The sequence below is a fragment of the Mesorhizobium sp. Cs1299R1N3 genome (genome assembly GCF_037179625.1).
Classification (GTDB): Bacteria; Pseudomonadota; Alphaproteobacteria; order Rhizobiales; family Rhizobiaceae; genus Mesorhizobium; species Mesorhizobium salmacidum.
The window spans coordinates 1-49,511 of the sequence record NZ_JAPYKQ010000027.1; the positions used below are offsets into that span (position 1 = coordinate 1).

Genomic DNA, 49,511 nt, shown 5'->3' on the forward strand with positions numbered 1-49,511 from the left:
TGGCGGTCTTACTCTCAATCTTGGTCATGGTGGCGTTCCTTCGCGGGAATCAGGTGACGTTGAACATCACCAGCCTGCCATGACCGCCCTCTCTCAGCGAATTTGCAGAACTCTCAGCACACTACCTAAATCCGTTTTAAGGGGCGAGAGGGCTCTGGCGTAGAATGGCGTGCGCAAAGGCGGGTCCGCAATGCGCCTCAATCAGCTGTAGAGCCCGCCGTAGCCAGGTCCCGAAAGCGGTCATTTTGAGCAGTCAGGCGGGGTGGCTCGCTTGCGCAGCATGTCTGCCATTCCTGGCGAAGCGCAGCCTTTTTCGAAAGCGGTCGTCGCTCAACCAATACTTAAAGGCCTGTTCCGGAGGGGCTCTGCCGGTCGACTTTCGAGCAGACATGTGCTCGCTTGGTGCTCAGGCGCAAGCCCTAATCGACTGTGCATGTCTCCCCAGGTTTCGCAATGTCCCAGCGCAACGCCTTGATCAATTCTGAAGGCCGTCACGGATGGACGAGAAATAGCGGTCGGTTCCTACCTGCCCGCCCTTCAACGCGACCTCCAGCCCGTCGATCGCATCGATGCTGGAATGGGCTACGCAAAGCGGGGAACCGGGCGAGGCGGGCAGGGGCATCCTGACGGTCAGCGCGTCTACGCCCATTTGTCCCAGCGCATGGCTTGACGTGTCACCGCCCGCGATGATCACGCGCCGCAAGCTCTGCTCCTCCGTCAATTGGCGCAGCAGCGCACCAAGGCCGCGGCCAAGCTTGTGGCGGGCACCATCCGCCCGGTCGATTTCGGCGCCCCTGTCGGCGGTGGGGCCAAGTGCCGTATAGAGGATGACGCTGCGCCCGGCTTGCAGACCGGCGCGGCCCTTTGCCGCCGCACGCGCAATCGCCTGCACCGACCCCTCCGAAACCAATTCGACAGGGTCGACCTCAACGCCGTCGAAACCGTCGGACAGGGCATGCCGGATCTGTCGTTCGGTGGTCGGCGAGCAACTGCCCGACACGACGGCCACCCGGTCGACGGCACCCGGCGGCGCAAAGCGTGGCCCAGCGTTGGCGATGCCCCTCGACGCCCACTCGGTCAACAGCGCATATTCGATTCCGGACGAGCCGACGACGATGGAACCGCCCGGTTTGCGAACCCGCCATATTTCCTTGCCAGCAAGGGCTTGGGTCTCCCGGTTGTCGACGTCGATAAGAACGATGGCGGCACCGTTCTCCACGAGGCGATCGAATGCCTGCGATCGCGATGTGGACTGCAGCGTCGCCAGGTCAAGCAATCCCAAGGAGAGTCCGGTCTGTCGCGACACATGAATCAGCAGGTCGGACTCATTCATCGGCGTCGTCGGATGGCGGCTCATCACCGGATGACGGTCGATGCGGAAATACTGGTCGCGATAGGCTGCGAACAGGTGGCCAAAGGCAGTGTAGCGTCTGAGCTGCGGTGCGCCGACCAGCATAGGCACGCTTTCCTGTGCGAAGACCGAGCGGCCGATCTCGATTGCCCGGCCGATGCTGCCGATTACCGGACTTGAATCGAAGGTCGAGCAGACCTTGTAATGGCAGATATCGGCTCTCAGCGCCTTCAGCCAGGCGAACGCGTCACGCAAATGCGTGTCCATCCACTGCGGGGTCTCGCTGCGGCTGGTGCCAGCGAGGCCAACCGCACGACAGTGCGAAAACCGTGCAAGCTGCTCGGCGTCCGGCTGGCGCATGAACAACACGGTCGGGACGCCACCAAGCTCGAGTGCTTCCATCACATCGGTCGAGCCGGTGAGGTCGTCGCCATAGTAGCTGAGCAGCAGGTCTTGCATGGGTGTCAGGCCGCCCTGCCATCGCCGAATTTTTCAATCGACCGCGCTAGTTCGGCATGGCTGCGGGCATAATCGGCCAGCGGAATGCCGTCCACAGCCGCCTGCCAGGCCTGACGCACGGCGCGCACGCCGGCGCCCGGTCCGTCCGGATGGCTGACGATGCCGCCGCCGCAGAGATAAAGGAGATCGACCGTTCGCCCGGTGCGTTCATAGGTCTCGGGTGCCTGTCCACCCCACTGGCCGGAACCGGCCACCGGCAGCGCGCAATCGTCAGGCGAGAAGATCGGCGTGGTCACCGCTTTGAAGGAGCGGACGAAGGATGCATCTGGTTCCCAGTATTTCGAGGCAATGCCGTTAATCTGGAACTGGTCGACGCCGAGCAGCCGCCAGAACTGCTGCCAGACCTTGAAATCCATGCCGAGGCCGGGATGGCGGGTGAGGATGTCCCAGCCATTGCGGTGGGCGTGCAGCACCAGGCCGGAGCGCTTCCTCAAGAACGCCATGCCGCCGAAGCCGATTGAGTTGATATTGACCACGGCACAATTGCCGCCGGCCTTGATCACCAGGTCGTGGTTGCGCATCATCTCGTCGGGATCGGCATGCGAGATGCCGAAGGCATACATCACCTTCTTGCCGGTCTTCTGTTCATGGTCGAGGACGAGCGGCATGATCGCCTTTATCCGCTCCGCCAGCGGCGAATAGGCAGGACTCATCAGCTTCTCGTCGTCCTTGATGAAATCTACGCCGGCCTCGATCAATTCGCCCACCATCGCGGCCGTCTCATGCGGCCGGAGGCCCAGCGCCGGCTTGACGATGGTGCCGATGATCGGACGGTCCTCGACGCCGGTCAGCCTGCGGCTGCCAGCGAGGCCGAATTGTGGTCCGGGATGGGCGCCCCGGTATTGTTCCGGCAGCTTCATATCGATGACACGAATGCCGGTGAGCCCCTTGATCGAATATGTGCCGCCGACGGCAATGGTCATCAGCGCCGCAAGGTCGGTGCCGATGGCATCGAACGGAAAGGCGATGTCGACATCAGCGCGCCTGAACGGTCCGTTGCCGGATCCCGGGAGAGACGGCTGCGTGGCATCAGGCAGGTGGCGGATTGCCAGCACGCGCGCCGCCACGCGAGCCTTCAGTTCCTCCGTCTCGCCCGGCAGCGCGACGAAGGTGCCGGTCGACTGGTCGCTGGCGATCTTGGCCGCCAGCGACTCGATGCTGCCTGGCGTCTCGATGCGGTAGGTCAAGGTGATCATGGACGTCGGCCGGTCGAAAAGGGTTCGAAAAAAGTTTCGTCGCGCAGGAAATCTGGTATAATGAGTACATAAGTATTGCAAGCAATATCCCAATTGGCGGCTACAGTCCGGTCAGCGGACGGGCATTCCAGGAATCGCAGCGGCAATGCTAGATAGGGTGGGTCAAGGGAGTGATTCGCGACGATGAACCGTTCGGAGCCGATCGTCCGGCGCAAACTTTCCGACGAAGTCTTTGCAAGACTGAAGCGGCTGATCACCAGCGGCGAACTGCAGCCCGGCGATGACATGCCGTCCGAGCGCGAGTTGATGGAGCGCTTCGAGGTCGGCCGGCCGGCGATCCGTGAAGCCATGCAGGCGCTGAGCAATATGGGGCTCGTCGCCATCTCGCATGGCGAGCGCGCCAAGGTGCTGCAACTGACCGCCAAGTCGATCATCAAGCAGGTCGACGGCGCGGCCAAGATCATCCTATCTTCGTCCAGGGACACGCTGGAGCACCTGAAGACCGCGCGGATCTTTTTCGAACGCGGCATGGTCAGGGAAGCAGCGGAAAAGGCCACATCGGAGGATGTGCAACTGCTGAAGGCAACCGTGGCCGAGCAGCGCGCCGCGCGCGGCGATTCGGAAGCCTTCATCTCCGCCGACATGAAGTTTCATACCCAGATCGCGTCCATTTCAGGCAATCCGATCTATGTCGCCGTCAGCGAAGCCACGCTGGGCTGGCTGAAGGAATACCACACTGAAATGCTTATCTGGACCGGCAAGGAAAAATACACGCTGACCGAGCACGAGGAGATCATCGACCGCATCGAGCACGGGGATGCCGACGGCGCCGAGAAGGCGATGATCAAGCACCTCGAGCGCTCGCGTGCGCTCTATGTGATGAATTCCGAGAAGTAACCGATCCTGGTAATCGCATAGGGCGGCATTGCGAGATTGCCCTGGCCAAGCGCGGAAGCGTCGACCGGGACGTCGTCCGATGTCAGATTCGCCAGCCAGACGATGATCTTGCCCGAGACAGAGCGGCCGGCCAGCGCCAGGACCCGCGTCTCGTCGCTCGTCGTGGCGGAAACATGCGTCAGTCCAGCCAACTCACAAAGCCCTTCGATGGCCTGGAAGATCGGCCGCGGCGTTCCTTGCGCGACGGGTTCGCCTGATCCCGCAACCACGCCGAACGGTCCGGCGAAGCTGGACAGTGTCAGCATCTCCAGCCCCGCCGGCGCGACGCGCGCGGCATAGCCGATTGTCCATGCGGCGGCGAACTGCGCGGCATGGCGTGGATCGCGGTTCGCCATGGCGATGCGTTGCCCCTGCGGATTGTTCTTGGTCGCGCCGCCATAGGGGTTCTGGCGCATGGCAATCGTCGATGGCCCGATCCGGTACGGCTTTGTCCCGAAGATCGCCCGGGTGGACCGGGTGATGAAGGGCAGCGCCTCCAGCGACTGCATGACGCTGAGATCGTCGGCGGCATGCACGATCGGACAGGTGCAGTGGGTGATGAAATCGAGCTGGTGGGCCGGAACGCGCTTACGGTTGAGCTCGGTGAAATAGCTGAACATGCCGCCGCCGAGACGGATATCGGGAAAGGCGCGGCGCGCTGCGGTGTAGACGTCCTCGAGCGGCGGGCATGCCGGCCAGGCACTGCCCGGCGGCGTCGACTGGCGGTCGACCGCAGGAGACACCGCGACGGCATCGAGCCGCAGGCCTGCCCGGCGTACCCTATCGGCGACATCGGAAAGTTCGGTGTCGAGATCGCCGGCGCAGGCGACCACGCATTCCAGCGTCGTCGAAACAGGGTAGGCGGCGGCGAGCCGGGCATGGGCGCGCAGCGCGTTGAGGCCGTGGCCTCGCGTCGGATCAAAGTGGAAAAGCAGCTGCCGCGGACCGAGCCTCCCCAGCATCGGCAGGTCGGCAAGTGCCGCCTCGACATCCTCGGGATAGATCACCACGCCGATGTCAGGCAGCTTCGAGCCGGCCTTGCCGAGTTCGACGCGAACCGGTTCGGCCGCCGCTGCCGAGGCAGGCACGTTGGCGTCGCCGGTGATTTGCAGGCTGACCGTCTGGCGCAGGGGTTGTCTGGCCGGCAGCACATAGGGCCATGGCAGCGCCAGCGGCCTCACATAGGTCTTGTAGGAAGCGTCAGACCAGTTGCGCTGGTCCTCCATCTCGAATGTGTCGCCATCCATCCGGCATTGCGCGACAACGCCGGGCCGCACCCGATGCGTGATGGCGCGCAAATTCTTGAACGGCTGCCAGGGGTCGATCAGATCGGGCAGTTCCGTCTCGACCACCCCGCCGTCGGTATGCTCGACCGTCACCGGGCTGCCGGCAAGGCTGGCGATCGGGTGCAGGATGCAGAAGCCGCAGCGGTTGGTTTCGAAATCGCTCTCTGGCAACGCGGTCACGTCGAACACCAGCCTGCCGTCGGCGGAGCCTTCGATCGTGGCGCGGAAGCCGAGCCGGCTGCCGTTCGGGCCGAGGCAGCTTGCCGTGTAGCTGACTGAGAAACGGTCATCCTTCTGGTCGATCGCCAGATCTGTCAGATCAGGCTCGTAAGTGCCCCAGTCGCGGTCGCGCACGATATAGGCAATGGCGCGCAGCACTTCGGTGCCGCCATGGCGGATGGTGCGCAGATTGCCGTTGACCAGCTCCGTACTCAGCGCGCCCGCGCGCAACGTGACCGGCTTGGGCTCGGCCGCGCGCGTGCCGTAGAGCTGGAAAGCCTCAGCCGTCATCTGAGCAAGGCGTCGATTTGCACGGGTCCGCGGCTGGCGGCACCCGCATAGGCGGCCTCGACCAGGGCAAATGTCTTGAGATTGTCGGCGCCTGAAGTCGCCGGTTCCTGGCCTGATGCAAGGCAGTCGATCCAGTGCTGCTGGATGGCGGCAACGCTCTCCTGGATGTTGTGCCATGGTCGCGAGGCCCAGGGCAGCAGTGGTGGCGAGACGTCGCTTACCTTGGTTCCAGTTTTGCCTGTGACGGTCAGCCGGTAGCCTTGCGCCAGCCGGATCGTGCCGTCGCTGCCGTCGAGTTCGATGAGTGTTTCCGGGAACGGCTCCACGGCAAGCTTGGTCGCATAGCTGCAATCGACCACCGAAGTGGCGCCGCCGGCGTGGTCCATGAGCATCGTGGCGACATCCTCGCCGGCGATGGCCGGGTTGATGCGTGCGGTCCGCGCGGTCAGGCTCGACACATCGCCGAGCAGGAAGCGGGCGATGTCGAGAATATGAATGCCGAGATCCTCGATGATGAAGCGTTTGCCCGTCGCCAGATAGGGCTGGCCGGAAAACACGTCATAGCCGGAGCGAAAGGAGATGCGGCCGAAGAAGGGCGTGCCGATCTCGCCGCTGTCGAGTACGGCGCGCACCGCCTGGATCGGCGACTGCCAGCGAAAGTTCTCATGCACCATCAATGGCACGCCGGCTGTTTGGCAGGCCTCCACCATCGCCCTGGCATCATTGAGCGTCGGCGCGAACGGCTTCTGGCAGATGACGGGAACGCCGTGCGCGGCGGCCATCTCGACCAGCTCACGATGGCTGCCCACCGTGGTGGCGACGTCGACGAAGTCGAGTTTCTCCGCCGCAAACATCGCCGCTGCGTCCGTGTAGCGCCGTGCGACATCGAACTGGTCGCCGACGATCCGCAGTCGCTCGGCATCGCGGTCGCAGACCGCGACGATCGAGGCGCCCTCGATGTCGCGCCAGGCATGCATCTGGTTGACGGCGAAGAAGCCGCAGCCGATCAGCGCTCCACTTAGGCTCTCCATGCTCAACCCACCTTTGCCATCTGCATCAGCGTGACGCGCTGCTGCAGCCGGCGCTGCGCCTGGTCGACGACGACGGCGACGATGATGACCAGGCCCTTGATCACCATCTGCCAGAAGGAACTCACGCCCATCATCACCAGCCCGTCCGACAGGATGCCGATGACAAAGGCGCCGACGATTGTGCCGCCGATCGTGCCGCGTCCGCCCGACATCGAAGTGCCGCCGAGCACCGCCGCGGCAATGGCGTTCAATTCGAAGCTCTCGCCCGTCGCCGGGTGTGAGGCCATCAGTTCCGAGGAGATGATCAGGCCGACGATCGCGGCGCAGAAGCCGGAGAACATATAGACGAACATCTTGACCATGTTGACGCGCACGCCCGAGATCCGCGCCGCGCGCTCATTACCGCCGACGGCGAAGATGTGGCGGCCGAGCGGGGTGTAGCGCGCGAGATAGGCAGCCCCCAGCGCCACCACGATCAGGATCCAGATCGACACCGGCAAGCCGAGCAGCCGGCCGGCGCCGAGGAAGCCGAAGCCGGTGGTGCCGAGTTCCGGCTTGCCGACGAGGTTGGGAAAGGTGCGGCCGTCGGAGGACAGCAGCGCGAAACCGCGCGCGACATAGAGCACGCCGAGCGTGGCGATGAAGGGCGCGACGTTGAGCCTGGTGATCAGCAGCCCGTTGACGGCGCCGATCGCTATGCCGACCAGAAGCGTGATCACGATGATCTCGAAGACGTTGAAATAGACGGTGTAGCCGATCTGCAGGTCGATACCGTTGAGCACGAGATAGCCGGCCACCATGCCGCACAGGCCGACGATCGAACCGACCGAAAGGTCAATGCCGCCGGTGATGATGACGAAGGTCATGCCCATGGCGAGGAAGGCGTTGAGCGCCACGTGCTTGGCCATCAGGATCAAATTGGCGGCCGAGAGGAAGTTCGGCGCGGCGATCGAGAAGAATACCAGCACCGCGATCAGTGCGATGAAGGTCCTGAGCTTCATCAGCGTCAGCAGCGCGGAACCGCTGGAGGCGGAAGGAGCGGCCGCCTTGGCCGGAATGTCAGTCATCAGCGTTGCTCTCCATGTGCCGGTCCGTGGCCCAGCGCCGACGCAGCGACGATCGCCGCTTCCGTCGCCTCGGCGCGGTCGAACATGCCGGTCAGTCTGCCATTGCTCATCACCGCGATGCGGTCGGACAGCGCCATCACCTCGTCGAGATCGGAGGTGGCGAACAGGATGCCGAGCCCGTCGCGCGAAAGCTTGCGCATGGTGCGGAAGACGTCGGCCTTGGCGCCGACATCGATACCGCGGCTGGGTTCGTCCATCAAAAGCACTTTCGGTTCGGTGAGCAGCGCCTTGCCGATCACCACCTTCTGCTGGTTGCCGCCCGACAGTGACGAGACTTCCTGCGCCGGATCGGCGACCTTGATCGCCAGTTCCCGAACCATCTGGACGACGGCTTGCCGCTCGGCGCCGCCGCGGATATGGAACAGGCTGACGAAGCGTGACAAGCTCGCCAGCGTCAGGTTGCTGGCGACCGAGAGGATCGACACCAGCCCTTCGCGCTGGCGGTCCTCGGGGATCAATGCCAGCCCGCGCTGGATGCGGCGTGTCGTGTCGCGCTCCTTCACCTGCTTGCCGGCGATGAAGATCTTGCCGCTGGCATGGCCATGACGGCCCATGATGCAGTCGAACAGCTCGCTGCGCCCAGCGCCCATCAGCCCGTATATGCCGAGGATTTCGCCGGCGCGCAGCGACAGCGAGACATGGTCGACCGCCAGTCCGCCGGTAACGCGCGGCAGGCAGATCTCCTCGGCGCGGAAGATTTCCTCGCCGGGCTGATGTCCGTCGGCCTTGGCGAAATCCTTGGCATCCGAGCCGATCATCTGACGCACGATCCACTGCGTGTCGACTCGTCTCATTTCCTCCTGGCCGGTGATGCGGCCGTCGCGCAGCACGGTGACGGTGTCGCCAATGCGGATCAGTTCTTCCAGCCGGTGGGAGATGTAGACGATGGCGACGCCGCGCGCCTTGAGGTCGGCGATCACCTTGAAAAGGATTTCGACTTCCGCCGCGCTCAGCGCCGAGGTAGGCTCGTCCATGATCAGGATCTTGGCGTCGAGCGAAACCGCCTTGGCGATCTCGACCAGCTGTTGCTGGCCGATGCGCAGGTCCTCGACCAGCATGTCCGGCCGGATGCCGGCTTCGAGCCGGTCGAGGAATTCGCTCGCCCGCTTTTCCTGCTCCTTGCGGTCGATCTTGCCCAGCCGGTTGGTGATTTCGCGTGTGGCGAAGATGTTCTCGGCGACGGTCATGTTGCCGAACAGGTTCAGTTCCTGGAACACCATGCCGATGCCGCGCGCCACCGCATCTCCCGATGAGGAGAAGGAAACCTCTTCGCCTTCGAGCAGGATGCGGCCGGCGGTCGGCTGCTCGACGCCGGCGATGATCTTCATCAGCGTCGACTTGCCGGCGCCGTTTTCACCGACCAGCACGTTGACGGCACCCTTGCGCACCTCGAAGTTCGCCTGCTTGACCGCCACCGTGCCGGCATAGACCTTCGAGACGTCCTCCAGCTTGAGGATGACCTCGCGACCGGGGCTCATGGCTTCGGCCCGATCTCGGCCTCCGCCGGAGTCACCAGCGGCAGGTCCTGGCCACCTTCGATCGTATAAGCGCCGACCACCTTGGCGGCGCGGCCTTCAAGTGCCTCGCGCGGCAGTTTGGACAGCACGGCCTTGTCCGCATAGGCGTTGAAAGCCTTGCCGAACTGGGCGAAGTCGATCTGGTTGGTGAAGTCGTTGAACTGGACGAAATCGAGGCTGTCGCGCAGTGCCGTGCCGCGCATCGCTGGCCCGATCTGGATGCGCGCATCGGCCTTGCCGTCGCCATCCACGTCAATGTCCATCGTTGCCGCGCGCGACTGCGTGTTGGCGGCGATGATCTTGCCCTCGACACGAACCGCGAAGGTCCATGGCGAATTCGCCTGCTTCCTGGGGTTGCCGTATTTGGCGCCGGCCGCCGCCGGATCGGTCTTCGCCAACGCATGGACCTCGGCGAACGGCCCGGCCTTCTGCTTGAGATAGGGTATGACCTTCGAGGCCCAGATGTCCTCGACCATCTTGTCCGGTTTGAAGGCAGGCGCATTGCTTTCGCTTTGCGCCACGGGCGTCGGCAGGATCTTGCAGGCGCTGAGGCCAAGGCCCACGAGCACCGCAAGCATCATCCCGGCGAAACGGGTCAGCCAGGTCAATCTGTTCGGCATGGCGGTCAAAAAATCACCCGGAACGTGAAACTGGAGCAATTCCAGAAAAAGTGTGAAACGGTTTTCCGTCCGAAATTGGATCAAAACAAAACTGGACGAGGGGCGAACACAGGTCCGCCCCCGCCGTTGCGTTGAGCCGGCTCAGTTCTTCAGCGCGAAGGTTTCCAGCTTGGCGGCATTTTCGCCATTGACGAGCACGCAGTCCATCAGCTGTTTTTCCTTCTCGGGCGACTTCTTGTTCTTGATGAAGTCGTTGGCCTGTTCGACCGCCATCTGCGCCTGGGCAAAGGCAGGCTGCAGCACTGTCGCCTTGATGCCGCCCGAGGTGATGGAATCGCGCACGTCGTTCGAGCCGTCGAAGCCGACGACGATGACATCCTTGCGGTTCGCGGCGGCGAGCGCGGCATAGGCGCCCATCGCCATCGTGTCGTTGCCGGAAATCACGCCCTTGATGTCGGGATTGGCCTGCAGGATCGATTCCATCTTGGAATAGGCCTCGGTCTGGCTCCAGTTGGCCGACTGCTGCGTGACCATCTTCAGATCCGGATAGTCGTCGATGACATCATGATAGCCCTTGGAGCGGATGCCGGCATTGGTGTCGGATTCCTTGCCGACCAGCTCGACGAAGTTGCCCTTTTCGCCCATCAGCTTGACGAACTCCTGCGCGCCGAGCTGGGCGCCCTGGTAGTTGTTGGAGACGATCTGCGCCACGGCGACGCCGGTGGCGTTGATCTCGCGGTCGATCAGGAACGAGGGAATACCCGCGTCCTTGGCCTTCTGCACGGCGGCGACGGTGGCGTCGGCGCCGGCATTGTCGAGGATGATCGCCTTGGCGCCGCGGCCGATCGCGGTGTCGATCAGTTCGGACTGCTTGTTGGCATCGTCGTCATGCACCAGCACCAGCGCCTCGTAGCCGAGTTCCTTGGCCTTGGCCTCGGCGCCGACCGCTTCCGCCTTGAAGAACGGATTGTCATGCGATGGCGTGATGATGGCGATGAGGTCCGCCGCGTAGGCGGGCATCGCCGTGCCGAGTGCCAGCACGCCGGCGAACGCCGCGAGCGTTATTCTGCGAGTCAGTTTCATGAAGTCCTCCCGTTTGAAAAGCCTGTGTCTCGATCGATCGAGGCCACTGTCTGCGTTTGAATCCATCAGGCTGTGAAGGTTGCGGAACGCCTGGCCCAAGCCGTCAGTCGGCCTCCCAAGCAAGTTCCTGTTCCCCGCCATCCTCCACCCGTCTCAGCTTCGAACTCCCGGCGAAGCGTGGTTGATCCGAGCGAAGATTAGCTTAGCCAACTGGTATGATGAGTCAACCACAAATTCAGGTGATCTGTACCTAAGTCGACTCAGGTGATCCGCTGAATGCTGGCTGCGATCTCTTCCGGCTCGAAGACCCGCTTCCAGTCGTCGCGCATCAGCACCGGCTTGCCGAATTCGATCGCCTTGTTGCAGGCGTCAGAGAACACGCCCTTGGTTTCGCCGAAGATGACGGCGCCGAGCACGTTCATGTGGCCAAGCAGGAAATCGAGCGCCGCTTGCCGGTCGACGCCACGCGCCACGACCTCGTCGACCGCCTCCTTCATGACGACCAGCAGCGAAGCGCAGACGGTTTCCGAAAGCCCTGGCTCGAGCAGCGCCATCTGTTTGACGGAAACGCGGTGCGAGCGCATCACCGGCGCCCAGATGATCTTGGCGATGGCCTCGCCCTTGGCGTAGTCGGCTTCCGGTCCCTGCATCAGGGCGCTGACCATGTGCTGCTTGGCCTTCACACCGCCGAAATAGTCCTTCTTCGCCGCCATGTCGGTCTCGTCGTTGAAGATCGGCGGATGGCAAGGATGGGTGACGAAGTAGGTCAGGTCGGGACGATCGGGCAAATGGCCGGCGAACGGCGCGGCTGCGTCGAGTACGATGACCATCGTGCCCGGCGCAAGCTTGCTCTCGATGCTTGTCGCGACCTTGCCGATATGGGTGTCCGGCACGGCCAGGATCACCACGTCGGCGCCTTCCAGCGCCTCGTCGGCGCTGACCGTGTCGAAGCCCAGTCCGGTCTTCAGCCGCTCACGCCCGGCCTCGCTGACCTCGACATGGCGGATCGTATAGGGCGAGCCGCGGAAATTGGTCGAAAGGCGGTAGCCCATTTTGCCGCCGGCACCGAACAGCGCGATCGTCGTCATCTGGCCCTTGCTCCTTGGTCGTGGACGATGGCGTTACCGATCGTCATCTTATCTACTGGTATGATCACTCTACCACATTGGCAAGAGAAATCATCATCCGCTTGTCATTCCCGGCGGACAGCCGCCGCATTTGGCTCGGATTCCAGTGTGCGGTCGTCGTCGGCGGCTCGGCGCGACAGCACTTGCCGGCCGGCCAGCGCCAGAACGAAGATGACGACGATGCCTTGCACGATGTCCTGCGCACCTGGCGGCAGGCCGACGATCTGCATGGTGGTGACGATGAGGATCAGCAGGATACTTGCGAACAGCGTGCCGACGGCGCTCGCCGAGCCGCCAAAGATCAGCGTGCCGCCCAGCACCACCGCGGCGATCGACTGCAAGAGATAGGGCTGGCCCATTTCGAGGAAGGCGCCACCTATATAGGCGCCGAGCAGCAGCCCATTGAGCGAAGCCAGCACCGACGAGATGATGAAAGCCGAAGCGATGACCCGGTTGTTGCGGATCGCGGCCAGCCGCGCGGCGGTGCGGTTCTGGCCGACCGCCGACAGCAACTGTCCGAAAACCGTGTAGCGCAGCACGAAGGAGGTCGCGGCCACGCCAACGATGGCGATGGCGGCCATGATCGGCACGCCGGCAATGCGGCCCGTCGCCAGCGTCTTCAAGAGCGGACTGACGGCGAAGCCCGCTATGGCGCGATTCGATAGCAGTGTCGCGGTCGCCAGTACATAACCTGTCGCCAGCGTGGCGATGATGGCCGGTATGTTCAGCCCGACGACGAGCAGCGAATTCAACCCGCCGACCGCGAGGCCGAGCAGGATCGTGGCGCTGACGCCGATGGCAAGGTTGGCGTCCTGGCCCTTGATGGTGAGCAGCGCCACGAAGGCGCTGAGCGTGATCACCGAGGCCACCGAAAGGTCGATATTGCCGCGCCCGGTGGTGACGACGAACATCTGGCCGATGCCGACGACGGTCAGGAACGAGGCCGACAGCATGATGCCCGACAGGCTGGAGAGGCTGAAGCGGTTGGTGACCACGGACAGCACCAGCCAAAGCAAAAGCACGCCGATCGCCGACCAGACCCAGCGGTTCTTCTGCGCCCAGAGGCCGAAGGCGGCGAGGCCGTTCATTGTTCGCTCCTGCGGTCTGCGGTCAGGCCGCGCAGCGTCAAAAGGGCGATGAGGATCAGCCCTTGCGTTGCCGCGTTGAAGTCGCTGCTCACGTTCAGCGTGCCGAGCAGGGCGCCGATCAAGGCCAGTGTGACCGCGCCGGCGATGGTGCCGACCGGCGAGATGACACCGCCCAGCAGCGAGCAGCCACCCATCACCACGGCGGCGACACTGAGCAGCGTGAACGAATTGCCGGAATTGATGTCGCTTGCCGTGTTGATCGCCGTCAGCGACAGGCCGGCGGCAGCGGCGAACAATCCGGCGACGAGGTAACGCACCAGCGCATAGCGCGTCGGCGACCAGCCGGAGCGGATCATGGCGGTCGGATTGTTGCCGAAGCCGCGCAGCACCACGCCGAGCGGCAGCCGGTCGATCACCAGCACCACCAGCGCGACGGCGGCGATGAGGATGATGGAGGTGGGCAGGAAACCCAGCGACCAGCTGAACATCGCCGACAACCATTCGGGGCTGGTCCCGCCCGGTGTCGGCTGCAGTGCGTAGCCTAGTCCCATCCAGATGAAGGAGGCGCCGAGCGTGACGACGATGGCCGGGATCTTGCGCGCCTGGATCAGGCCGCCGAGCCCAGCATAGGCGGCGACCGCCGCCGCCAGCGCCAGCGCACCGAGCCATGGCTGATCGTAGAGCAGCGTGGCGGAGAGCACGCTGACCAGACCAGCAAAGGCGCCGACGCCGAGATCGATCTCGCTGCCGCCGACGATGAACATCTGCGCCGCCGTCACCAGCACAAGGGACAGCGCCGGCATCAAGAGCAGGTCGAGCCCGAAGAATGAGGCCACCGCCGGGTTGGCCGAGATCATCACCGCCAGCACGGCGGCGAGGCCGATGAAGGGGGCCGCGTTGACCAGCCGGCGGGCAAAGCCGGCGCCGGCGGCGCTGTGCCCCGTGCCGGCACGGGTGTCCGCCTGCTGGGCAAAGGATGCGCCGACGACGGCCGATTCCGTGATCGATTCGCCGCTCAATTCCTTGACGATGCGCCCGTCTGAAAACACCAGCACGCGGTCGCAGGCCAAAAGCTCGGCGTCTTCGGTCGTGTGCCAGACCAGCGTGCGACCACTGCGCGCGATCTCGTTGCAGAGCCTGTAGAAGTCTTGTTTCGTGGCAATGTCGACGCCGCGCGTCGGATCGTCGAGCAGCAGGATCGGCGTGTCGGCGACGAGCGCGCGGGCAACCAGCGCCTTCTGCTGGTTGCCGCCGCTGAGTTCGAGGATGTTGGAGCCGAAGCGTTTGTCGTCGAGCCGCAACCGGCCGGCTGCAACGCCCGCCGCCTCGCGGCAGGCGCGTTCCGAAACAAGGCCCAGTGCCGGACGGCGGGCAAGGCTGCCGATGCTGACGTTTCCAAGCACGCTCCACAGCGGGAACACGCCTTCCTTCTGGCGATCGCCGGCAATGAAACCGGCATCGCCGCTCCTGGTGATCGCGGTTCCCCCGGTGGAATCCGGCTCGAAGATGGCGTGCAGCAACTCCTTCTGGCCGCTGCCCTCGAGCCCCGCCAGTCCGATGATCTCGCCGCGGCCGATCTCGATATCGCGGCCGAGTCCGGCGGTCAGGGAACCGGACAATTTGACCAGCGCCTCGCCGCTGCCGGCGGCAACGGCGCTGTGCTGGTGGATTGAATTGGCGTCGCCGCCCATGAGCTGCACCAGTTGGCCGATCGAGGTGTCGGCGACATCGCCGCGCCAGGCGGTGCGTCCGTTGCGCAGCACCATCACCTGCGTGGCGATGTCGATGATTTCCTGCAGCTTGTGGCTGATGAAGATGAAGGCGAAGCCGGATTTGGCACGCTCACGGATAAAGGCCCGCAACTGTCTGGAGCGGTCGAGGTCGAGCGAGGAGGTCGGCTCGTCGAGCACGATCAGCTTGACGCCGGGCGTGGCGGCGGCGCGCGCGATCTCGACCATCTGCCGCTCGGCGATGGATAGATGGCCGACCTCGGCGTTCACATCGATGCCGTTGGCGTGAAAGACGGCGTCCAGCGCTGCGCGGGCGCGGCCCCTGTAGAGTGCGCGCCAGCCCGGCCGGTTGGCCGCGTCGCCGGGTATCTCCAGGAAGAAGTTCTCGGCGACGGAAAGGTTGGCGCACAGCGACAGTTCCTGGTGAACCATGCGGATGCCGCGCCTTTGCGCCTCCGCCGTGTCGTAGGCGCCGAAGCTCACGCCCTGTCCGGCGAACGAAATCGAGCCGAGGGTCGGCGACGTTGCCCCGCACAGGATGCGCATCAGTGTCGACTTGCCGGCGCCGTTGCCGCCGACCAGGCCGATGATTTCACCGGCCGAGACGGCGAGGTCGATCTGCGCGTTCGCCAGCGTCGGCCCGAAACTCTTGGTGATCCGCGACAGCGAGACGACGTTAGGCCTGATGTCGGGTATCGTAGCGGCTGCGCCTTCTGGATCGGCTACGGCAAGATGGGACATTCGTCCTCCATTCTTTACGGGCGAGGACCGGGCACGGCCGTCTGGCGGCGCCCGGTCCTTGGCAATGACAAGCCTTACTTGCTGAGCAGGTTCTGCTTGACCCAGTCGAGCGAATAGCTGGGGCTGATGATCTGGCCCCCCGGCAGCTTCGCATACTCCTTGAGATTGCTGGCATCGACGGTCGCCACCGGCATGATCATCAGCTTCGGTGCCTTGCCGCCCTTGAGCAGTGAAAGGCCGAGCCAGAATGCGGCGCCGCCAATGCCCGGCGTGGTGTTCATCGAGACCGTCTGGTAGCTGTTCTTGGCATTCTCCTCGGCCCACCATTTGACGAAGTCGGTGCCGCCGCCGCCTTCGATGATCGGCATCTTGCCGGCATAATCACCGCCATATTGGACGAAGGCCTGAGCAATGCCGACATCGTCGCTGCCGCCTTGGCCGAGCACGGCGTCGACATGTGGCAGCGAGGGCAGGACGTTGGCGATCGCCGCCTGCGCGACCGAGGCGGTCGCCTGACCATAGACGGTGGCGACAACCTTGATGTCGGGATATTTCGCCAGCACCGACTGCTGCGCGTTGAACATGTCGTTGTCGGGCGCCGACCCCTTCACGCCGCGCACTTGGATGACGTTGCCCTTGCCGCCGATCATCTTGAAGACGGCTTCGGCCTGGGCCGCCTTGTAGCCCTTGAAGTCGAAGTTGAGCTGGTAGTTGCAGGGCGCCGAAGCAACCGAATCGAAGGAAACCACGATGATCCCGGCCTTGCAGGCCTTTTCGATGATGCCGTTGACCGCGGTTTCCGAGGCGGCGTCGACGGCGAGCACGTCGACCTTCTTGAGGATCAGTTCGGCGATCTGGCTGTTCTGTTGCGCGACCGAGCCGTCACCGTTCATAACGACGTAGTCGGCGATCCGACCGGCCGCCTTGGCTTCCTTGGCCGAGGCCTCGAAAGCCTCCACCATCTGATGCCGCCAGGTGTTGCCGTAATAGGCGTTGGCGAGTGCGATCACCGGTGCGTCCGGCGACGCCATCACCGGCAAAACCGAAACACTGGCTAGCGCGGCGCCGGCAAGCGCCGCCACAATTGAAAACTTCATGATATCTCCTCCCAAAAACACCGGCCGACCTGATCGGCTCGTCTGTTCATTCCGTGACGATGGCTCTTTTCGAAAGACACCATACCATCTACATATTATACCAGCATACCAAGTAGGCAAGCTTTTTGCTGCTCTGGTCGGACCGCTGCTGAGGTAGGCCCGCCAATTGCGTTGAATTGGGATGTCGTCCGGTAAGGGACCCCCCGAGTCCGAGGGTCAGGACGAGACTTCCAGCGTTCCATGCCGCTATCGCCATCCCGAAGCTGTTGCGCTGTCATTCCGCTTTCGTGAAGAGTTTCGGGCGTGAAGAGTTTCGGGCGCCGGCAGGCGTACGAAAGTCCCCGAGGAAGGAACCCGCCGCACGGTTGCGATCAATAAAAGTGACTTGGAGGCGGTCAGCGCATTGATTAAATCAGATTCCAAGATATACAGGGGCAATTTCGGATATGGATTTCGTATAGACTGGCCAATCGATGAGTCGCAATTTTCTGGTGATCGAACCTGAGGAAGGCATGGCCGTCCTCAAGGGGCTGGCCTCTTCGGCGCGCATCTCGATGCTGAAACTGCTGCATGAGAAAGGGCCGATGAATGTCAATGACATCGCCGCCCTGCTGTCGCTGCCGCAGTCGACGGTCTCGACCAATATACAGGTGCTCGAGGATGCTGGCCTGATCCGCACCGAGAACCAGAAGGCGAAGAAGGGCAGCCAAAAGATCTGTTATCCGACCGCTGAGGAAGTGCTCGTGGTCTTCAAGAGCGAATATCGTTCGCTCAAGAACGACGCGATCGAAGTGTCGATGCCGATTGGGCTCTACACTGGATTCGAGGTCACCGCGCCCTGCGGTCTCTGCTCGCCGGACGGGATCATCGGTCTCCTCGATGTGCCCAACACCTTCCTCGATCCGGACCGCATGAAGGCTGGTCTGTTGTGGTTCACGCGCGGCTTTGTCGAATACCAGTTCCCCAACAATGCCAAGCTCGCCAATGCCGAGATTACCGAACTCGAACTGGTGACCGAGCTGTCCTCGGAAGTGCCTGGCACCAGCGCCGATTGGCCCTCCGACATCACGCTGACGATCAATGGCGTCGATGTCGGAACGTGGACGTCACCCGGCGATTTCGGCGACAAGCGCGGCGTCTTCACGCCCTCCTGGTGGAAGCTCAAGGGCTCGCAGTATGGCAAGCTGAAGAACTGGCGAATTTCCACCGACGGCACCTATGTCGACGGTGTCAGGATTTCAGAAACCAGCCTCGCCGCCCTCGACCTCAAGGGCCATCATTCAATCCGGGTCCGTATTGGCGTCAAGGACGATGCCAAGCGTCCCGGCGGCATCAATATTTTCGGCAAGGGATTTGGAAATTACGATCAGGACATCCTGCTCAGGATCAAAACCGGTTGATAATCATCAAATCGGGTCTAAAAAATAACGCAGCGATTTCAATATATTGATTTCATTTACGACCGAGGACGTCGGTCAATTGTCAGACTTTTGGCGGTTTTTCGCTTGACGAATGGATTCTGCTTCCCTTTGATATCGAGTAAGATGATTTAAATCATCATTTGTGATATTTAGGGAGGAATGCATGAAGGCAGCCATAACGGCGCATCCGCACTATGTCGTCTCGGAAATCGATCCGAGGCTCTACGGATCCTTTATCGAGCATCTTGGGCGGGCGGTCTACACCGGCATCTATGAGCCCGGCCATCCGACGGCAGATACCAACGGCATGCGTCAAGACGTCATTGATCTCGTCAGGGAACTCAACGTTCCGATCGTCCGCTATCCCGGCGGCAATTTCGTGTCAGCTTACAATTGGGAGGACGGTGTCGGCCCCAAGGAAGAACGCCCGGTGCGCCTCGACCTCGCCTGGCACACGTCGGAAAGCAACGAAGTCGGCCTGCATGAATTTGCCAACTGGTGCGCGTCCGCCAACACCGAGATGATGCTTGCCGTCAATCTCGGCTCGCGTGGTCTCGATGAAGCCCGCAACTTTCTGGAATACACCAATCATCCAGGCGGAAGTGAGTGGAGCGACAAGCGTATCGCCAACGGCCGCAAGGAGCCCTTCGACGTCAAGCTGTGGTGCCTCGGCAACGAAATGGACGGCCCCTGGCAGATCGGTCACAAGACCGCCGACGAGTATGGCCGCCTGGCCCATGAGACCGCCAAGGCCATGCGCGCTTTTTCCAAGTCGCTCGAACTGGTGGTCTGCGGCTCTTCGAATGCCAAGATGCCAACCTATCCTGAATGGGAGGCGACCGTTCTCGACCATACCTATAACGAGGTCGACTATATCTCGCTGCACATGTATTTCGACAATGAAGCCAATGACGCGCCGAATTATCTCGCGATGAACGAGAAGCTCGACGGCTACATCGTCTCGGTCGCCGGCGTCATCGACTATATCAAGGCCAAGAAGCGCTCCAGCAAGCAGGTCTACATCTCGTTCGACGAATGGAACGTCTGGTATCATTCCAAAGAGCAGGACAAGAAGATCCTTGGCGGCAATGACGGCTGGCCCTTCGCCCCACCATTGCTCGAAGACATCTACAATTTCGAGGACGTGCTGCAGGTTGGCCTGATCCTCAACACCTTCATCCGTCGATCCGATGTGGTCAAGATCGCCTGCCTGGCGCAGCTGGTGAACGTCATCGCGCCGATCATGACCGTTCCGGATGGCCCGGCATGGCGCCAGACGATATTCTATCCCTATCTCTATGCCTCGATCTACGGCCGTGGCAATGCACTGGATCTCAAGCTGGACAGCCCGACCTACAAGTCCACCGTCGCGGGTGAGGTTTCCTGCGTCGACGTGGCCGGCGTGCATGACACCAGAACCGGCCATGTCACCTTCTTCGCCGTCAACCGCCATTCGAGCGAGGCGATCGAAACCGTGATCGACATCAGCGGTTTCGGCGCGGCTGACGTCGTTGATCACCAGGTGATAACGCACGCGGATTTGAAAGCCGTCAATTCGGCCGGGAACCCCGGCAATGTCGGCCCAAAGAAGGGGGAGGGCGCCTCGGTGGCTGGCGGCAGACTGAGCCTATCGCTGCCGGCCTATTCCTACCAGATGATCCGCCTGAAACTCTGATCTCGGGCGGACCATCGAAAAGTGCATGCGCTGAGGAGGAGCGTCGACGTGACGGCCGATATCGAAATCAGGAATGTGAGCAAGCATTTCGGTGCCATGGCGGTGCTGGAGGATCTGTCGCTGTCCATCAAGGCACGCGAATTCATCGTGTTTCTTGGGCCGTCCGGATGCGGGAAATCGACGCTTCTGCGAATGATCGCAGGCCTCGAAACTGTTGATAGCGGCGAGATCGCCATCAACAACGAGCGTATCGATCATCTGCCGCCGGGTAAGCGCGGCATTGCCATGGTGTTTCAGTCCTATGCGCTTTATCCGCATATGAGCGTGCGCGACAACATGGCCTTCGGGCTTGAGAATATCGGCATGTCGCGCGAAGTCATTGACGCGCGGATCAACGAAGCCGCCCGCATCCTCGAAATGGCGCACTTGCTCGAGCGCAAGCCGGGCCAGCTCTCGGGCGGCCAGCGCCAGCGCGTCGCCATCGGCCGTGCGATCGTAAAGGAGCCGAAGGCGTTCCTGTTCGACGAGCCGCTCTCCAATCTCGATGCGGCTTTGCGGACCCGCACACGCATCGAACTTGCCCAGCTTCACCAGCGCTTGCAATCGACAATGATCTTCGTCACCCACGACCAGGTCGAGGCGATGACGCTCGCCGACCGCATCGTCGTCATGAACAATCGCAGGATCGAGCAAATCGGCTCTCCCATGGAGATCTACGAACGCCCCGCGACCAAATTCGTCGCAGGCTTCGTCGGCGCACCGGCGATGAATTTTGTCGAGGCGACAGTCGACAGATCGGCTGTGAACGCCACGGTCAGGTTTGCGGACGGAATGGCGATTCGGACCGAGATCGCCGCCAGCCAGTTGACCGGTGGCAAGCACAGCTTCGGCATCCGTTCGGAAGATGTCCGCATCGTTCCTGCAGGGCAGGGCAATACCGACGGCGTGGTCGATGTGCTCGAGCGGCTCGGCGAACGCACCTTGATCTACGCACGGCTGGGCGATGGCCAGCAGATCGTCGGCTCCGATGTCGGCAACAGCCGCGTCGCCGTCGGCCACAAGGTCGGGCTAGCCTTCGATGGCCAGAAATCGCATCTGTTCAACGAGACAGGCCGCGCCTGGCACGCGAGAGAGGCCTGAGGTGGCCGACGGTTTGACGATCCCGCGGACCTCGACGCCGGCCGCCAGCGTCAGGGCCCCAAGCGTCGATATCTACGCGCCGCAATGGCGAAATTTCATTTTCGTCGCGCCATTCCTGTTCTTCTTCACGACGCTGCTCATCTTCCCGCTCCTTTGGGGGATGTGGCTGAGCTTCCACAAGGCCGACACTTTCTCATCCGGAAATTTTGTCGGTCTCGGCAACTATATCAGGCTGTTTAACGACAAGGTGTTCCTGCAATCGGTCTGGAACACCTTTTACTTCGTGCTCCTGACGGTGCCGACGCTGGCTCTGATCGGCCTTTTCCTCGCGCTTTGCCTCAACCGCCGCACGCGCACTGCCGCTGTGCTGCGGACCCTGTTCTTTTCCTCCTCGGTGCTATCGGTTACCATCGTCACACTGATCTGGCGCATCGTGTTCATTCCGAATGTCGGCCTGCTGTCGACGATCTACGGATGGTTTGGTGCCACTGCCCCAGCCTTCATTTCCGATCCAAGCCTTGCGATGATCGGTATCGCCATCGCCACTGTCTGGTGGTGCATCGGCCTGCCGATGATGCTCTTTCTCTCGGCCCTGCAGCAGATCCCGCAGGATATCTACGAAGCGGCGGCCCTCGACAATGCCAATCGCTGGCAGACCTTGCGCTCGATCACGCTGCCGTCGATCAAACGCACTTTCGTCCTGGTGATCATCATCCAGATCGTGCTGCAATTCCAGCTGTTCGGCCAGGCCTGGCTGATGACGCGCGGCGGTCCCAACAACCTGACCAAGCCGATCGTGCTCTATATCTATGACACCGCATTCCGCCGCTGGGATCTCGGCATGGGTGCCGCGGCATCGGAAATCCTGTTCATCCTCATCCTGATCGCGGCCATGGCCCAGTACCTCGTCGCACGCAACAAGGCAGACCGGGCATGAGTGCTCCAGCCACTTCCATCAAGGGGCGGGCATTCGGCGACCGCGTGTTGTTGGCCCTCGTCATCCTGCTTTCGATCGTCATGATCGCCCCGGTTCTGTGGGTCATCGGCCTGTCGCTCAAGGAGAATGCCGAGCTGATGGCCGATCCGAATTCGGTGTTTCACGCGCCCTACACCCTCAAGAACTACCTCAACACCATCGGCACCTCGTCGGTATTCCTCTGGGTGGGCAACAGCATCATCGTCTCGGGCGGATTGACACTCGGCACGCTGGTTTTGTCATCGCTCGCCGGCTACGGTTTTGCACGGCTGAACTTTCCCGGCCGAAACGTCCTGTTCGTGATCGTGCTCTTCGGTCTGGCGGTTCCGGAACAGGCCGTGCTTGTCGCCCGCCACCAGATCTTCAGCATATTGAAGTTCCACAACACCTATCACGGGCTCATTCTCCCCGGCCTGTCGGCTTCGTTCGGCGTCTTCCTGATGACCCAATATTTCAAGGCCATCCCGAAGGAGCTGGACGAAGCCGCCATGCTGGACAATGCCAGCCGGTTCAGGATTTTCTGGAAGGTGCTTTTGCCACTCACGGTGCCTGCACAGGCAACCCTCGGCATCTTCACCTTCCTCGGCGCGTGGAACGACTATTTGTGGCCGCTGATCTCGGCAACCAAGAAGGACATGTACACGCTGACCGTCGGTATGGCTTCGACGCAGACCAATTTCGCCCAGTCTGAAGGCATCGGCTTCCTGATGGCGCAGGCGGTGTTCGCCGGCGCGCCGATCCTCATCGTCTACCTCTTTTTCCAGAAATACATCGTCACGGCCGTCTCTGGTGCCGCGGTCCGATAACGAAATTGCCCGACTGCAGGCGGCGGGGAGTGCGCCGCGGCGATGGAAAAGCATGAAGCCAATCCAGGGTGGAGCGGCGGAAACTCAGTAGGAGGAACTGAAATGAAAATGCAGAAAATACTGTTGGCCGCGGTCTCCGCGGGGGTAATGATGCTCGCCAGCCCGAGCCTTGCAGCGACGGAACTGACCGTGCAGCGCTTCTTCGGTGCCTGCGATGCCAATTTCGGCACCAACACCGATGTCGGCAAGGCCGTTGGCGAATGCGGCATCATCACCTCGCTGATCAACAAGTTCAACGCCGACAATCCCGATGTGCACGTCAGTGTCACCACCGTGGAATGGCCGGGCTATGACCAGCTGACTGCGCAGTTCGCTTCGGGCGATGCTCCAGACATCGTCACGATCCACGAATCCGCGCTGTCGGACTATCAGTCCAAGGGCCTGTTGATGCCACTCGATGATCTCTTGAAGTCCGTCGGCGTCACACCTGAAGCCTTCACGGACGCAGCGCGCACCGGCGCCACCAAAGACGGCAAGATCTACGGCTTGCCGATCGACAGCTGGACGATGCTCTATCACATCAATATGGATCTCTTCAAACAGGCCGGTCTCGTCAATGCCGACGGCACTCCGATGCTTCCGAAATCGCCTGAGGAACTGCTCGCCCAGGCCGAACAGTTCAAACAGAAGACCGGCAAGCCCTACTTCGTTCAAAACCTGGCCAATGAGACGGCACTCTACACGCGCAATCTCTACACCTATCTCTTCCAGCAGGATTCCGACTTTTTTGCCGATCCCAAGCATGTGAAGCTGAATACGCCGGAAGCCAAGAAGGTCGTCGAAATGTACAAGGCGATCTTCGACAAGGGCTACACCACCAAGGACCTCGACTACGGCGGCGCTATCAACGCCTTCCTTGCCGGTGACGGTGGCGTTCAGCTCAACGGCACGTGGGTTGTCGGCGACAACAATGCCCAGTCCGAAACCAAGGGCACGGCGCTCAACAAGGGCGGCTACGCGGTCTACCCGTATCCGCAGCTGTTTGGCGGCGCCCATGCGCAATATGCCGATGGCCACACCTGGGCAGTCTCGCAGAAGGACCGCACGCCTGAACAGACCGCAGCCATCGGCAAGTTCCTGAAGTTCTTCGCCGACAACGACTTCGAATGGTCGCGCACCGGTCACCTGCCGGCATACAAGACCATCATCACCTCGGACGCCTTCAAGGCTCTGCCGCATCGCAACACGATTGCCGCCATCTCCGATCTCGGCAGGCCGCTGCCGTCAGCGGTGCAGCGTCAGTTTGCGATCCAGGACATTGTCGGCGAAGAGATGAGCGCCGCAATCACTGGCCAGAAAGACGTCGACGCCGCGCTTGCGGACATGGAAAGCCGAGTCAACGAATTGCTCGCCAACATCTGACCACGGTTTCCCGGGAAGTTATCCCGACGCCCCCGCGGCTGGAAACAGTCGTGGGGGCCCATCTAGATCAATGACATAGCTGGTCTCAAAACAATCGAGCGGGAGTGAGGGGAGGGTGTTGCTAAGAAAAATCCCTATCGATTCAGCGGTTTACACGCGATCTCGTACTGACGCTTAGGCGACGAAGCGGACCACGCCGCCATCCACGCGCAGAGCCGCGCCAGTGGTTGCGGAGGCCTGCTCCGAGCACACATAGATGATCATGTTGGCGACCTCGTCGGTGGTCGCGAACCGCTGGATGAGGGTGGTCGGACGCATCGCCTTCAGGAAGCCCTGCTCGGCTTCTTCTTGCGTGATTCCGGTTGCCTCAGCCTGGCTCGCCATGAAGTCACCCAGGATCTCGGACCGGGTAGGTCCCGGCAGGACGGCGTTGACGGTGACGCCCGTGCCCGCGACCGCCTCGGCAAGCCCACGCGAGACCGCCAACTGCGCGGTCTTGGTCATGCCATAGTCGAGCATCTCCTTGGGAATGTTGACCGCGGACTCGCTGCTCACGAACACGACGCGGCCCCAGCCCTTCTTCACCATGCGCGGCAGGTAGTGGCGCGTCATCCGCACGCCGCTCATCACGTTCAGCTGGAACAGGCCAAGCCAGTCCTCGTCGGGAATCTTGGCGATGTCCTCGACGCTGGTATAGTCCCGGATGTGAGCCGTACCGACGTTGTTCACGACTATATCGGCGTCGGGCGCTTGCGCGAAGAATGTGTCGGCGCCCTCCGCGGTCGACAGATCGGCGGCGACGCCGGAGATCTCGCTGTCCGGGAAAGACTGGCGCATCTGCCGCACCGCCTCGTCGACCCGGGCATTTCCACGGCCATTAATGACGACCGACGCCCCGGCGCGAGCTAAACCCTCTGCGGTGGCGCGCCCGATGCCAGCCGTCGACCCGGTGACGATCGCCGTGCGGCCCTTGAGTTCGATATTCATGTCATTCATCTCCTGTTGTGAACGGCTAAGGCGATCGATGTGCAGAACCAGACCAGAAGCGTCACGTCCCCTTCGATCGAGAGCCTTGAAGCCTGGCCCGTGCGGGCCAGGCTTCAAGGCAAATGCGCTAACCTGCCTTTTTCGCGACTTCCGCCTCCGCCGCGCGGGCGAGGCTTTCGACCCATTCCTGGTGATAGCGGTAGAGCGCACCGGGATGCTTGCGTCCGAGTTCCTCGAGGAACCAGGGGCCTTGCTGTGTCTCCTCGGTCAGCACATGACAACCATCGCTGGTGGGAGTGATGACCCAGCCGTGGTACGCGCTCGAGCCGGTCTCGTCGCCATCGACGGTCGTCGCCCACGCAAGCCTGCGGAAGGGCTCGCATTCCGTCACGACCAGACTCATCGGGAATCCAACCGTCACCCGGCTATACTTGGTTCCGAGCGCAAGTTCCGGATCGTCGGTCAGAACCTTGACCTGATCCTCGGCCGGAAAGTAGCTCGACCAATTTTCGGCGTCGACGAGTAGCTTCCAGACCACTTCAGGCGGCGCCTTCACGTCGATGTCGTTAAGCGCGTAGAGGGTCGACGTTCCCGGATCATACCGCTCGGGCCAAATTACATGGTCGTACACCGGTCATTGCTCCTTCTTGAACAAATCCTGGAAGATGAGCTGGCCCCAAACGCGGCCGCGTGCGTGCACCAGCGCGCCACCCTCGTTGAGCTTTCCCAGCTTGACGGGTGCGAACCCGAGTTGTTTGGCCAGGGCCGCCACGGGAGCGATCGTGTCCTCGTCGTCGCTCGACAGAAAGACGACCCGGTGTCCGCCCTCGACGATCGGATCGGCAGCCAGGGTGGCCGCAATCAGGTGATTGAAACCTTTCACGAACCTGGCGCCGGTGAACGCCTTCGCGACGAAGGCGGAGGACGGGAGACCGTCCAACTCCTCAGCGGGAACCAACGCGTTCATCGCGTCGATGACCGTCTTGCCTTTCCAGCTCGGCAGGGCCTTCGCAACCTCGCGATGCTCCCCGAACGGGACCGCCAAGATGATTGTGTCGGCCTCGAGTGCATCCTGCAGCGACTTGGCGACGACCGTGGGTCCAATCGCCCGAGCCTGCGGCGCCAGCGCCTCGGGCGGCCGGCGGCTCGCGACGGCCACTTCGATGTTTTTACGGGCGAAGGCGTGGGCGAGGGCCTGGCCTATCTTACCGAATCCTACAATCGCATAGCTCATGATACTTCTCCGATCCGTATTGATATTGCTTCCCCGGCCTTCAACGGCGCCGGGTTATCCGTTCTGCTGTGTGGCGACCTTTGCGTAGACGTCCTGTCGTGAACCACCCCGGCGCAGCCGGACCGACCGTTCAGTGCGGAAGTCGTCCACCATGGACACGCTGGTTTCCGCCGATCAGCCGCTTCCCGCGATCCGGCGCGATTTCAGATGGCCGAGAAGCCTCCGTCGACAGACAACTCCAGCCCATTCACGAAGCTCGAATCGTCCGAAGCAAGAAACAGCGCGGCCGCCGCAATTTCCTCAGGACGCCCCATCTTTCCCCGCGGGATCAGGGATTCGAACATCTGCTTCGCCTCCTCGGTGAGAACTTGGTCCTGCATCGGTGTGGCGATCGGCCCCGGGTGCAGCACGTTCACCCGGATATTCCTGCCCTTCAGTTCGTTGAGCCACCCGCGTGCGAATGCGTGCAACGCCGCCTTGCTCGCCGCATACACGCTGTAGCCGGGAAAGCCTTTCAGCGAAGCAACTGATCCGGTCATGAAGATCGATCCGCCATCGTTGAACAGCGGCAACGCCTTCTGAACCGTGAACAGCGTGCCGCGCGTATTCAGGCCGAAGGTCGCATCGAAATGCTGCTCGGTAATCTCGCCCAGTGGGACGGCTTCGCCCGTGCCGGCGCTCGCATACAGGACGTCGATCTTGCCCTTTTCCCGCTTGACTGTATCGAACAGGCGGTCGAGGTCGTCGAGATTGGCCGCATCGCCGCGCACGCCGGTCACGTTCCGGCCAATCATCATGATGGCCTCGTCCAGCGCCTCCTGCCTCCGGCCCGTGATGAAAACGTAGGCGCCTTCTTCGACGAACCGCTTGGCGCTCGCCAGCGCCATGCCGCTCGATCCACCCGTGATGACTGCAACCTTACCTTCAAGCTTTCCCATGACTTCTCCTTTCGTGGTGTCGAGACAGCATCTGCCTCCGAGAACCTCGAAATGGGTCCGCTGGCGTCAGTTGTTGAGTGCGGAAGCGCGCACATCGGTGGTGCAAAATCGATCCGGCTCGACGACTGACGACAGCCGCGACGATCGGTGTCCGCCGTTCGGAACTGGGCAGCGCTCGTTGACATGAGCTATGATGACCGCCTTACTGCTGTACGATGCGGTAGATACGGGCTTTGGAAGGCGCACCGCGCGGTGCGGGATTGCACCATGATCGACTGGGATGACATTCGCCACTTTCTTGCCGTGGCGCGCGGAGGCTCGGTGCGGGCTGCCGCCGAGGGCCTCGGGGTGTATCACTCGACCGTGCTGCGACGCATCGCTCAGCTCGAGGAACGCCTCGGGGCTCAAATGTTCGAAAAGCTGCCTTCGGGCTATCGCCTGACGACTGCGGGCGAGGAGGTCCTCGAGCTCGCGAACCAGATGGAAGCGTCGTCGCACCAGCTGGAGACCCGCGTCTTCGGGCGCGACCAGAGCGTGCGCGGGCTTCTGCGGGTGACGTTGGCTCCGACCCTCGCGACACACCTGCTCATGCCGGACTTCGCCGAGTTCGCGCGTCTGCATCCGGACATCGAGATGGAAATCTCATCGTCCGGCGAGCTGGCAAATCTGACCAACCGAGAGGCCGACGTGGCGATCCGCGTCGTCTACGACCGCAAGACCCTGCCGCTCAATCTTCACGGCCTGAAAGGGCCGGAGCTGTTCGGCCACGTCTACATGTCCCGCGAACGACTGGCCGCATGGCGTGCGGGCGCGCCTGATCCCATCCGGTGGATCGTCATAAGCATTCATGGAATTCCGGATTGGGCCAGCGAGGGTGAGGTTGGCACCACCGGGGTTCCATTCAGGACCACGGACGCCGAGGCGCAGATCGTTGCTGTACGGCAAGGGCTCGGGATCACGACGCTGCCGTGCTTCGTCGGAGATGCCGACCCCCTGCTGGTGAGGGTGCCGGGCACCGACCTGCACATGTACGGAACGCTCTGGCTTCTCACACAGGGGGAGACACGCAAGACGAAGCGCGTGCAGCTCTTCAGGGAGTTCGTATCCCGCAGGCTCGCCGCATACGCTCCGCTTCTCGCGGGGCTGTCCATATCGCGCGACTGACGCCCGGCCGCTCGCCGGCGACGCTTGCCGTAATGCGGAGAACTCCGAGGAAATAGACCGACCGTCTTTGAAACCGAGCAGATCGACGATCGCCGAAATTCTCCTCTGAATTCAAGAGCGAGAATTTCCGACGGATCCGGATACGGTTCTCCGTCGTCAGGGGAAAGATTTCCTCTATGGATCAATGCGTTATGATGCTTTAGAACAATCGAGTAGGGAAAGACTGCGAAACAGTCCTTTTAGCGTACAGGACACACGGTCCGAGGCCGGACCGATGGAGCTCGGCGCTCACTTTTACTTAAACCGTTGCGTACGCAACAAGTCCTGCAAGCGGCGCGGCAGTTGCGGCGAGGCGTGCAATTGCTTGCAGCTGTTTTCCCATTGCCGGAGATATTCGGCGATCGGAATGCTGCTTCGGCCGGGCCAGCGGTTGAGTGCGCCCAGCGCCTCGACGCAGTCCGGTGCGCGGTCGTATTCGGCGAGGATGGTCAAGGACATCGCCTGGGCGAATGGATTGAGGGCGGGCATTTCGATTTCGCCGCGATGGTCGGCGAACCACGCAGCGGCGTCGCGCGTGAGCCCCTGGCTTTCAGCGAGGGCCGCATAGCGGTCGATAATGTCCTGGCGATACCGGGTGATGGCATCGCCGAAGGCGTTGTCGCCGGCGAAGGGCGGGTTCTCTTTCCAACTCTTCGCCAGGCGCCCCAGGCCGCGCAGAGAGAATGCCTCGACTGTCGCTTCCTCGAGCCACTGGCAGGGCGGCGCCGGCTTGGCGTCGGCCTGCCAGCTGTTGGCCATGACGTGGCCGAGCTCGTGCCCGAACTGGTAGGCAAGCTTCGACCAGTCGCGCTCACCGATGTCGACAATGATCCACGCCATGCTACTGCCGTCCGGATGCAGCCAGATGGCCGGCGTACCTGAAGTGTGCTCGTCGATACGCAGCCGCGTCGGCTGGCGGTCGGACAGCAGGCGCACGCTGTCAAGGCAGGCGTGCCGCATGCGCTCGACGACCTGAACGGCAGCGCCCTCCAGCATACGGCCCCAGTCGCCGGCGAGCTCGATGGGAGCGGTGAGGAGGGTTCGCTGCGCGCCGACCTTGGCAGATTTGGGAGACATGGCTGCGTAGCCTTTCCGCGAATGACTCAACAGCGTAGCCAAGGTGGTAGCCAATGAGACGGCAGCTAGTATGCCAAACTGTCGCCTGTTCGTCAGCTGATGCTCCTTGGTCCAAACATACATTGAGGTGTAGAAGGAGCGCGATCGGGAACCTTCTCCTAGGATGATGCGCTTCAACAAGGGGCAAGCAGTTCGCATCGAGTTTCACGCGCGGATATCACCCCGCATTTGGCGTCCATGGGCACGCTCAGCCTCAGTTAGCTGCCGCTTGCGCAGCACCACATGCATCTCGTCCACCGCCCGCGGGCTACGCAAAATCTCGTCGTGTGAAACGCCTTGTGCTGCCAGGTTGTGGCCCAAGGGACTGTAGTGGAAGGTCTGCTCAATCAAATCGAATCTGGCTTCGGCCCAGCCGAGATACCAGTACCATTCGCAATAGTAGAGCCAACTTCGCTCATTGAAGGCGTGCACATGGGTAGGGTCCTGCCATGCGCCGTATGATAGATCATATGGAACATATACTTTTAGAACACCATCGTTCGTCAACAAATCGAGGCAATTCCTCATTGCTACCGTAAGAGATGGTATATGTTCGAGTACGTGTGATGCAGTTATGCTAACAAACATTTCTGGCTTTAAGCTAATATCGCCGAAACGCGTCGACGTAAACTTGTGGGCAAACAGTTCAGGGTCTGATATGTCCGCAACAATGTCAGGGTTCCATTCGCTGCTGATGTCGACATTGAGCAAGTGTGGATCGTACATCTTGCCGCTGCCGATCGCCATATCGGCCGGAAGGCGGGGCAGATTACTCCAGGCTAGGGCTTCAGGAAGTATTTTCTTGGCGATACGCTGACGAAATGCCTGGAAGCCCGCTGTTGCAACTTTATGACGTCGATCTGGATCGTTAACTAGCGCTTCGGTCGCATCGACCAGGTTCTCGTAAGGGGCTGCGACAAAAGCACCAGCCAAGTCGGCATCCACCAGTTCGCCCTGGTTTACTTCGCTTACGACAGCGCGCTTGTTCGCCAACAGATCGAAAATGCGAATGATTTCAAACTGTCCGCTATCATAAAAGTGCAAATTGAGCACCACTTTCGATCGCGCGATTAACTGGTCAAGTTGGTCGCCGAATACGTTGTACACCGCCTCAATACGCAGCCCGCGCGAACGCATTTCATCAAGTATTTTGGAGCGCCTCTCGTTAAAGGATCCATAGAACAGGACGTCGACATCCTCTTCATTTATATCAACAATTCTTGACAGACTGCTGGTGTAGAAAAGCTCAAGATAGCGCACTGGCCGAGATATTAATTTTGATAAAAATCTTGAATTACTTTCGTTGAAGTCCCAAATTGGGAATCGGCGGAGTATGTTCGTGTATTCGTTAGACATCCAATTTGATTTATAGTTTTCAACGTTAAATATAATGGAGTTGGCTGGCAAGCTAGCTAGACCAGCCTCTCCATACAGGTTAGCGCCAAGTACAATTGCCTGGCCGCTGAACCCCTGCGGCAATTCATGAACGATATCAGTTTCGATGGAAATCTCACGCAGCCCATCGGCGAGCATCTGAACCAGGCTTGCGAGCACCTTCACCATCCCTGGGTGAACGAGAAGTGTGATGTGACCTGCTATATTCACGCCGTTCTCCCGGGGGGTTGGTATCTTACCTGCCACCGATGCTTGCCTGCGAGGGGTTCCGGCTTTCGCCGGCCTTTGCACCTGATCGAATATGACTCGTCGCGTCGACATTGGCGTGCGACTGTATCGAGACCCAGCACCCCACAGGCGGCTTTGTCAGGAACTTTGCGCGTCGGGCTATGGTGGTCCGTTGTGCTTCCAAAATGACTAGCTACCTCAGCTCTCGGCGATCGGCGTCCGTCCGGTCTGACGCCTGCTCGTCATCATGGATAACGAGCGGCGGCATACAGACGAAAGCCTTCATCGAGTCATATGCCGCACACATCGCGCAGTCGATACCCGTGTCGTCGAGGACGACGGCAGTTCCAGGAAATGGGATAACTCTGCTTCGTAGCGGTAGACACTTTTCCAGAAGTATCCGCGCACCTCTTGGTGTGATTGTGTAGGCCTGAAGCCCAAATGAATGCTCAACCTTGATGAGGGATCTGGCCAATTTCTCGGACTGAAACAAGGCAGTTCTATTGGTATATCGGCGATCGTAGAAATCCAGCTTGGCCTTCGAGAAACCAAAATCCAACCAAATGAAAGATGGATCAAATATCCAGCCCCACTGTATCATATCCCAATCCGCTGGTGCTTGAGATAAAATATCGGCGGATTCCTCCATGAATCGAAACGATGATCGAACATCGTCTTCAAAAATCGTGATTGTCTTGTTCTCTGAAGCCGACAGCTTCCATAAGTTGATATGCGATAGAGCGCATCCCAGCGTGCCTGGGGGATACGGACAATCACTGGTAATCAGCCCTTCCTCGACAAGCGCCCCCCTGTCGAGAGAAGTGCCGTCAACGGCCGATACGCGAACCGTATTGTGCATCAGATGCCAGTTGTTGCTTTGATACCTGCTCCAGCGCTCGACACTGCGGTCGAGGTTTATCAGGTGAATTTTCGGCGAACCCGTTGGCTCGACAGGCCGGGCTGGCATCGTCCCGGAGACAGAGAGCGGGGCGGCGGTGAATGCGGGGGTATCGCCCGCACCATGCAACAGCGCTCGAGCCCGCTCGATCCCGTCACTCACATGGTATTGGCCATCGCCAAAGGTGATGTAGCCATAGACTTGTCGGTTATCCATATACTGGACGACGCCGGCCTTCCTGGCGCTGTCGGCAAAGATGACGTACTCGTACCGAGATGTGGCGTCCTCATATGTCAGTTCGATCAGCACATCGGCGCGGACGAGATAGGTGCAGTGCACGAGCGGCATCTCGATAATGCCACGCACATGGCGGTTAAGCACCCAGCCATATTGATCGCACTGCATATAATAGCCGTTCGCATCGATCTCGGCGTGATAGTTCGAATAGTATTGGCCGGGCGAGATGGAGCGAAGCAGGGGAGCGACGATTGGCAAGTCGAGCGCGACAAGTTCCCGCAGCGTGGCCGGCCGTACGAAATTGTCGACGTCGACAACGAAATAGAAATCGCAGCCGTGCTGGAGCGTTTTCCGCAAGCTTATGTTGCGGATTCGGCCGAGCACCCTGAAGCGCGTCTCGTTCCATTCGTGCTCGCCAAACTGCTCCACACGATCGGCCACGTCTGAGGCATCGAACTCAACCGCCGCATAGAGGTGGCCAACACGCTCTACCCATTCGCGCAATATATGGCCGGTCCGGTCGGTGTTGTTGTTCGTCCTGATGTAGAGGACGATCGACTCCTTCGGGTAGTCGAGCGCCTCGATGCACTCAAGGTAAAGCGGCAGTGCCGGCTCCTTCTGCTTTGCCAAGATTGCTATAAGGATGCGTGGCGTGCCTTTCATGCGCGACCGCAACGAACGCTGCCGCACAAGCTTGTGCTGATCGATCAAGCTCTCGGCCCCGAACGCCCCAAGTTTCGGCGCCTCGTGGAACGGAAGTTTGTCGGTGGCGAAACGCGCGTTGGCCAGCACACGCTTCGCCATTTGCGCAGGCAATTTTTCAGTGGCGAGCAACTTCAGACAGGCATCGAGCGATTCCCGGTAGGCGCCTGTCCAGTAGGCATTGACAGCAAACTCGTCGAGCACTCCGTAATCGTAGACCCAGGGCTGTACGAAAAGCCCGGCGGGTTGGGTAAGGTCGAGCCCTCGACGCGCAAATTCCATTCCTTCCGCATTCCGACCCTGGTTGCGGCAATATAGGCTCGCGGCGTGAAGAGCCTCCGCGCGCATGGGAACGATCTGCGTCGCACGCTCAAAGACGGCAACGACCTCGTCGAATGGCCGTGCCAGCGCTGCCATGAGATTGCCCGCCTCGAGCAGGCTGACATAGACCTCCTCGTCCCAAAAACCCAATTCGGCACGCTTCAGATAGTTCCCCAGCGATTTTTCACGTTCACCGCAATCCCTGTAGCTCTGCGCCAAATAGAAAGTGTATCGCGAAACGAGGAAGGGGTCGGTCTCCGTCGCAAGCGCATTTTCAAGAACAGCCGCGTCGTCTTGGTACTTTCGCGGGTTTTGGCTGCGTGCTCCGCCACGCCCCGTCGCCACGCGAAACCCCTTGGCGGTCTCGCGTGTGAAATGGCCAGGAGGGGCCTCGAGATATTCGTGCAGCACGCCCTTGAAAGAGAACGGCAGCCGGTTGCGGCAGATCTGCGGGCGATAAAACGAAATGCCACCATGCGACACCTCGATGTCGTATAGATCGTGTTCCATCCGAGACTTGAACTCGATCGGATCGAAGCCGGGGTCCTGGATCACAAAATCATCCGCGTCGATGATCATGGCGTAGTCGACCGTCTCGACTTCACGCAGCCGGTCAAGGGCGAAGGTTCGGTTGTATGCGAAGTCCCGCCAGGGCTCGTCGATGACTGCGCCGTTGATATTGTGGGTGGTCAGGAAGGTACGGATGAGATCCTGCGTGCCGTCCCTGGAACCTGTGTCGACGACGAGCACATAGTCAACGAGAGGAAGCGCGCTGGCGAGGCATTGCAGAATGACCTGTGCCTCGTTCTTGACGATCATGCATAGGCCGATGGTGCTCATGCTAATCCCTCGGCGGAGCGGCGTTCGTTACACGCTGCTCGAAATTTGTTGAAGGGGAACAGTTCGCAAGAGACATTCCGCGCGGCCTCGGCCATTTGCATGGCGTTTGTTGCAGAGATCGATTGCCCCTTCCTGTTCAGCATCTCAACCCTATCCATTGTTAGCCAGCGGTTTCCGTCACAGCAAGTGGCTCGTGTTCACCTTGGACCGAGGGCTTGCGAACAAACGTTCCCGTCGGCTCAATCGCTGACGCACAAATTCCTCCGCGACATCGAGGGTTCGACGCGAACCAAGGGGACGTCTTTAAGCCTCGGTTTTTTCAAGGCGTTTGGGCCATGCGCGCCATTTCGATCTCGACCGAAAACTAGTTGCTTGTTCTCAACAATTAATAAATCGTTAACTTGGTTATTTACAAGTTGCTAAATTTAGAATCTACTAATGTCTTGTGCATGGGAAGGTAGCCGCGGACCGGGCAGAGGGCCTGTCGGCTGCGCAGTCTGCAAGGGCAGGAGAGTATCTGGAGCAAATTACTTTGTGCGTGAGGGCGCGCAGGGCCAAGTCACTTCGTGCGTTAGGGCGCATGGGGCGTTTGTTGGCGTGCTGGAGAAGACGTCGTACCGCCTTGAACTCAAGGCCAGCGTTTTCCTAACCTGATATTCCTTCGCGAGTAGTCAGTTCCCTCGCAAGTCGTCGTCGAGAAATCGACACGTGCGTTACGGGAGTTGGCTGTGGTTGGCGTGATACCAAGTACGAAACGATGCGCTCGCGACGCGGGTTCGGCTTCGATCAGTCCCCCAATTATCCGCACCGGGCCGCTAGCCAGGATTGTCCCGAGATTGACGGGTTTTCCTCTGCGCCCCGTGGGTCGCAGCATGCCTGCGAACTTCACACCCACCTCATTGAAGACGTTCGATCGAGCGGCGCGAAGACGCCGTCAAGTCTTGCGCTCCGGTCTCGTCACCCTGCGCGTCGCCGGTTGGCTTGCGGAGTTGCAGCCAAGGTGGGTCCAGACTTTATCGATCCGCCGATGCGCGCGGGTCGCGTGCGCTCGGCGGTTGAACCCAGCAGTTGAAATCTGAGGATACGAAACAAAAGGAAGCTGCGGCATGGCCGCAGCGACGAGGAGGACATGATGAGCTACACAGCAGGATTTGCGGTCATGGAAGTCACTGTTCGGGGCGTTTTGCCGATCGGCGACACGACCGAAAATGCACCTTATTTCATTCTGGACACGGCCAAGAGCGCGATCGTCGGTCAGGTCATTCTGCCCAAAGCCGTCAAGCGAAGCCTCGCCGTCGCTCTCACCGTCAAGGTCCCAAGCACCGCCGGCTCACTTGTCATTGGAACGTTTGATGATGGCGGGAATTTCCAGGCCGCCAGCTTCCTTCGCGTCGAGACCCCAGCCGTACAACGTCCCGACGACGCCGTCGGGTCGTCCGGAAGGTGACGCGTCTCAAGCCCCTTGTCCCCAGCGCTCGCCGGCCAGGCCGGTGGGCTGTGTCCCCGTGAATTGAATTCGAAGCCAACAGGAGCCAGTCATGGCCCGTGCCTCTGAAATTCTTTTTGTCGATCCTTCAGTCTCCGACCTCCAGACGGTTCTCGGCAACCTGCGCCCCGAGGTTCAAGCGATTGTGCTCGACGGCCGCCGGCCGGCGGCGCAGCAGATCGCTGCCGCGCTCGCAGGGCATGCAGGGCTCGATGCAGTGCACGTGATTGCGCATGGCGCGCCTGGCCAGGTTAGCTTCACTGCAGGAGAGTGGTCGACCGCCACATTGAAGGAAGAGGCTGAGGATCTTGCCGCAATCGGCCGGGCGCTTGCCGCTGATGGCGAACTGCGGCTGTGGAGCTGCGAGACGGCATCGGGCAATGGGGGCGAGACCTTCGTGGCGGCGCTAGAAGAGGCCGTCGGCGCGGACGTCTGCGCATCGAGATCGCTGGTTGGCGCAGCGGCCCTGGGCGGCGCATGGGAGCTGTCCGCGCGCGTGAACGCACCCGGGTCGCTGCCGCCGCTGACTTCAGCTGGCGCACTAATTTATACAGGAGTGCTTTCGGTTGATCTGACTCTCACCGGCAACTTAACCACCCAGAATGGAAGTGCCAGTATAAATACGTACTATTTAGTAGACATCACGGCCAATCCTGATCTGTTGGTAGGTAGCTTTCCGCTTCCGCAGTCTGGAAATGGAGTTGTCAGCGAATTTGCAGTGACGATAACAATTCCAGATCCGACTCATACTTATAAAATATATGATAGCGGTTTTAATTTATACGGAACGCTTACACCTGGAGCTGGAAATACGTATAATTTTGCGGATGGGCCGATCTTTGGCCCCGCCAATGGGAACGGGGGCAATCAATTTGATATTGGCACTTTCAGCACCAGTACTGTAGGCGCAACGGGTCCGGCTGGCGCGACCGGCTCGACAGGAGCAACTGGCGCGACCGGCTCTACCGGAGCCACAGGTGCAACCGGTGATACCGGAGCGACAGGCCCGACCGGTTCGACCGGATCGACTGGAGCAACCGGCTCGACCGGCTCTACGGGAGCCACAGGTGCAACCGGTGATACCGGGGCGACTGGCTCGACCGGATCGACTGGAGCAACCGGCTCGACCGGTTCTACGGGAGCCACAGGTGCAACCGGTGATACCGGAGCGACAGGCTCGACCGGCTCTACCGGATCGACTGGAGCAACCGGCTCGACCGGCTCTACGGGAGCAACCGGCTCGACCGGCTCGACGGGAGCCACAGGTGCAACCGGTGATACCGGAGCGACTGGTTCGACCGGCTCGACCGGATCGACTGGAGCAACCGGCTCGACCGGCTCGACGGGAGCCACAGGTGCAACCGGTGACACCGGAGCGACTGGTTCGACCGGCTCGACCGGTTCGACTGGAGCAACCGGCTCGACCGGCTCTACTGGCTCGACCGGCTCTACTGGTTCGACCGGCTCGACAGGTTCGACCGGCTCGACCGGTGCGACGGGCTCGACTGGCTCTACCGGAGCAACTGGCTCGACCGGCTCGACAGGTTCGACCGGCTCGACCGGTGCGACGGGCTCGACTGGCTCTACCGGAGCAACTGGCTCTACTGGTTCGACCGGAGCAACTGGCTCGACTGGTTCGACAGGTTCGACCGGCTCGACTGGTGCGACAGGCTCGACGGGCTCTACCGGAGCAACTGGCTCTACTGGTTCGACCGGAGCAACTGGTTCGACCGGTGCGACGGGCTCGACTGGCTCGACCGGTGCGACCGGCTCGACTGGTGCGACAGGCTCGACGGGCTCTACCGGAGCAACTGGCTCTACTGGTTCGACCGGCTCGACTGGAGCGACTGGATCGACAGGCTCGACTGGAGCTACCGGCTCGACTGGTTCGACAGGTTCGACCGGCTCGACTGGAGCTACCGGCTCGACTGGTGCGACGGGCTCGACCGGAGCTACCGGCTCGACTGGAGCGACAGGTTCGACCGGGGCAACCGGCTCGACTGGAGCGACAGGTTCGACCGGGGCAACCGGCTCGACTGGAGCGACCGGTTCGACCGGAGCTACCGGCTCAACTGGAGCGACAGGTACGACTGGTGCAACCGGCTCGACCGGCTCGACTGGTGCAACCGGCTCGACTGGAGCAACCGGTGCGACAGGCTCGACCGGGGCAACTGGCTCGACCGGCTCGACTGGAGCGACCGGTGCGACAGGCTCGACCGGGGCAACTGGCTCGACAGGCTCGACTGGTGCAACCGGAGCAACTGGATCTACTGGTGCCACCGGGCATACCGGCTCGACTGGAGCGACCGGCTCGACCGGGGCAACTGGCTCGACAGGCTCGACTGGTGCAACCGGAGCAACTGGCTCTACTGGTGCCACCGGGCATACCGGCTCGACTGGTTCAACCGGAGCGACCGGCTCGACCGGAGCAACTGGTGCGACCGGCTCGACTGGAGCGACCGGCTCGACCGGAGCTACCGGTTCGACTGGCGCAACCGGCTCGACTGGAGCGACCGGCTCGACCGGGGCAACTGGCTCGACCGGCTCGACTGGTGCAACCGGAGCAACTGGCTCTACTGGTGCCACCGGGCATACCGGCTCGACTGGTTCAACCGGAGCGACCGGCTCGACCGGAGCAACTGGTGCGACAGGCTCGACTGGTGCAACCGGAGCAACTGGCTCTACTGGTGCCACCGGGCATACCGGCTCGACTGGAGCGACCGGCTCGACCGGCTCGACCGGAGCCACCGGCTCGACTGGAGCGACAGGTTCGACCGGGGCAACTGGCTCGACAGGCTCGACTGGTGCAACCGGAGCAACTGGCTCTACTGGTGCCACCGGGCATACCGGCTCGACTGGAGCGACCGGCTCGACTGGAGCGACCGGCTCGACTGGAGCGACAGGTTCGACTGGTGCAACTGGCTCGACCGGAGCTACCGGCTCGACCGGAGCAACTGGTGCGACAGGCTCGACTGGTGCAACCGGAGCAACTGGCTCTACTGGTGCCACCGGGCATACCGGCTCGACTGGTGCAACCGGCTCGACCGGCTCGACTGGAGCGACCGGTTCGACCGGAGCCACCGGCTCGACCGGAGCGACAGGTTCGACCGGGGCAACTGGCTCGACAGGCTCGACTGGTGCAACCGGAGCAACTGGCTCTACTGGTGCCACCGGGCATACCGGCTCGACTGGTTCAACCGGAGCGACAGGCTCGACCGGAGCAACTGGCTCGACCGGAGCTACCGGCTCGACCGGAGCGACAGGTTCGACCGGGGCAACTGGCTCGACCGGGGCAACCGGAGCTACCGGCTCGACTGGAGCGACAGGTTCGACTGGTGCAACTGGCTCGACCGGAGCGACAGGTTCGACCGGTGCAACTGGCTCGACCGGAGCGCCTGGTCCGACAGGTCCGACCGGAGCGACAGGGCCTGGCGGTGAGACCGGTGACCACCACCATGGCAACAACGGTGGCGGCAACGATCCTGACCACAACGACAGCAGCAATCCGGGGAAAGGCCATCCCAATGATGGCACTGACGCCGATGGCTCCCCTGACGGTCACACCGCCACGGTCACGGCCAGCACCCTCGGGCTCAAGGACTCGACGCAGTTCCTGCAATCCGGCTCGACCGACAGTGATGCCGTAAGCCCTGCGTCGTTCCGCCAGCTCATCGGACTAGCGGCCGGTTCGGTGACGACGGACCTCCTGAACGTGCTCAACACGATCACGGGATTTGGCCAGAACCAGAACAAGCCGCTGGGTGCGAGCACCGACCTGACCTCGGACCCCAAGCATGGTGCGGGCAGCGCCAACAGCGACGACACGGTGAAGAAGGCTCTGAAGGATATTCTGAAGCCGCATGAGTGAGCAGGAATGGTAAGTGGACAGACCACGATAGGAACCAGTCCAAGGCTGAGAAACGGGCGCGCGCGCTCTGCGGAAAGCAGGGTCCGCGCGCCCGCCATTTCCGACCGGGGACGGTTCCGTCCGACCGGCCGGCTCGGCATCAATCAGTCCCCGCTTGAGGTATCGGCGGGCGCCTGGGGTATCGGCGCTTGCGTGTCTGAGGGAAGCCCATGGTGAATATCCCTCTGAGCGCCGAAATCCAGCCGGTGGCGGTCCGCGCCGGCATCGAAGCCGATACGACCGAACTGGGGCGGCTTCCCGGTGGTCCCGCCGAGTTTGAAGAGGTCGGGCAGCGTCTCAAGGCGATGTTGCGGGTCGCCCGCTATCACGGGGTAGAGCTCGACCCGAACGAATTCAGGGCGGCGAGCGCAAGCCCGTTTCCAACCTCCGCTGACCTGTCCGAGTGGGCGCGCAACGGCGGTATGTGGTCTCGCGCCGTCCGCGTTCGCTGGTCCCACCTCTTGCGCTTCCAGGATACCGGGCCAGTCGTCCTGCTGTTCAGCGATGGCGGCGCGGGGATCCTCACCGGGGCCAGTGCCGAGCGCAACCTGGTTTTCCTCAAAGGCGCGGACGCGCCTGATGACGGTGAATCCACCGCCATCGACGAGTTGCGCCTGTCGCAGGTGTGGACGGGCGAGGCGGTGCTGCTGCGAAATGCGCGATCCTCTGTTGCGGCGGACGCGCCTTTCACTCTCGGCTGGCTCGCCGAACTGGTACGGCTCGAAAGCCGGCCTCTGCGTGACGTCGCCATCGCCTCGTTCACGCTCAGCGTCCTTACCATCCTGCCGCCGCTCATCGTCATGACGGTGGTCAACAAGGTGCTGCAGTTCAACAGTGTCTCGACACTGTTGCTCTTGTCGGCCATAATCGCCGTCGTCTTCGCCTACGAAACGCTCTTAGGTCACGCACGGCGGCTGATCATCAACGTCGTCGGCGCCCGCCTGGACACCAAGCTGCAACTGCACATTTTCAGTAGGCTCCTGCGCCTGCCGCTTGACTATTTTGAGCGTCATCCGGCCGGCGAGACGCTGTACCATCTCGCCCAGGTCTATCGCATCCGCGAGTTCCTGACCGGCAAACTCCTCAGCACGTTCCTTGATCTGATAACACTCTGCGTGCTGGTACCGGTGATGTTCTACATCAACGCCAAGCTCGCCTGGATCGTGATTGCCTGCGCAGGCGCGATCGTACTGATCATTCTTGCCTTTCTCAAGCCGCTGCGCCGGAGGTACCAGCGGGTGATTGAAGCCGAGACATGGAAGTCGGCGGCACTCGGCGAAACTGTCGTCGGGATAAAGACCGTGAAGGCACTAGGTCTCGAGCCGCAACGCAAGGCGCTTTGGGACGAGCAGGTGGCGGAGGCGGGAAGGGCGCGTCTGGCTTTCGGGCAGTTCGCCAGTTGGCCGCAGACCCTGGTAACGCCGATCGAACGTGCCATGGTGCTCGGCACAATGCTGATTGGGGCCTATCTCGCCATGAACGACAGTTCCGGCTATATGGTAGGCGGCCTGTTCGCCTTCATGATGATCTCCCAGCGCGTCGCCCAACCGCTTGTCGGGCTGGCGCGCCTGATCGAAGACTACGAGGAGGTCGGCGCAGCGATCGGCGAGACGGCGTCGGTCCTCAACCGGCCGCTGGAGAGCAGTTCGAATTCCCAGGGCTTAAGACCGAGGCTCGTCGGCGAGGTCACGTTCAGCGATCTGACCTTCAGCTACATCGGTACCAGGACGCCGGCGCTCGACCGGGTCAGCTTCAACATTCCGGCAGGCACCATGTTCGGTATTGTCGGGCGCAGCGGGTCGGGAAAGTCGACGATCGCGCGCCTTCTGCAGGGGATCAACCGCGACTATAGCGGCTTCCTCAAGCTGGACGGTGTCGACCTCAAGGAATTCAACCTGCGTCACCTTCGCCAGGGGCTCGGCGTGGTGCTCCAGGACAATTTCCTGTTCCGCGGGTCGATCCGCGAGAACATCATCGCCGGGCGCGCGGGCCTGACGCTTTCCGACGCGATGCGAGCCGCGCATCTGGCAGGCGCCGAAGAATTTATCGAACGAATGCCGAATGGCTACGACACATACATCGAGGAAGGGTCGCCCAATCTGTCGGGCGGTCAAAAGCAGCGGCTGGCGATCGCGCGCGCCCTCATCCACAATCCGACCGTCCTTATCCTCGACGAAGCGACCAGCGCACTCGATCCCGAGAGTGAAGCGGTCGTCAGCGCCAATCTTATGCGCATCGCCAGCGGGCGTACGATGATCATCGTTTCGCACCGGCTTTCTTCGCTCACCGAGTGCGACCAGATCCTTGTCATGGAGCAGGGCAAGGTCCTCGACGTCGCCCCCCACGCGATCCTGCTCGAACGATGCGCGCTCTACCGCCAGCTGTGGGCGCAGCAGAACCGGCACCTCGATGGCCGCCACGGCCGTCCGGTCGCCGTGCCGCCGCGGTCGGGTTGACCGATGTCGCGCGGCGGTCGATTCGAGCTTTCAACAATGATCGCCCGCAAGACGGCGAACCGTTCCTTTGGCCATCGCGCTTCGACCGAAGATGGAATGGATGGGATCGGTTTCACTCGAGACAGTTTGCACTTCGAGTGCTTACACCCCAGGTCCAGCAAGCCATGACCACCACCTCTCTCACCATCCACCCCGCCCGCTTGCGTCGGATAAAAACGAGCGATCCGACGACACCAGCCATTCTCGAATTCCAATGGCCGTCGACGGCGGTCGCCAATGCGCCAATTCCTCGGTCGGCGCGCGGTGTCGTCTGGATCATTTCGAGCATGGTGGTTGCCTTGATCGCCGTGGCGGGACTGATACCGGTCGACCAGGTGGTGACGGCCAGAGGGCTGGTGGTTTCAAAATCGCCCAATATCATTGTGCAACCTTTGGAGACGGCGATCGTCCGCTCGATCGACGTGCGCGAAGGTCAGCACGTAAAAGCCGGGCAATTGCTTGCCCGCCTCGATGCTACCTTTGCCTCGGCGGACCTCCAGTCGCTGGCGATGCAGGTCGCGACGCTTGAGGCAGAAGTGGCGCGGTTGAAGGCGGAGGCCGACGGCCAAGCTTTCAACTATGACGGTCTCGACCCGAGCTGGACCCTGCAGGCGTCTATCTTTGAGCGCCGCAAGGCAGTCTACGAGGCCAAGCTGGAGAATTTCGACCGGCAACGCGATGAACTCAGTTCGGTGATCTCGCGTTCTCAATCGGATGCCTTCGGCTACCGGCAGCGGCTCTCGGTCGCGGCATCGATAGAACAGATGCGCAAACAGCTGGAAGAAAGACAGGTCGGAAGCCGCCTCAATACCCTTATCGCGGAAGACAATTCGGCAGAGATGTCGCGGGCGCTCGGCAATGCCGAGCAAACAGCAGAGGCTGCCAAGCGCCAGCAGGCTGCGGTGGCCGCCGAGCGCGACGGCTACATTCAAGGCTGGCGAGCGGAAGTCTCGCAGGGTCTGTCCGACGCGACCTCTCGGATGTCCGACGCTCGCGAACTCCTCAACAAGGCAAGGCTCCGTAAGCAGTTGGTAGAGTTGAAAAGCGAAGCAGACGCCATCGTCCAGACGGTGGCGAAAGTCTCGGTCGGCTCGGTCCTCCAGTCGGGTGAGCGCTTGATCACGCTGGTGCCGGCCGACGCGCCGCTTGAGATTGAGACAAACGTGGTTGGCCGCAGCAGCGGCTTCGTGCACGTCGGCGACCCCGTGGTCATCAAGTTCGACACCTTCCCCTATTCGCAATACGGCCTCGCCCACGGCACCGTGCGAACGCTCAGCCCGGATTCCTTTTCTGCGCAGGAGCAAGCACGCGACCCCAACAGTTCCCTGGCCATGCTGCCCTCGGACGCTGAGCCATTCTATAGGACTCGCATTTCCATCGACCAGGTTGCGCTGCACGGGGTACCCGCCGGTTTCATCGTCAGCCCCGGCATGCCTGTGACCGCTGACGTCAAGGTCGGCCAACGCACGGTGCTCAAATATATTCTCGGCGCGATGCTACCGATCGGCCAGGAAGCCATGCGTGAACCATAGGCTGCGGCGCGCCAGCGGCCAGATGGAGGACATCAGGGACTCGGATCGATGACAATTCTGGATCGGCTGACTGGTTTCGCCAACCCTGCGGCAGCATTGCGGCGGGCGGTGCAGCTTTTTGACAGCGGCAGGCCTTCGGAAGCCTTTCCGCTCATGGCGATCGCCGCGCGCGCGGGCATCGCCGACGCCGAATATCGGGTTGGGCGTTGTTATCTTGAAGGCTCGGGTGTGCCGCCGAGCCGCGTGGAGGGAACGCGGTGGCTCGGGCGGGCAGCAAAACGCGGGAGCGCCGATGCACAGGCGCTCCTCGCCGCACTTTATGTGAGCGGACTGGCGACATCTGAAGCTGTTAAGGGCCCTACATCGCAATGCCTGTTCGAACAAGACACCTTGGGTGAGCCGGACTTCGTGGCAGCACGCGAGCTTGCCACGAAGGCGGCCGAGGCAGGCTCGGCAACCGGTCAAGCAGTCCTCGGCTATATCCTCACCAGGGGTCCCGGACCGATGCGCGATGCGGATGCAGCGCACCGCTGGTATGAGCGCTCGGCCGCGGCCGGCTGCGCCGAAGGACGCCTCGGCCTTGCCCTTTCGCTGGCCCGGCAAGGCGGTCTCGCGGAACGGGACAGAATTGCTGACGAGGTACGTCGTGCCGCCGACGCTGGCTTGCCGACCGCAATCTACCTCTTTGCGATCTTCACCGAGCACGGGCTGGGCGTCGCGGGCGACCTCGCTGCCGCAGCGCGGCTGTATCAAGCGGCTGCGGAGCAAGGCCTGCCATCGGCCCAATTCCGATTGGGATTGGCGATGATCGAGGGGAGCCTCGGTGACCTCGATCCTGTGGCCGGGGAGGCGTGGATGCGACGTGCCGCATTGGCCGGCAACGTCGAGGCGGCGTATCTCCTGGGGGAGCGTAACGTGAAGTACCGACCGCCGGATTATGCAGAAGCCGCAACATGGTATCGACGGGCGGCCGAGGCGGGTCATCAGGCTGCCGCTCGCGCCCTAGGCTCCCTTTACCTTACGGGAAACGGTGTTGCCAGGGATGAGCAGGAGGGGACACGCTGGCTGCGCACCGCCGCAACCAGCGGGAATCAGGCAGCACAAGTCGATATGGCCAACCTCGCTCTGCAAGGGATTGGCGAGGCGGACGACACCACAAATGTAGCAGGATGGTTCGAAGCCGCCGCATCGTCAGGCGATCTGATCGCCGCATTCAATCTCGGCCTCTGTTTCGTCAAAGGCGTCGGCGTGCCCCAGGACGAAGGTCAGGCGGCGCAATGGCTAAGGCGCGCTGCTGAGGGCGTGGCCGAGGCCCAATATATGTATGCGCGCATCCTCAGGGATGGGCGCGGGGTGGCGGCCGATGCGCAGCAGGCCCGCGCCTGGTTTGCCCAGGCTGCCGACGGCGGCATACTCGACGCGCAAGTGGCACTCGCGGAGATGCTGCTCAATGGCCGTGGCGGCAATCGTTCGCCAGAGGCCGCGGTGCAGTTGTTCGAACGAGCCGCCGCCGCCGGTCATGTCGGGGCAATGTTTGCGCTCGGAGCGCTGCACAGCTCCGGCCAGGGTTTGCCGATCGACCAAGTGGCGGCGCAGAAGTGGTTCTCGGCCGCCGCCGAATGTGGGCATGGCCAGGCCCAACTCATGCTGGGCCGGTATCTCGCCAAAGGTCTCGCCGGAGAGCGCGACCCGTTGGCCAGCCACCTCTGGCTCGAGCGAGCGGCTGCACATGGCATCGTGGAGGCCGACGAGGAATTCGCCGAGGCTACCTCGGGTTGAGGTGTAATGGAATATGAGCAGGCGCGCCGCTGATTTCCTACGCAAATGGATTTGCGACCATCTACCGCCGCGAATTGACGACGCAGCCCTCGTCGTGACCACCATGGCGGCCGACGCCGTGCGGGCGGCATAGGCTCAAGGCATCGCACGCCAAGAGATCGACCGAGAAATCGGAAGCGTCTACGAAGCGACCATGCGTACGCTCCAGGATCGCACGTCCGGTTTGCCGGATTGGCCACAACGCCACGACCTCGGGTGCAAGACTTACCTCAAGTCGCACTGAGGAGCAGGGCGTATTGCGGCGCAAATTGGTTGGTCATAGCAGGAGGGCGCGGCTTCTCGCCTCGATGCTCCTTGGACAACCGCAATTGTCGCAGCGCCTAGCCGTTTGCGTTCATCATCATGGCTATCAAAAGAATCTCAACCGGTGGCATCGCAACACCGTATGATATATACAGATTGTCTAATGTGATCGTTTGCCCCGGGTGCGATTTAGATGCCCAGCTTTACGAACAGAAGGGTGCTGTCGAGGAGTGTGGTCGAAATGGGCCTCTTCTCCGCGGCAATGAACACCCTGGTGTTGATCCTGCCTCTCTACATGCTGCAGGTATATGACCGGGTTTTGCCTGCGGCCAACCTCGACACGCTCGCCTATTTGAGCTTGCTTGCCCTATCGTCGCTCTTGCTGTTCGGCGTACTCGAAGTCGTGCGCAGCGTATATGCGAGCCAGCTCGCCGCTCGGCTGGATGTCTCTTTGGGTGCATCATCATTTCTTGCGGCAATGAGCGGTCCGCGTGCCGGTCTCGGCGACGTCCAGGCCCTGCGCGACTTGGCGACCCTGCGGGGATTCATCGCCTCGCGAACCATCTTTTTTCTATTCGACCTCCCTTTTGGACCGATCTTCGTGGGCCTGCTTTACTTCGTCCATCCGTTGCTCTTCCTGGTAACGGTTATCGGTGCGGTTCTCATGGTTGCCATCGCTGTGCTGAACCAGATCGCGAGTTCGCGACCCAGCAAGGAGGCGGCGGACAATCTTAGCGCCTCAATGAATTCGGCGCAGGCCTTCGCGCGAAACTTCGAAACGGTCCGCGCACTCGGGATGGTGTCCAACGCGATAGAGTTCTGGGGGATCCGTTTTTCAGACTCACTGCACGCCTCCGACGGACTGGCTCGCATCAACGCGTTCTATGGTGGTGTGTCCCGCACGACGCGATCGGTGCTGCAAATCGCGATATTGGGCGTCGGTGCATATCTGGTTCTGCACAACGAAATGACCGCAGGCATGATCTTTGCCTCATCGATGATATCGGCGCGGGCCTTGCAACCTCTTGATCAGATCGTTGGAAGCTGGCGGCAGATCACCGACGCCAATCTTGCATGGAAGCGGCTTTCGGTATCCCAATCCGGGCCGGACAAGCAGGAAAACCCAGCATTGCCGAGTCCCGATGGAGTGTTGAGCGCAGATCAGATCGTCTATCATCTTCCAGGTTCGGCCGACGGTGCGATGCCGCTCATCAAGCGGGTGACTTTCGAGGTCCCCGCTGGCCAGACCGTCGCGATCGTCGGCCCGAGCCAGGCAGGAAAATCGACGCTGGCGCGGCTCATCGTCGGTGCGATCCAACCCCGTTCGGGTGCGATCCGTCTCGATGGCGGCGATATTCGAAACTGGGATCCGGAGGAACTCGGCCGTCACATAGGTTACCTTCCACAGGATGTGGAACTCTTCCCTGGAACCATCGCACAGAACATTGCGCGCTTTGAGCCGGACGCATCCGACGAGAAGTTAGTTCAAGCGGCCCGGAAGGCGCAGGTACATGAGCTAATCATGGGGCAGAGGAACGGATACTCGACGGTGATCGGCCCCGCTGGCGTTCGCCTTTCAGGGGGCGAGCGTCAGCGCATTGGCCTTGCACGCGCTTTTTACGGCGATCCCAAGATACTGGTTCTCGACGAGCCCAACGCGAATCTTGATTCCGACGGCGAAGCCGCGCTCGAGCGTGCGATCATCCAAGCGCGGTCGCGAAAGACGACCGTCCTCGTCATTACCCACCGGCCCTCCCTCGCTTCCAAATGCGATCGCATCCTCATGCTGCTAAACGGTCAGGTCGAGATTTACGGTTTGACCAAGGACGTGCTCGACGAACTTGCTCAGCGACGGGCCCGAGCGGCAGCAGCGGCGGCCGCTCAGTCGCATGACAATGAAGGAGTGGTGCCTTTCCCGTCACAGGCTCGCGTAGAGGTAAAAGTCGCAAATGACGGCCCCTAGCCAAACCATCCAGACTGGCGCCAAGGCTTATCGCTGGCAGCGCAACATCGATACACGCACAGATCGGATCATGCTGGCGGGATATGCAAGCGTGGCCGTTTTCGTGCTCGGCTTTGGGTTCTGGGCAGCCACGGCGCCGATTGCTGGAGCAACCATTGCGCCGGGTGTGGTCGCCGCGGCAGGGCAGAATGTCATGATCCAGCACCTCGAAGGAGGCGTTGTCAGGAGCATTAGAGTTCGCGAGGGTGACAGGGTCTCAAGAGGCCAGGCCCTGATCGTGCTCGATCCGACGATGGCGCGGTCCCAGCTCAACCGGGTTCTCAAGCAGTGGGTTGCACAAAAAGCCGAGATTTCTCGGCTCGAAGCAGAGCGCGACGGCCTTGAGAGTATTGTCTTGTCCAGTGACCTCGGAGCCTATTCAGGCGCTTCCGAATATAGCGATGTCTTCGGCGAGCAAAACAAGGAATTTCAGGCGCGGCTAGCACGTTATGGCGCGGAACAGGGGATACTGAAGCAAAGGGTGGCAGCACTTCAGGACGCCATTGTGGGGCTAAAGGCTCAAAAGAAGGCAGCGGAAAATCAGCTTGTGATCGTCAACGAGGAGACGGAAAGAAAAAAAGACCTGCTACAAAAAGGACTCACAAATCGATCCGAATATACCAATCTTCTGCGCAGTACCGCCGAGTTGGTAGGACAGGCGGGATCTCTGGAGGCGCAGATCGCCAGCTCGGCGACCCAGACTGTGGAAGCGCGTCAGCAGATTGAAAGGCTTACAACCAGCCGGGTCGAGGATGCCGTCACGGAACTGAACAAAGCACGGGCAGAGGTCGCGGATCTCGAGGAACAGATCAACGCTGCGCGATCAGTCCTGGACCGTACGACGATCCGGGCGCCTGTGGACGGCATCATCGTGCGCTCGCTTTACAATTCCGAAGGCAGCGTCATCCGCGCCGGGGAGATCGCGATGGAGCTTCTGCCGACCACGAACGAGCTCATCATCGAGGCCAGGATAAAGCCTGAAGATATCGACTCAATCAGAGTCGGGCAGGACGCAAACATGATGTTCACGGCACTCAACGCGCGCACGACGCCGAAAGTGTCCGGAAAGGTTTTTTACATTTCGGCCGACCGGCTGATGGCACCCAATACCGGACTGCCTTACTTCACCGTCCGGCTTAAAATGGCCAACAAGCTGCCACCGCAGGTCAAGCCCGAGCAGATCTATCCAGGCATGCCGGTCGAGACATTCATCTCAACGGGCGAACGAACGTTTCTGGCTTATCTGACCAAGCCCTTGGTGGATTCGTTCCAACGCGCCTTCCGGGAGAGATAGCCCCCGCATCTTGGATACCGGAAGCTCCGATGTGAAACGGCGCTATTATATTGGAGCCTGCACCCCTCGACGTCAGACGAAGTGGAAGAGGGCATCTACCATCTCTTCAGGCGACTTGCCGAGCGTCTTGAGATGGATCTCCGGTTTCTCCGGTGCTTCATATGGAGAATCGACACCGGTGAAATTCTTGATCTCGCCATTCAGCGCGCGCGCAT

At 61.6% G+C, this 49,511-nt stretch carries 36 protein-coding genes and 1 pseudogene; 16 read left to right on the plus strand and 21 right to left on the minus strand.

Annotated features, from left to right (window positions below):
• Positions 1-475: 475 nt before the first annotated feature.
• Together O7B34_RS29955 and oiaX are read right to left on the minus strand one after the other, a co-directional pair.
• Positions 476-1,810 carry a four-carbon acid sugar kinase family protein gene (locus O7B34_RS29955; protein WP_337149375.1) on the minus strand — a complete coding sequence of 445 codons (1,335 nt, stop codon included), beginning with the start codon at positions 1,808-1,810 and terminating at the stop codon, positions 476-478.
• A gap of 5 nt (positions 1,811-1,815) precedes the next feature.
• A complete protein-coding gene (oiaX, locus tag O7B34_RS29960; protein ID WP_337149377.1) occupies positions 1,816-3,066 on the minus strand; it encodes a 3-oxo-isoapionate-4-phosphate decarboxylase OiaX in 1,251 nt (416 codons plus the stop codon).
• A gap of 183 nt (positions 3,067-3,249) precedes the next feature.
• Here oiaX and O7B34_RS29965 point away from each other — a divergent pair, with 183 nt between their 5' ends.
• Complete coding sequence (locus tag O7B34_RS29965; protein ID WP_027145252.1) at positions 3,250-3,963, plus strand: transcriptional regulator NanR; 714 nt, start codon at positions 3,250-3,252, stop codon at positions 3,961-3,963.
• On the opposite strand, the gene apnL is transcribed toward O7B34_RS29965, so the two are convergent.
• From apnL to O7B34_RS30015, 10 genes are all read right to left on the minus strand, one after another.
• Positions 3,939-5,798: a D-apionate lactonase gene (gene apnL, locus O7B34_RS29970; RefSeq protein ID WP_337149379.1), complete on the minus strand. Its 1,860-nt coding sequence runs from the start codon at positions 5,796-5,798 to the stop codon at positions 3,939-3,941. The two genes, O7B34_RS29965 and apnL, sit on opposite strands and share 25 nt — an antisense overlap.
• The gene (locus O7B34_RS29975) at positions 5,795-6,829 is read right to left on the minus strand and encodes a Gfo/Idh/MocA family protein (protein ID WP_337149380.1); all 1,035 of its coding nucleotides are present in this window, start codon (positions 6,827-6,829) and stop codon (positions 5,795-5,797) included. The genes apnL and O7B34_RS29975 overlap by 4 nt, the downstream gene beginning before the upstream one ends.
• Before the next feature lie 2 nt (positions 6,830-6,831).
• The gene (locus O7B34_RS29980) at positions 6,832-7,896 is read right to left on the minus strand and encodes an ABC transporter permease (RefSeq protein WP_337108998.1); all 1,065 of its coding nucleotides are present in this window, start codon (positions 7,894-7,896) and stop codon (positions 6,832-6,834) included.
• On the minus strand, positions 7,896-9,434 hold the full coding sequence (locus tag O7B34_RS29985; RefSeq protein ID WP_027145248.1) for a sugar ABC transporter ATP-binding protein: 1,539 nt from the start codon (positions 9,432-9,434) through the stop codon (positions 7,896-7,898). The genes O7B34_RS29980 and O7B34_RS29985 overlap by 1 nt, the downstream gene beginning before the upstream one ends.
• Entirely contained in the window at positions 9,431-10,093 is a 663-nt protein-coding gene (locus tag O7B34_RS29990) for a DUF2291 family protein (protein ID WP_337149381.1), read from the minus strand. The genes O7B34_RS29985 and O7B34_RS29990 overlap by 4 nt, the downstream gene beginning before the upstream one ends.
• A 141-nt stretch (positions 10,094-10,234) precedes the next feature.
• The gene (locus tag O7B34_RS29995; RefSeq protein WP_027145246.1) at positions 10,235-11,176 is read right to left on the minus strand and encodes a D-ribose ABC transporter substrate-binding protein; all 942 of its coding nucleotides are present in this window, start codon (positions 11,174-11,176) and stop codon (positions 10,235-10,237) included.
• 260 nt (positions 11,177-11,436) lie between these two features.
• Entirely contained in the window at positions 11,437-12,264 is an 828-nt protein-coding gene (locus O7B34_RS30000; protein ID WP_140510409.1) for a phosphogluconate dehydrogenase C-terminal domain-containing protein, read from the minus strand.
• A 104-nt stretch (positions 12,265-12,368) separates the two neighbouring features.
• Entirely contained in the window at positions 12,369-13,391 is a 1,023-nt protein-coding gene (locus tag O7B34_RS30005) for an ABC transporter permease (protein ID WP_337149383.1), read from the minus strand.
• Positions 13,388-15,862 (minus strand): ATP-binding cassette domain-containing protein, encoded by a 2,475-nt coding sequence (locus O7B34_RS30010; protein ID WP_337149385.1) that lies wholly within the window; start codon positions 15,860-15,862, stop codon positions 13,388-13,390. The genes O7B34_RS30005 and O7B34_RS30010 overlap by 4 nt, the downstream gene beginning before the upstream one ends.
• A gap of 74 nt (positions 15,863-15,936) precedes the next feature.
• Positions 15,937-16,959 carry an ABC transporter substrate-binding protein gene (locus O7B34_RS30015; RefSeq protein ID WP_337149386.1) on the minus strand — a complete coding sequence of 341 codons (1,023 nt, stop codon included), beginning with the start codon at positions 16,957-16,959 and terminating at the stop codon, positions 15,937-15,939.
• 473 nt (positions 16,960-17,432) lie between these two features.
• Here O7B34_RS30015 and O7B34_RS30020 point away from each other — a divergent pair, with 473 nt between their 5' ends.
• The 6 genes from O7B34_RS30020 (at position 17,433) to O7B34_RS30045 (ending at position 24,399) form a co-directional block, all read left to right on the plus strand.
• Entirely contained in the window at positions 17,433-18,359 is a 927-nt protein-coding gene (locus O7B34_RS30020) for an ArsR/SmtB family transcription factor (protein WP_027145241.1), read from the plus strand.
• 184 nt (positions 18,360-18,543) lie between these two features.
• The gene (gene arfA, locus O7B34_RS30025; RefSeq protein ID WP_337149387.1) at positions 18,544-20,055 is read left to right on the plus strand and encodes an arabinosylfuranosidase ArfA; all 1,512 of its coding nucleotides are present in this window, start codon (positions 18,544-18,546) and stop codon (positions 20,053-20,055) included.
• A 48-nt stretch (positions 20,056-20,103) separates the two neighbouring features.
• Entirely contained in the window at positions 20,104-21,195 is a 1,092-nt protein-coding gene (locus tag O7B34_RS30030; RefSeq protein WP_337149388.1) for an ABC transporter ATP-binding protein, read from the plus strand.
• A gap of 1 nt (position 21,196) precedes the next feature.
• Positions 21,197-22,132 carry a carbohydrate ABC transporter permease gene (locus tag O7B34_RS30035; protein ID WP_140718167.1) on the plus strand — a complete coding sequence of 312 codons (936 nt, stop codon included), beginning with the start codon at positions 21,197-21,199 and terminating at the stop codon, positions 22,130-22,132.
• Positions 22,129-22,977: a carbohydrate ABC transporter permease gene (locus O7B34_RS30040; RefSeq protein ID WP_337130496.1), complete on the plus strand. Its 849-nt coding sequence runs from the start codon at positions 22,129-22,131 to the stop codon at positions 22,975-22,977. Before O7B34_RS30035 ends, O7B34_RS30040 begins: the two co-directional genes overlap by 4 nt.
• 108 nt (positions 22,978-23,085) lie before the next feature.
• Positions 23,086-24,399, plus strand: coding sequence for an ABC transporter substrate-binding protein (locus O7B34_RS30045; protein ID WP_337149402.1), 1,314 nt, complete (start codon positions 23,086-23,088; stop codon positions 24,397-24,399).
• Between the two features lie 174 nt (positions 24,400-24,573).
• Here O7B34_RS30045 and O7B34_RS30050 read toward each other — a convergent pair whose 3' ends face one another.
• From O7B34_RS30050 to O7B34_RS30065, 4 genes are all read right to left on the minus strand, one after another.
• Entirely contained in the window at positions 24,574-25,386 is an 813-nt protein-coding gene (locus O7B34_RS30050; RefSeq protein WP_337149389.1) for an SDR family NAD(P)-dependent oxidoreductase, read from the minus strand.
• A 127-nt stretch (positions 25,387-25,513) separates the two neighbouring features.
• Positions 25,514-26,017 (minus strand): SRPBCC domain-containing protein, encoded by a 504-nt coding sequence (locus O7B34_RS30055; protein WP_337109010.1) that lies wholly within the window; start codon positions 26,015-26,017, stop codon positions 25,514-25,516.
• 3 nt (positions 26,018-26,020) lie between these two features.
• The gene (locus tag O7B34_RS30060) at positions 26,021-26,620 is read right to left on the minus strand and encodes an NADPH-dependent F420 reductase (protein WP_337149390.1); all 600 of its coding nucleotides are present in this window, start codon (positions 26,618-26,620) and stop codon (positions 26,021-26,023) included.
• 203 nt (positions 26,621-26,823) lie between these two features.
• Complete coding sequence (locus O7B34_RS30065; RefSeq protein WP_337149391.1) at positions 26,824-27,558, minus strand: SDR family NAD(P)-dependent oxidoreductase; 735 nt, start codon at positions 27,556-27,558, stop codon at positions 26,824-26,826.
• Between the two features lie 267 nt (positions 27,559-27,825).
• Here O7B34_RS30065 and O7B34_RS30070 point away from each other — a divergent pair, with 267 nt between their 5' ends.
• A complete protein-coding gene (locus tag O7B34_RS30070; protein ID WP_337149392.1) occupies positions 27,826-28,722 on the plus strand; it encodes a LysR family transcriptional regulator in 897 nt (298 codons plus the stop codon).
• A 294-nt stretch (positions 28,723-29,016) separates the two neighbouring features.
• On the opposite strand, the gene O7B34_RS30075 is transcribed toward O7B34_RS30070, so the two are convergent.
• The 3 genes from O7B34_RS30075 to O7B34_RS30085 all read right to left on the minus strand — a co-directional run bounded on the left by O7B34_RS30075 (position 29,017) and on the right by O7B34_RS30085 (position 34,498).
• Complete coding sequence (locus O7B34_RS30075) at positions 29,017-29,880, minus strand: hypothetical protein (RefSeq protein WP_337149393.1); 864 nt, start codon at positions 29,878-29,880, stop codon at positions 29,017-29,019.
• 162 nt (positions 29,881-30,042) lie between these two features.
• Positions 30,043-31,482, minus strand: coding sequence for a glycosyltransferase family protein (locus O7B34_RS30080; protein WP_337149394.1), 1,440 nt, complete (start codon positions 31,480-31,482; stop codon positions 30,043-30,045).
• Positions 31,483-31,693: 211 nt separating this feature from the next.
• A complete protein-coding gene (locus tag O7B34_RS30085) occupies positions 31,694-34,498 on the minus strand; it encodes a glycosyltransferase family 25 protein (protein ID WP_337149395.1) in 2,805 nt (934 codons plus the stop codon).
• Positions 34,499-35,630: 1,132 nt separating this feature from the next.
• Here O7B34_RS30085 and O7B34_RS30090 point away from each other — a divergent pair.
• On the plus strand, positions 35,631-35,945 hold the full coding sequence (locus O7B34_RS30090; protein ID WP_337149396.1) for a hypothetical protein: 315 nt from the start codon (positions 35,631-35,633) through the stop codon (positions 35,943-35,945).
• A gap of 91 nt (positions 35,946-36,036) precedes the next feature.
• Positions 36,037-36,468, plus strand: a pseudogene (locus tag O7B34_RS30095) (DUF4347 domain-containing protein); the annotation flags it as partial.
• 383 nt (positions 36,469-36,851) lie between these two features.
• On the opposite strand, the gene O7B34_RS30100 reads toward O7B34_RS30095, so the two are convergent.
• The gene (locus tag O7B34_RS30100; RefSeq protein ID WP_337149397.1) at positions 36,852-39,461 is read right to left on the minus strand and encodes a DUF4573 domain-containing protein; all 2,610 of its coding nucleotides are present in this window, start codon (positions 39,459-39,461) and stop codon (positions 36,852-36,854) included.
• 214 nt (positions 39,462-39,675) lie between these two features.
• Here O7B34_RS30100 and O7B34_RS30105 point away from each other — a divergent pair, with 214 nt between their 5' ends.
• The 6 genes from O7B34_RS30105 (at position 39,676) to O7B34_RS30130 (ending at position 49,296) form a co-directional block, all read left to right on the plus strand.
• Positions 39,676-39,852, plus strand: a complete 177-nt coding sequence (locus tag O7B34_RS30105; protein ID WP_337149403.1) for a hypothetical protein — start codon at positions 39,676-39,678, stop codon at positions 39,850-39,852.
• Positions 39,853-40,061: 209 nt separating this feature from the next.
• Positions 40,062-42,347, plus strand: a complete 2,286-nt coding sequence (locus O7B34_RS30110) for a peptidase domain-containing ABC transporter (protein WP_337149398.1) — start codon at positions 40,062-40,064, stop codon at positions 42,345-42,347.
• A 164-nt stretch (positions 42,348-42,511) separates the two neighbouring features.
• Positions 42,512-43,918, plus strand: coding sequence for an HlyD family type I secretion periplasmic adaptor subunit (locus O7B34_RS30115; RefSeq protein WP_337149399.1), 1,407 nt, complete (start codon positions 42,512-42,514; stop codon positions 43,916-43,918).
• Positions 43,919-43,966: 48 nt separating this feature from the next.
• The gene (locus O7B34_RS30120) at positions 43,967-45,697 is read left to right on the plus strand and encodes a tetratricopeptide repeat protein (RefSeq protein ID WP_337149400.1); all 1,731 of its coding nucleotides are present in this window, start codon (positions 43,967-43,969) and stop codon (positions 45,695-45,697) included.
• A 496-nt stretch (positions 45,698-46,193) separates the two neighbouring features.
• Positions 46,194-47,963 carry a type I secretion system permease/ATPase gene (locus O7B34_RS30125; RefSeq protein WP_337149401.1) on the plus strand — a complete coding sequence of 590 codons (1,770 nt, stop codon included), beginning with the start codon at positions 46,194-46,196 and terminating at the stop codon, positions 47,961-47,963.
• Positions 47,950-49,296: an HlyD family type I secretion periplasmic adaptor subunit gene (locus tag O7B34_RS30130; protein ID WP_337143228.1), complete on the plus strand. Its 1,347-nt coding sequence runs from the start codon at positions 47,950-47,952 to the stop codon at positions 49,294-49,296. Before O7B34_RS30125 ends, O7B34_RS30130 begins: the two co-directional genes overlap by 14 nt.
• 72 nt (positions 49,297-49,368) lie before the next feature.
• On the opposite strand, the gene O7B34_RS30135 is transcribed toward O7B34_RS30130, so the two are convergent.
• A partial coding sequence (locus tag O7B34_RS30135) for an adenylyl-sulfate kinase (RefSeq protein ID WP_337130513.1) occupies positions 49,369-49,511 on the minus strand: 143 nt, incomplete at its 5' end.

What these genes read in the sequence shown, in the direction of transcription:
- O7B34_RS29980 (WP_337108998.1), bottom strand. Translation starts at nt 7,896, where the DNA reads ATGACTGACATTCCGGCCAAGGCGGCCGCTCCTTCCGCCTCCAGCGGT.
- O7B34_RS30110 (WP_337149398.1), top strand. Translation starts at nt 40,062, where the DNA reads ATGGTGAATATCCCTCTGAGCGCCGAAATCCAGCCGGTGGCGGTCCGC.
- arfA (WP_337149387.1), top strand. Translation starts at nt 18,544, where the DNA reads ATGAAGGCAGCCATAACGGCGCATCCGCACTATGTCGTCTCGGAAATC.
- O7B34_RS29990 (WP_337149381.1), bottom strand. Translation starts at nt 10,093, where the DNA reads ATGCCGAACAGATTGACCTGGCTGACCCGTTTCGCCGGGATGATGCTT.
- O7B34_RS29985 (WP_027145248.1), bottom strand. Translation starts at nt 9,434, where the DNA reads ATGAGCCCCGGTCGCGAGGTCATCCTCAAGCTGGAGGACGTCTCGAAG.
- O7B34_RS30010 (WP_337149385.1), bottom strand. Translation starts at nt 15,862, where the DNA reads ATGTCCCATCTTGCCGTAGCCGATCCAGAAGGCGCAGCCGCTACGATA.
- O7B34_RS29955 (WP_337149375.1), bottom strand. Translation starts at nt 1,810, where the DNA reads ATGCAAGACCTGCTGCTCAGCTACTATGGCGACGACCTCACCGGCTCG.
- apnL (WP_337149379.1), bottom strand. Translation starts at nt 5,798, where the DNA reads ATGACGGCTGAGGCTTTCCAGCTCTACGGCACGCGCGCGGCCGAGCCC.
- O7B34_RS30005 (WP_337149383.1), bottom strand. Translation starts at nt 13,391, where the DNA reads ATGAACGGCCTCGCCGCCTTCGGCCTCTGGGCGCAGAAGAACCGCTGG.
- O7B34_RS30020 (WP_027145241.1), top strand. Translation starts at nt 17,433, where the DNA reads ATGAGTCGCAATTTTCTGGTGATCGAACCTGAGGAAGGCATGGCCGTC.
- O7B34_RS30085 (WP_337149395.1), bottom strand. Translation starts at nt 34,498, where the DNA reads ATGAGCACCATCGGCCTATGCATGATCGTCAAGAACGAGGCACAGGTC.
- O7B34_RS30120 (WP_337149400.1), top strand. Translation starts at nt 43,967, where the DNA reads ATGACAATTCTGGATCGGCTGACTGGTTTCGCCAACCCTGCGGCAGCA.
- O7B34_RS30060 (WP_337149390.1), bottom strand. Translation starts at nt 26,620, where the DNA reads ATGAGCTATGCGATTGTAGGATTCGGTAAGATAGGCCAGGCCCTCGCC.
- O7B34_RS30070 (WP_337149392.1), top strand. Translation starts at nt 27,826, where the DNA reads ATGATCGACTGGGATGACATTCGCCACTTTCTTGCCGTGGCGCGCGGA.
- O7B34_RS29995 (WP_027145246.1), bottom strand. Translation starts at nt 11,176, where the DNA reads ATGAAACTGACTCGCAGAATAACGCTCGCGGCGTTCGCCGGCGTGCTG.
- O7B34_RS30065 (WP_337149391.1), bottom strand. Translation starts at nt 27,558, where the DNA reads ATGGGAAAGCTTGAAGGTAAGGTTGCAGTCATCACGGGTGGATCGAGC.
- O7B34_RS30050 (WP_337149389.1), bottom strand. Translation starts at nt 25,386, where the DNA reads ATGAATATCGAACTCAAGGGCCGCACGGCGATCGTCACCGGGTCGACG.
- O7B34_RS30115 (WP_337149399.1), top strand. Translation starts at nt 42,512, where the DNA reads ATGACCACCACCTCTCTCACCATCCACCCCGCCCGCTTGCGTCGGATA.
- O7B34_RS30045 (WP_337149402.1), top strand. Translation starts at nt 23,086, where the DNA reads ATGCAGAAAATACTGTTGGCCGCGGTCTCCGCGGGGGTAATGATGCTC.
- oiaX (WP_337149377.1), bottom strand. Translation starts at nt 3,066, where the DNA reads ATGATCACCTTGACCTACCGCATCGAGACGCCAGGCAGCATCGAGTCG.
- O7B34_RS30125 (WP_337149401.1), top strand. Translation starts at nt 46,194, where the DNA reads ATGCCCAGCTTTACGAACAGAAGGGTGCTGTCGAGGAGTGTGGTCGAA.
- O7B34_RS30015 (WP_337149386.1), bottom strand. Translation starts at nt 16,959, where the DNA reads ATGAAGTTTTCAATTGTGGCGGCGCTTGCCGGCGCCGCGCTAGCCAGT.
- O7B34_RS30040 (WP_337130496.1), top strand. Translation starts at nt 22,129, where the DNA reads ATGAGTGCTCCAGCCACTTCCATCAAGGGGCGGGCATTCGGCGACCGC.
- O7B34_RS30130 (WP_337143228.1), top strand. Translation starts at nt 47,950, where the DNA reads ATGACGGCCCCTAGCCAAACCATCCAGACTGGCGCCAAGGCTTATCGC.
- O7B34_RS29975 (WP_337149380.1), bottom strand. Translation starts at nt 6,829, where the DNA reads ATGGAGAGCCTAAGTGGAGCGCTGATCGGCTGCGGCTTCTTCGCCGTC.
- O7B34_RS30090 (WP_337149396.1), top strand. Translation starts at nt 35,631, where the DNA reads ATGAGCTACACAGCAGGATTTGCGGTCATGGAAGTCACTGTTCGGGGC.
- O7B34_RS30000 (WP_140510409.1), bottom strand. Translation starts at nt 12,264, where the DNA reads ATGACGACGATCGCGCTGTTCGGTGCCGGCGGCAAAATGGGCTACCGC.
- O7B34_RS29965 (WP_027145252.1), top strand. Translation starts at nt 3,250, where the DNA reads ATGAACCGTTCGGAGCCGATCGTCCGGCGCAAACTTTCCGACGAAGTC.